This window comes from Gottfriedia acidiceleris, assembly GCF_004138285.1.
Taxonomy (GTDB): domain Bacteria; phylum Bacillota; class Bacilli; order Bacillales; family Bacillaceae_G; genus Gottfriedia; species Gottfriedia acidiceleris_A.
The window spans coordinates 57,672-115,342 of record NZ_SCFN01000007.1; the positions used below are offsets into that span (position 1 = coordinate 57,672).

The window sequence follows — 57,671 nt, forward strand, 5'->3', positions numbered from 1 at the left end:
CTCTAAATAGTGATTTAGTAAATAAAGTCTTTGTTTAGGATCTTCCGTATTTTTTAGTAAATAATCATTTAAAATTGCTTCATTACAAGTAGAAGCAACTTCAGCTACGAAGATTGAGTAATCACCGTATACATAAGGTTGATTTTTACGAGTATGGTAACTATGCACTGAATGACCAAATTCATGTGCTAATGTAAATAAATTATTTACATTGTCCTGCCAGTTCATTAGGATATATGGGTTAGTACCATACGCACCAGAAGAGTATGCCCCGCTACGCTTTCCTTTGTTTTCTACAACATCTACCCAACGGCTTTCATATGCCTCTTCTAGAATTTCAACATATTCATCACCTAATGGTTTTAAAGCTTTTAATAAAATTTCTTTTGCTTCTTCATACTTAACTTCCATTTTTACTTCTTCTACTAATGGAGTAAATAAGTCATACATATGAATTTCATCAAGTTTTAACGCTTTTTTACGAATAGCAATATAACGATGTAATAAATTTAAATTATCATTTACAGTAGAAACTAATTGATCATAAACAATTTCAGGAATTTCGTTATTACTTAATGCTGCATGACGAGCATTATCATATTTTCTAACTTTTGCTTTGAAATTATCTTTCTTTACAGCACCACTTAAAGTACTTGCAAAAGTGTTTTTATACGCATCATACGTATTATAAACCGCTTCAAAAGCTTCTTTGCGAACGCGACGATCTGCACTTTCTAAATAGTGAATATAACGGCCATGTGTGATTTCTACTTCTTCACCATTCTCGTCTTCAATCGTCGGAAATTTTAAATCTGCATTATTTAACATTCCAAACGTATTACTAGAAGAAGATAACACTTCAGAAGCTTGTGCCATAATTTCCTCTTCAGCTGCTGAAAGAACATGTGGTTTTTGCTTTAAAATCTCTTCTAAAGAGTGCTCGAACAATTTCAGTTCATCATTTTCTTCCATAAATTTTTTCAATGTATCTTCTGAAATTGTTAATAATTCAGGCACGAAGTATGACATTGCACTTCCGGCCTTAGTGTATAGATTTTTCGCACGATCATCTAAAGCTTGATATGTAGAATTTGTTGTATCTTGATCGTAACGCATATGAGAATATGTATACAATTTACCTAATAAAAACGAAATTTCATCCTGTTTTTTTAATGCATTTAAAAGTGTTTGAGATGACTCACCTAATTTACCTTTAAACTCTGAAAACGATGGGATTAATTCAAGTACTTTTTTATACTCTGCTTCCCATTTTGCATCTGTTACATAAATATCTTCCAACTTCCAAGTTAATTCTTCTTGGACTTCACTTCTAGTTGGTAATTTTTTAACAGCTTTTTGTTCTAGCATGTCTGATCCCCCTAAAATTATTATTAGTATTAATAACATTCCAGTGCCTGATATTAATAATCATTTGAATCAGTTCTTGCATTAAACAACAAATCAAATGCTGTATTAGCGCTCAGACAGTCTTCATCCAATGCTTGTTGGAATGATGATGGAATAATAGCTTTAGCTATCTTCATTATTTTACCATTTTTAATACGTTTTACGATTCTAATTTTTACTAAAAAGTCAATATACTTTTCTACACATTTCTCCAAATTATCTATTCCATTATCTTGAAATTGATTAACTCTCCACTTACCATTCTGTACTTCCATTTTTACAGACTGATTTATTTTATCTATAAAGATAAGTTGTCCAATTTCTGCTTCATGAAAAAATTTAAAATATATTTGCCCCTGCCAAAAGATACAATGTTCCTTAATTATGCAGTTACTTTCTAAAGGAACTCCAATTAATGCCGGAAAATAATTAATATTTGCATTGTATAAATACTGTTTAAAAACTTTTAAATTACCTTTAGTATGCAAATGTTGATATAGTCTAAAATCCTTTTTTAAACGGTTCCATTTTAATACAAATACCTTTTTATCAATTTTATTTGGAGATAAAAATTCCTTAAAACTGAAATTATTTATTGGAAATACGTTCTTTTGACCAATATATTGGACAGGAGAAAATGCTATTAATGAGGAAAGTACTGTAAATGATTGTAATGTAGGATTATAGAAGAGAAGTGAAAAAACGTTAATTCTAACAAGTGAATAAATAGAAAGTGAATTAATGTTGAAGGATGACCATCTTTTTTGATTTAATAGTTTGTCATTTAGGATCCACAATACTTTCATACCACTATGTTTAAAAGAGTTAGTCCTCTTTATCATTATTTCTAAAGGAATAACCGAACATTGATATTCAACACACATTTGAAATTTATTTAATCTAATAAATAAATCAGGTCTTTGATTTAATTCAGGTATATATTTTTCAACTTCAACATTTATATTAAACTTTTTAAAAAACTGATACAAAGCAAACTTCCCTTTATAATGGTCAATACTCTCTTTTTTCTCAATTTCACATTCAGTCAAATCTATATGCGCAAAATGAGTTACCCTCTTTACTCCAATTTTGAGCCTCACTTGCTTTTTACAAATCGGGCAAAAGTATGGTCCGTTTTGCTTTAATCTTAATAATTCCTCTGTTGTTTTAACTTCAAATAAATTAATAGTATGCCTTTTTGTATTTAATGCGACGATCATCTTCACACTACCTCCTTTCCAAATTACTTCACTATCCATTTCGTATTTTCCTTCCAAAAAATTAAAAACGATTTTTCAAACAAAAAACCTACCAAATTAAATTTTCGATTTGGTAGGTGACTATATGAAATATTATAAAATTTTCTATCAAAAAGGTAATTCATTACAAAAGTGGTGCCATTAATCTTGATAATGATTCAAATATCCTTTTGTATATAGGTCTCTTTTTAAAATCATTAAAAATAATTGCTTCAGAATCACGGATATCATTATTAAAATCATTAACTAAGTGATTAATACTTTCTTCTAAATATAAAAATGCAGTGACTTCGAAGTTTAAACGGAAACTTCTCATATCCATATTCGCCGTTCCAACAGATGCAATTTCATCATCTACAATCAATATTTTACTGTGTAAGAATCCTTGTCTATATTCATAGATTTCGACTCCAGCTTCTAATAACTCTGGAAAATATGAACGTGAGGCATAAAATACAATTTTCTTATCGGGCCGATCGGGCATTAGAATTTTTACTTTTACCCCACCATTTGCTGCAACTTTAAGGGCAGTTAAAATATCTTCATCAGGAACAAAATATGGTGAAGCAATGTATATACTTTTCCTTGCACTTGTAATCATCGCAAAAAATAACTCTTTTATCACTTCATGCTTTCGGTCTGGTCCACCAGAAACAAGTTGAATTGCTCCTTTGGAAGAGTAATTACTAGCATTAATGTCAAAGTACTCTTTTTCATCAATTAACTCATTCGTCATATAATACCAGTCTTGCAAGAATATGAATTGTAGTGTTCGTACACCTTCTCCATTAAGGTATAGATGAGTATCTCGCCACTTTCCAAAATAATGGTCTTTACCAAGATACTCGTCTCCAATATTTAATCCGCCAACGAATCCTACATTCGAATCTATGACGATAATTTTCCGATGGTTTCGGTAATTTATCGTATCGTTTAAAACTGGAATTTTAACAGGAGAAAATGGTAGTATTTCTACACCAGCTTTTCGTAAGTCTTTTACAAAATTTCTTGATAATTTCCAACTACCTACAGCGTCATAGAGAAATCGAACCTTTACACCATTCTGTGCTTTTTCAATTAGAATATCTTTTAGTTGATTACCAATCTCGTCATTTCTTACTATATAGAATTCGATATGAATATGGTGCTTTGCTTTTTTTAGTTCCTCAATTATTTTTGGAAAGGTTTCACTTCCATTTGTAAGAACTTTTGTAAAAGTATTCATCGTGACTGGTGTATTACTCTGTTTAGCTGCAATATTTATTAGATACTCTAATCTTTGATTTTGTGCTATAAATTCTTTCACTTCTACATCTTCTGATCCACTAATTAAACCATTTGCATTTTGATCATTAATTGCCTTTTTTCGATAGACCATTTTCTTTTTGTAATTTTGTCCAAAAATTAAATAAAAAACAAAACCAAATAACGGGAAAATAGCTAATAGAATGATCCATGTTAAAGTTCTAGCAGGATTTCTATTTTCAAGGAAAATAATAATCGATACACCTATAGCTGTTATCGAGAACATTATACTTATTAATCTAAAAATAGTAGATTTCTCAAAAAATGCAAAATTCATTAACCAAATGAATTTAATAGTTGGAGAAGCAAAATATAAAATGCATACTACAATTGATAAAAATATTAAAATCTTTAATCGAAATTGCATCAATATTCTCCTTTATAAAGAAAAGAAACCGATCCCTAAGGCATCGGCTATTACAATAATGGAAAAATTGATTTAAAATGAGGTAAAGCTGTTTTTTCATAAATCAATTTTCCATATTCTTCTAAAACATGTATAGTTACTTTTGAACGATGACCATATTCAAGTAACATTGATGATAAGTAATCGACTTGAACTTCATCAAGCAACTCTTCTTCAAATTTAACATAAAGATAGTAATAATCTTGGAAGGAATAAAGTGTACTTTCAAATGATTCTTGATTAACAGAATGCGATAAAGAAATAATGTCTTCAAGATTTTTAAAGGAAAGAATAAGTTCAGTTTCCTCTTCATCCATCGATTCAAAAATATCGTCATCATCATCTTCTTCTGAATCTTCGTCATCATCTACAGAGATAAATGGAATTTCTAAATTCTTTTCTCCTTCACCTAAGTTCACTTCTACTTTTTTGCCGTCTTTAGAAATCACAGCTTTTGTTACAACAACTTCTAAACCCTTGTCTAGTGCCTGTACCTGAATCCATAGGGGGCCACCAGCAATGAATTCCTCAGTCAAATGCGCTTCATCAATTAATTCCCAGAAAAGCTCTTCACTTCTTTCTCGATCTAACCATACTTCATCTTTAGAGAAACCTCTCTCCTCGATGTCTAAGTAGGATATGGAGAACTTAAACGTATTTTCATTAATTCTTTCTATTTCCATTTGTTTTCCCCCTCCTTTAATGAACAACAAGTAATTGCGTTAGACGAAATAGAATAAATAAAGTAAAAGAAATTTATGTTAAATATAAAATTCTGAAATAGTAAATTAGAAAAATACTCTTAAAAATTTAGCTTTAATAAGTAAATTTTTATCTATCTTACCATGAAAATTTATTAAATGCGAATAGTAACTACAATTATATTTTATGATACAATTTAAAATTTTGGAAATAAAATTCACCTATTTTTTAAAAATCATCATATACCTATTAATATTAGGACAATCATTTAAAGCTTTTAATAAGAGAGGTGAATTCATGATAGATCTTCATTATATATGGTCCTTTTTAATGATTGTTATTATAGACATTGTTTTAGGTGGAGATAATGCTATTGTCATTGCATTAGCATGTAGAAAATTACCATATAAGCAACGTAACATAGCGATAATTTTCGGTAGTATTACCGCAATTGTTTTACGAATTATCCTAACAATATGTGCAATTTTCGTCCTTAAAGTCCCATTTCTACATTTAATTGGCGGAATATTACTTTTGTACATAGCTTGCAAATTAATTATTCAAGAGGATGACAACCCCTCTATAAAGGAGAACTACACAGTTTTCCATGCAATTCGTACAATTGTGTTTGCTGATTTAGTTATGGGAATTGATAACGTATTAGCAATAGCTGGGGCATCGAACGGAAAGCCATCCTTAGTCATTTTAGGTCTTTCCATCTCAATTCCAATTATTATTTGGGGAAGTAAAATCGTTTTATGGTTTTTAGAAAGATATCCAATATTGAGTTTTGTAGGGGCTTCTGTTCTTTCAATAACAGCTAGCAAAATGTTAATAGACGAGCCATTTATCAGTCAATATATAAACGGGCGGAACGATATGGAATTAATTGTCGGTTCATCTTGTATAATCTTCACCATTGTTATAGGTTATTATTTTAATAATATTCGGTACCGTAAGCGAACATCCTAATTGTTAAAAAAAAGCTGTAAAAAGTATGCATTTAACTTTTTACAGCTTTTTATATAATATGAATAAGTATTTGTTCAATATGATTGAGAATCTTAATCAAGAATTGTAATTTTTTTCACAATTCAAAACGTAGATTTACTCATTAACTAAACGTTGCGCTTCACGTAATTGATATGTGCGAACTGAACGCGGTAAAAATCTTCTAATTTCATCTTCGTTATAACCAACTTGTAAACGTTTTTCATCAATAATAATCGGTCTTCTTAGTAAACCAGGATATTTCTGAATGATTTCATATAAGTCTTGTAAAGGAAGACTTTCTAAGTCTACATTTAATTCTTGGAAAATTTTTGATCTTGTTGATATAATTTCATCAGTACCACTTTCAGTCATACGTAAAATTTGTTTAATCTCATTAATTGATAATGGTTCTGAAAAAATATTTCTTTCTTTATAAGGAATATTATTATCTTCTAGCCACATTTTTGCTTTTCGACAAGACGTACAACTTGGTGAATTATACAAAATTACCATTTTGCTCTCCCCCTAACTACTCTTTTTAAAAAAAAGTAATATAGTTATGTGTATTAATTTATAAGAATTGGTTAATTATAATTAGTTTAATCTACCACTATATGTTCACATTATACAGTATTGTGGAAAATAAATATATACAAATTTGTAAAAAAATTTAAAAAAACCTATACAAAAGGTGTACAATTTTCAGTAAATTTAAAAGTAAAATATAGACTAGTTTCTTTGATCTATTTTACTTAAAGAAAGCTGATTTTCACACCACAAACCTCACTATCCGTTTAGTGAAACATGCTTGCTTGTGTCATCCACTCTTGTATGATCTAACCTTCCCACGGTATCCCCCAAAGTAGTCAAGTACCCCATTTTTTTACACAACTTAGTCCTTCAAGTTACAATACTAAAAGACAGATTGATTTATAAAAAGTTCAAAAATAATTTTTAGGAAAAAGCTTAATTATTCTTTCTATTTCACCAAATTTTTAATACAATAATAGTAACGCTTACATTCCTAGGAGGCTAATCTTATGGCAGCTTACATAACTGATCTATTGATTGTTGCAGTGTTAGTAATTGGAATTACTGCACTTAATGGTGTGTTTACAAACGCGATCGGCGAAAAAATATTTGGAAGAAGTAAAAAAAGTCAATTTGTTGATATGTCTGACAGAATGTCTGCAAACTTCAAACAAGTTGGTGGCCAAGGCAAGTTCCGTAAAAAAACTTATTAAGAACAGTATTATAAGAAATTTACAATTAAAAAAAGGGCAAAGGCCCTTTCTTTTTTTTGCCTTGATAAGGTTTAGTGTATAACCAATGTAGAATTGATTAAGGTCACTAGTTCGTCCTTTGGTACAGTACTTTGAAATATTAGAATCAGGGGCTTTGAATTAAAAATTCGGTTATCATTGTACGCTCTGGATTAATTTTCTTCTAAAGCTTATCCTACATTATTATACCTAGCCTTATCTACACTTATAATTATAAAACCTCCACCTTAATTTTCCCTTAACTTGTATGAATCCTTAATGGGTAAGACAATTTCGGATTCTTGTTTTTTTATTTACCGTGAAACCTATATGAGTAACCTTTTTTCTTTTTCTTACGTTTTTAATTACTCAAGAGTAACCTAATTCCATCTTTTTGCTTTTCTAGTTACACATTACCCCCTCACGAGTAACCTTTTTTCTTCTTTTTGCTCTTCTACATACTCATGAATCCCTTATGTTTAGCCTAATTTAATCTTCTTACATTTTTCCTTACCCTTGAGACCTTTATGTGTTTATAAATACGTTCATGACCTATCAACTCTTAATACCTTCCACCTATTCTCCCCTTCCACTCCTCAATCCAATAAAAAAATCCTAGTGATAAACTCACTAGGATTGATTTATTATTTATACATTTGTTGATAATTTTTAAATTCTGCTTCAGAGCAAAGTACGAAATGTCCAGGACGAACTTCACGTAATTGTGGTTGTTCATTTGAATAATCGTGTTGTTTTGGATCATAAACAATACGTTTACGATTGCGCTCATAATCAGGATCTGGAAGCGGAATTGCTGATAATAAAGATTTTGTGTAAGGATGCATTGGGTATTCATATAATTCATTACTATCTGCAAGCTCAACAATTTTACCGTGGTACATTACACCGATACGGTCACTAATGTATTTAACCATTGATAAATCATGGGCGATAAAAAGATATGTTAAACCTTTTTCCTTTTGAAGCTTCCTCATTAAGTTTACAACCTGAGCTTGAATTGACACGTCAAGAGCTGAGATTGGCTCATCGGCGATAATAAAGTCTGGTTGTACAGCAAGTGCTCTTGCAATACCAATACGTTGACGTTGTCCACCTGAGAATTCATGTGGGAAACGGTTAGCGTGCTCTTTATTTAAACCTACTGTTTCAAGTAAGTCATAAACCATTTTCATGCGCTCTTCTCTGTTACGAGCTAAACCATGAATATCAATACCTTCTGCAATGATATCTGCAACTTTCATACGCGGGTTTAATGAAGCGTATGGATCTTGGAAAATCATTTGCATACGACGGTTAAACTTCTTTAACTCTTTACGATTTTTCTTACCATGTACATCTTCACCATCGAAAATTACTTGTCCATCAGTCGCTTCATATAAACGAATGATTGCACGTCCAGTTGTAGATTTACCAGAACCTGATTCACCTACTAAACCGAAAGTTTCTCCACGGAAAATGTCAAATGTAACATCATCGATTGCTTTAACAGTTGTTTTACCTGTATTAAAGTATTGTTTTAAATTTTTAACTTCAACTAATTTTTCTGCTTTATTTGACATTTACTTCACCTTCCTTCATTCGTTGAATACGCTTCTTAACGGCTTCAGGTGGTTCAACTTTTGGAGCTTCCTCATGTAATAGCCATGTTGCAGCGTAGTGTGTTTCAGACACTTTAAACATAGGAGGTTCCATTTCATAGTCAATTTTTAAAGCATTTGGATTACGTGGTGCAAACGCATCACCTTTTGGAGGATTTAATAGATCTGGTGGTGTACCAGGAATTGCTACTAATTCTGCTCCTTGTTCATTATCTAAATCTGGCATTGAAGCTAAAAGTCCCCAAGTGTAAGGATGTTTTGGATTGTAGAAAATATCGTCTACAGTTCCCATTTCAACTACTCTACCTGCATACATTACTGCAACTTTATCTGCAACATTCGCAACTACACCTAAATCATGTGTAATAAAGATAATTGCTGAATCTGTTTTTCTTTGAATTTCTTTCATTAACTCAAGGATTTGAGCTTGAATTGTAACGTCAAGAGCTGTTGTTGGCTCATCGGCGATTAATAATTTAGGATTACATGCTAACGCCATTGCAATAACAACACGTTGTCTCATACCGCCAGAGAATTGGTGTGGATATTGTTTAAAACGATCTTCAGCATTTGGAATACCTACAAGATTGATTAATTCTAAAGCAATTTTCTTTGCCTCAGTTTTACTCATTTTTTGGTGCTTTATTAGACCTTCTGTTATTTGATATCCAATCGTTAATACTGGATTTAAAGAAGTCATAGGATCTTGGAAAATCATTGAGATTTCTTTTCCACGAATATTTTGCATTTCTTTATCGCTTAATTTTGCTAAATCTTTACCATCAAATAAGATTTCGCCACTCTTAATTTTACCTGGAGGGTTTGGAATTAGCCCCATTAATGCTTTAGATGTAACTGATTTACCTGAACCAGATTCACCTACAATTGCTAATGTCTCACCTTTTTTAAGATCAAATGAAACTCCGCGTACCGCTTGAACTTCACCAGCATGAGTATAAAAGGAGACACACAGATCTTTTACTTCTAATAATTTACTCATAGTTCATTCTCCCTTCAAAATTACTTACTCATTTTTGGATCTAAAGCGTCGCGTAATCCGTCAGCAATTAAGTTGAAACTTAAAATTAATAAGCTGATTACAACCGCTGGAATAATCATCATATGAGGGAAAGTTTGTAATGACTTGAAGCCATCACTTACTAAAGAACCTAATGATGCTTTTGGTGGTGCAATACCTAAACCGATGAAGCTTAAGAATGCTTCAGAGAAGATTGCACTTGGAATCGTGAACATCATCATTACGATGATTGGACCCATAATATTTGGAATTAAGTGTTTTGCAATTAATTGAGTATTTGTTGCACCTAAAGTTCTTGATGCTAATACGAATTCTTGATTTTTTAGTTTTAGCATTTGACCACGTACGATACGTGACATACTTACCCAACCTGTAATTACCATCGCTAATGCGATTGAAAGGATACCTGGGTTCTTAAAGATTAGAATAAACAGAATTACTACGATTAGATATGGAATACCCATTAATACTTCGGCAATACGCTGCATGATTGTATCTGTTCGTCCACCAAAGAATCCTGAAATACCTCCAAAAGCAACACCAATTACCATATCAATTACAGCTGCTAATAAACCGATTAAGATTGATACTCGAGCACCAGACCAAGTTCTTGTAAATATATCACGGCCTAAGTCATCTGTACCAAACCAGTAGTTTTCTTTAATTCCTTTATTTTTATAAACGTCATTTCCATATTGATCATATCCATCAAATGGTAAGAATTTTACATTTTCTAATACACCAATTTTTGGTGGTAATTTTGATCTTTTTAAATCTTGGTCTTTGTAAGAGTGTCCACTCATCATTGGACCAAATAATGTGAAGAGTAATAAGATGCCTAGGATAATAAATCCTAACATTGCACCTTTATTTTTCCTAAAACGTCGTCTTGCATCTTTCCAGAAAGAATCTGAAGGTCTAGATATTTTATCTGCATTATTCAAATCTACGTTTGCAGGTTGGAATAAATCAGATGAAATTTTTTGAGCCGTGTTGTTGTTCATTATTTATTACCTCCTGCTAAACGGATACGTGGATCAACTACACCGTATAAAATATCTACTACGAAAATTACGATTAATAATAATGCACTATAGAAAATTGTTGTACCCATAATTAATGAATAGTCATTTGTTTGGATTGAGTTAACGAATTGAGAACCTAGTCCAGGTACAGCAAACATATTTTCAATAACTAATGTTCCAGTCATTAAGTTTACAGCCATTGGGCCTAAAATTGTAATTACTGGGATTAATGCGTTTCGCAGGGCATGTTTTAGAATTACGCCTACTTGAGAAATACCTTTTGCTTTTGCTGTTACGATATATTCTGAGTTCATTACTTCAATTAATTCTGTTCTTGAGAATCGAGCTACAGTTGCTGTAACGAATACTGACAATGCAATTGTCGGGAGAATCGTGTATTTAAAGCTTTCCCAATATGCTACCGGGAACCAATGTAATTTTACTGCTAAATAATACTGTAAGATTGCCCCGAATACGAATGACGGAATCGAGATACCTAAAACTGCTAGAACAGTAGAACCGTAGTCATATATAGTATTATTTTTTAATGCTGCAACGATACCGAAGATTAATCCGATAAATGTTCCTAGTAATAGTGCTTGTGCACCTAATTGAGCTGATGGACCTATACGAGTTTTAATCATACTAGTTACTGTACGATTATCGTATTTATATGAATCTCCTAAATCACCTTTAGCAAGGTTCTTCATGTAATTTGCATATTGTACAGGAACTGGCTTATCTAACCCATATTTAACAAAAATAATTTGTTTTTGTTCAGGTGTTAATTTCTCTGGGTTTTTTAATGGCGAACCTGGTAACAACTTCATTAAGAAAAATGTAACAGTACAAATCAAAAATAGTGTGACAAACATGTAAATAAATCTCTGTAGCACGTAACGTCCCACAACAGCACCCCCTTATTAATTTAAAAAATATTTTATTTTTTTTTATTTTTTGATAATTCTTTCTAAAAATGAGAGCATTTGGATTTTTCCCCATACTCTTTCGTACCAATTATACTTCTGTATTCTTCGATTGATTTAACTTCTTGTCCATATTATTCTCAAACATGGGATTATTCATTTAATCCTTTTTTTTCATTAGATGTAAAATGGTGTAAATTTTTGCTTAAGCTTTTTTACCCAACAATGTAAGCGTATTCGTAATGACGCTTTTGGTCAATATTTTTTTACTGGAAAATTCTAAATTATTATTCTAAACTGATTATTTCTAACAATTTCTCCCTTTAAAGTTGAGCTGGGATCCTTATAAAAAAATAGCTTATTTAGATATTTATTCATTAATTTGGTAAAAAAATGAGTACTTATTTAAAATCAAATTGCAATTTTAGTATAACAAATTTATTTATCGTAACATATCTCACAATCCATGATGTATACCCCCTAAGATGCTAATGCAATGTAGGCTAAAATACAGAAAGTTAATATACAATTCTGAATTTTTATTGTAGAATTTTCGATAAGTATCGATTTTTTTCTACAAATTTTATTATACATTTTTATAAGAGTTTTACAACAATTTTGACAAATAAAATTAAATAATTTGTTAAAATAAAGAGAATTGTCTTAAAAATGCTAACAATTTAAAAATATTTTGTAACGATTAGTTGAAACTGTTTACATTGTTATTATAGTATAGCATTATTAAGTCTACAATATATAATTCTTTCCAATAGGAGGATCACAAATTAAATGTCGAAACACTATATTATTGTCGTATTATCAGCGATAGTACTCGGAGCAATCTTTTCTATCATCCAAGGAACAGTAAACTTTTTTCTTCATTTCACAAACGCAACATTCTATATTGGACTAACATTATTTGTTATTGGTGGTTTTTTATTAATCGTACAAAGTGGATTTTTTAATATCACTCGCTTTGGAATGCGTAAAGTATTAGGTACGAAAGATCAACAGATGGCAGAAATGACTGGTGATGAATCACTAACTGTTAAAAAGGATGTAATCTATAGAAGATATAATTTTTCAGTGACAAAACCGTTACTTATGGCTTCAATCACATTAGTTATCTTATCTTTTTTATTCAGTTTTATCATTATTTACTAAATGATGTATCAACATCTTGAAAGTTGAATATAATTAAGATATTATCTATAGAAAGTATATATAAGCTATGATGAAGAGTAGTACACAGATTTGGCATGTAAAGAGAGCTTGTGGATGGTGAAAACAAGTCATGCTCCCTGTCGAATGGACTTCTGAGCTTCGAACCGAACATCCAGTATTAGTAGGCTTCGACGTAACTCAAACGATAGATGAGAGCATGATTTCATGCATGAGTGATTCCTTATTTGGAATAACTAGAGTGGTACCGCGGTTTAATCGTCTCTATGTAATAGAGAGATTATGCCGCTTTTTTTATTTTATTTAGCTTTATTTAGGAGGATTTTAAGATGCAAACTATTTTTAGTGGAATTCAACCAACATCATCTGGAGGCATTACTTTAGGTAACTATTTAGGTGCCGTAAAACAATTCATTGAATTACAAAATGATTATAACTGTTATTTCTGTATTGTTGATCAACATGCAATAACAGTACCGCAAGATAGACTCGCTTTACGTAAAAACATTCAAAGTCTATCTGCAATCTATGTTGCTGCTGGATTAGACCCAGAAAAATCAACTATTTTTATCCAATCTGAAGTACCTGCACATGCACAAGCAGGATGGATGATGCAATGTATATCTTATATCGGTGAATTAGAGCGTATGACACAGTTTAAAGATAAATCTTCTGGTAAAGATGGTGTATCTGCTGCTTTATTAACTTATCCACCTTTAATGGCCGCGGATATACTTTTATACGGTACTCACTTAGTTCCAGTTGGAGATGACCAAAAGCAACATTTAGAGCTTACTCGTGACTTAGCAGAGCGTTTTAATAAGAAGTATAATGATATCTTTACGATCCCTGAAGTCAGAATTAGTAAAGACGCAGCTAGAATAATGAGTTTAGCTGATCCAACTAAAAAAATGAGCAAATCCGATGAAAATCAAAAAGCTACAATTTTTGTTTTAGATGATCCTAAAGTAATTGAAAAGAAAATTAAAAGTGCTGTAACTGACTCTGAAGGCATTGTAAAGTATGATAAAGAAAATAAGCCTGGTATTTCAAATTTATTAAGCATTTACTCAGCATTTACTGGTGAAACAATTCAAGAATTGGAAAATAAATACGCTGGTAAAAATTATGGAGAATTCAAACAAGATGTTGCAGATGTAGTAGTAAACGGCTTACGTCCATTACAAGAACGCTATAAAGAAATTATTACATCGACTGAATTAGATGATATTTTAGATGCTGGAGCTGCAAAAGCAAATGCCGTTGCAAATAAAATGATTAAAAAAATGGAAAATGCTATGGGATTAGGTCGCAAGAGAAAAAAATAATCCCTGTTATAGGTAAAAATAAAAAATAGTAATGGGTGTCTTAAAAAGTCAAAGAACTTTAGAGACACCTTTTTCTTTACTCCGAGGAAAAGGAGGAAATATGAATACTTATGTACTGATTCTATGTGTTTATTAAGTCAGAAATCATTAAAAAACCCACAAGGAACTTGATCACCTTGTGGGTCTTTTTCGTTTTGAGGCCATTTAAAATAACCTCTTTTAGTTTACTTTTTGTTCGTGTTCCATTTCCCATAGTTTTTCAAAGAAAGGTTGACCTTTAACGATTCTTCCACATAATTGCTCATGTCGCTCTGACCAACCACTCTTTATTTCATCATATAATTGAGACCAAATATCCTCAAATGACAAATCCTGAATTTGTTGATACGATCTTGGATTCCACTCAGTGTACCAATATCGAATCTCTGAAGGATTTTTTGATGAATGGAGTTGATCTAACGCCATAAATAATAACTGCTTTAGTTGTCTTTCTTTTCTTGTTAGTCCGCTCATAATAATCGGCGACGGTGACAGTATATGATGTTCTTTTGTTTCATCATTTACTGAATTTTGAAGATTATAGTGACTTTCTTCAATCTCAGCTGTCATATCATACACCATTTGTTCTTGCCTTGGTATTAAACGACTTTTTCGAATTGGAATATTATATCCAATTGTGTCAACCGCAATAATACCATTCCCGTCAGTTACTACAAAGCAATAATCTAGCTGAATACGTTCATGATTCTTTCTTACATAAGACTTTTGAAACACTTCAGTTAATAGACCGGAAGGAAGCTCTAATAGTTCATTTTCAATGTACTGATATAACTCTGGAGTAACTTTAATGACTGGAACTTGGTCTAATAATTCAACACTATCATCTTTTCTCCATTCAAAAAAATGACAGACATTGTAACCATTTTCTTCACCTTCAAACCAATTGACCCATACATCATGTAAATACAACATTTACTACCCCTCACTTCACAACTGTATGTAACTTTCAGTATGGTCAGTGATTCACTAATTTATTCCATTTTCCACTGAATTACAAAAAGTGTTTAACAAACTGTATGAAAAATCGTCAATAAATCACTAAAATATCACAGATTAAAGCTTCTTTGATACATTAATACTAAGCAATACATTATATACGATCTGATGTGCTCTGGAATCGTTTGCTTTCAAATTGAAATATAATGTATTGCATTTTCCTTAATCTTTTTACTTGGCGTTCGTAAAAGGATATCAGTTGACCATTCTGTCTGCTCTATACAACTTTTAACAATGTCATACCCAACACTGTAACCCAATAATTTTGGAATTCCGTTCCCACCATACAAGTATTTTGAAAAATTATTATCATTACTTGTTATTTCAAGTTTATCAATTAAATATTTTTTATAAAATAATTCACATTGCCTTGAAGAATACTGATTTGTCCATGATGCCTGAACTGCTTCTCCGTACTTATCTAAAACTGCAGTTTCGGCTAAACCTTCTAAAATCATTGCATCTAGTAATGTGACTTTTTTGTTTTTATATAACTTTGTCAATCTTACAATATGATGATACTCATGTAATAATACTGCTTTATGTTGTAAAATTCCTTCTAAAGGGGACAAAAATAAACAAATACAATTTTTATGTGCGATTCCACCCCTTTGATAAGTCGTGTTTTTAAACATACTTCCCGTTCTATGACAAGGTAAAATAAATATAGGTAGGTCAGGTCCATTAAATTCTCTTTTTAACTTCTCAAACTCTTCAGAAAGGCTTTTCCATATACTTTTATCATCTAGTTGTTTCAGATCATCTTTACTCAAAGTTGACAGCCTCGATAAACCATGGGAAAGAAGATATTTATATAAACTCTCCTCATTATATTTTGGAAAGTATGGTAAAAGTTTTTTCATTACCACACGTTTATCTTCAATAAAATCAACCCATTTATAAGTTGCTATTATCCCAAGTTAATCACCTCAATTTACTATAAAGTATGATAATTAACTAGTGAAAGTTACTTTTTTTTAAATTGTGATTTCTAATAAAAAAAGCTTAGGTAAAGACCTAAGCTCCGTGTCCAATATAAATGAATTTTAAACTTATTTAGAGAATTCTTTAAATGCTAAAGTTACATTATGTCCACCAAATCCTAATGAATTAGAAATTGCTGCTTTTACATTAAATGGTCTAGCAACATTTGGTACATAATCTAAATCACATTCGCTATCAGTTTCTTGGTGATTAATCGTAGGAGCAATTACTTTATTATGGATTGTTAATGCTGTAATGATCGCTTCAATTCCACCTGCTGCTCCTAGCATATGACCAGTCATAGATTTTGTTGAACTTATTGGTACATTATATGCATGTTCACCAAATACTTCTTTAATTGCCATCGTTTCAAATTTATCGTTTAATTCAGTACTTGTTCCATGAGCATTAATGTAATGAATATCTTCAACTGATAAACCAGCATCATCAAGTGCCATTCTCATTGCACGTGCGCCACCTTCGCCTCCTGGAGCTGGTGCTGTAATATGGTGTGCATCACCAGTTGTTCCATACCCAACGATTTCAGCATAAATCTTCGCTCCACGAGCTAATGCGTGTTCTAATTCCTCAAGGAATACGATACCAGCACCTTCACCAATGATAAAGCCATCACGAGCATTGTCAAATGGACGACATGCTTTCTCTGGATCTGGATTTAATGATAAAGCTCTAGCAGCACAGAAACCAGCAAGACCCATATCAGTAATCGGTGCTTCTGCACCACCAGTGATCATTGCAACTGCATCGCCACGTTGAATAATTTTAAATGCATCACCAATCGAACTTGCACCAGAAGCACAAGCTGTAACTGTACAACCATTTGGACCTTTAGCACCTGTTAAAATAGATACTTGTCCAGATGCCATATCAGGGATTAGCATTGGTATAAAGAATGGGCTTACTCGACGTGCACCTTTTGTTTGGAAAGTATTAAACTGTTCTTCATATGTTTCCATACCACCGATACCAGAACCAATCCAAACACCAACTTTTGGAGCAATTTCTTCATCAATCGTAAAGTTTGCATCTTCTAAAGCCATTTTTGAAGCTGCAATTGCATAGTGAGTAAAACGGTCCATGCGTTTTACTTCTTTTTTATCAATATATTTTTCAGGATCAAAGTCTTTTACTTCACCCGCAACTTTAACAGGGAAATTATCAGGATTTTTTCGAGTCAGAACACCAATTCCACTCTTTCCATTCATTAAACTTTCCCATACTGTATTTATATCATTACCAATAGGTGATACTGCACCTAAACCTGTAATAACAACTCGTTTTTTCATATCAAAAAATCCTCCTTCAATTAGATTATCTTCCGAATCGAAGTGCAATTGCACCCCAAGTTAATCCGCCGCCAAATCCAACTAATACTAATACATCGTCTTCTTTAACATTTCCTTTTTTATATTCTTCAACTAATGCAATTGGAATTGAAGATGAAGATGTATTACCATGACGATCAATAATTACACTCATTTTTTCTTTAGGAAGCTGTAATCTTTCTCTTGCTGCGTCCATTATACGAGTATTCGCTTGGTGTGGAATTAAGAAATCCACTTCTTCTTTTGTTAATCCTGCTAATTTTAATACAGTTTCACATGAATCTCCCATTTGACGAACTGCAAATTTAAACACTTCTCGTCCATTCATTACTAAGTGATCTCCACCTTTATAAAGATGTTTACCACCTGTACCGTCCGCTCCTAATTCATAAGAAAGAATTCCTCTACCTTCACTTACTGGACCGATAACCGCAGCACCTGCACCGTCACCAAATAAAACCGCCGTATTTCGATCTTCCCAGTTAACAATTTTAGTTAACTTTTCAGCTCCGATTACTAGAATTCTACTGTATGTACCAGTATTTACAAACTGAGCTGCAGTAACAACTCCATAAATAAATCCAGCACAAGCAGCACTAATATCCATTGCAGCAGCATTTTTAGCTCCAAGTCTTTCTTGAATTACACATGCAACTGATGGAAACGACTTATCTGGAGTAACAGTTCCAACTAAAATTAAGTCAAGTTCTTCTGCTTTTACATCTGCATCTTTTAATGCTTCTACTGCAGCTTCGTATGCTAAATCAGATGTGTCTTGTTCGTCACTAGCAATTCTTCTTTCTTTAATTCCAGTACGACTAACAATCCACTCATCTGAAGTATCCATCATTTGTTCTAAATCATAATTAGTTAACTTTTTTTCGGGTACGTATGAGCCAATACCTAAAATTCCAGCATTCATTAATATCCCCGCCTTACTTTTTTATTTTTATGTCTTCTTATTATTACCTGGTACTAATTTTATGAAATAATATGTACTTTGTCTACATTTTTATCTTTTAAAATCTAGGCTATGTAAAAAAGATGAATCATTTCTTAAAAAAAGAATACCACTCAATCGGACGAATCTCAAAGCCAAAGCGAATTTTTAAACGAATAGTATTCTACTACAAAAAAGGAAATAGTTCAAAAACGAACTATTTCCTTCACGCTGTTGAAAAACAACCTTGTCAATTAATTACCAAATTTTCGTACAAGGAGTTTAGTGAGGTTGATTTCCACTACAGGATGCTCGCTTTCCATGGGGCGAGACCTGAGCCTCCTCGGCGCGCCTGCGGGGTCTCAGCCTTCCCGCATATCCCATAGGAGTCGAGCACCCCTCCGTTCCAACCAACTTATACATCAAAAAAATGGTTACACTAAAAACCTAATTAAAAATCCTTTACTTAGCATAAAAGCTTGTTAATCAGTTTGTAGATCAATTAAGATCGAACATAACTTATTATAATAATCATTTGAACTTGTTTTTCTAAAAATTAGCTCTTAAATATTTTTAACTTCAAGAATAAACAATTAATAGAGTTTGTTAATATTATAAAACTGCTCAAACATATTACAATAAGGTTGACTTAATATACGTTTGACCATTTTATATTTCCTTTTATCATTCTTGAAACATGGATGAGTAAAGTATTTTCTTCTTACTCTTGAACCTTTAGGGTTAAGTTTTTATCATTAGTATAGATGAAAATGCTGTTGAATTTGCTGTTTTTGCTTTTGTATACCGTCCTCAAGTGAAGTTGTATTAATAATAACAAAAGGAGTTGCATCTATATAGTTTCTCAGTTGTGCGAACTTTATTCCTTCGATCATATTTTGTAATCCGGTGAAATTCCCGTCTTCTGGTAAGTACATACATTGTTTAGCTGTAATGATATATTTATGTTCTTTTAATTCCTTCTCGGAAATAATCCGAATTGCTTTACCTACATCTTCTACAAATAGAATTTCATTAGAACCGTATACATTTTTTATGGAAACATTTCTCTTTCCTAGGTCTTGAACAATCAATTCGTGTACTAAGCCTGCGGATGGCTCCCAAGGTCCATATAAAGATGGAATTTCAATAAAAGTAATATTGCAATCTATATTTTTACTCAATTCATTAACCGTTCTTTCTAAATCTGCTAATTCTTTTTTTGTAGATAATAAAAAGATAATATCCTTACTTTTGCCAATAATCTTGTTAAATTGTTCTTCTGTAAACTCTATACTATTAATTGAACCTTTTAACTTTAGTTCGTCATAAAAATGACAAATAAAAATAGTATCATATTGTTCATTCTCTAATAAAAATTGCTCTTCATCCAAAAAGATGACCCTTGCATTTCTTCCAATTGAGAAGATTTTTTCTTCACTTATTAAATCACTTTCATTTCCTTTTTCCATCACAACGGCTGAAACATCATTATATTCCATAAGTTGGCAAACTAACTCATATCCTATAAATCCACTGGATCCAATAACAGCACACCTTTTCATTATTAACCTCCTTCTTTTAGGAAATTTATTCAAAAAAAATATAGAGACTATAAAACAGCCTGATATTTTTTTAAAAACCTTATTAAGTTTTTTCCACAATCAAATTTTTTCTCTTCTAATGAAATCAAAATCGAAATCGGTAAATTATTTTTATGTCGTTCTTCTTCTAAAAGTCTAATATCGCTTTTCCATTTATAATGATTTCTTGTTGTGGTGTAAATTTTAATTGGTGAGATTGTTTCATAAAAAAAAACATTCTCTATCTATAACCATATATATATCCGATGCTTTATATGCTTTCAAAATTTCATGAACTGTTCTTTTATAGAACAGTTTATTTTCTCTTTCTAAATCTAATTCATTTTTTAGATTTAAAGAAGGATTTAATAATGAAATACTTCTGACTTTTCCCTTTAAGAGGCCAAGTAATTTACAAACGACTAATGCTCCAGTACCTTCCCCAATTATATGAATTGATGGATTCAAAATTTCTTTTCTCATAACTGAATGATATAAGCTTTCTGCCAAATCGACAGCATCATCAGAACCCCAATTTTTTCCATATAAATTTGAAGTGAATACTGTGTACCCTTCATCTGTTAAAGTTGATAATAGCTTTCTTTTATCAAAATGCTGCAATAAGCAACTATGTGCATTATCTACATAATGCGTATTCCCACCGACATAGAGTACTCCGAAACCATTCGGTCTAATAGGTAGATGAATAACTGCATATTGATCCTCTTGTTTAAAAAATCTCTCAGTTACAGGCATTCTTATCACCTTATTATTAATGTAGTATTTTTAGGGAATTATAAAATAGGTATAAAAAAATTCTTAAGTTACTTTTTTTAATTAAAACTTTTTAATTATAACTTCAATTATCAAATTTCTAGGTATATAATATGATAAGAACTAACTAGATAGGAGTGATTAGAGTGCGTTTTATTATGACATTGTTCTGGAGCTTTGTTTTATGCCAAATGGGAGCTTACGTTTTAAGTTCAATGACTGGCGGAGAATATAATTTCACAAGTGCTTCAGTTATGGCTGTAGTATTATCTTTAGCTATTTCAGTTCTTAGCGAAGCAATAATACCTAATGAACCTGTTGCAAAACACCACTAAAATCTATATATAACATATGTTGTAGCACCCAAAAACGTTCAACTTCGTATATACATATGTCATCAATTATGGATTTTGATAATTTATAAAATACTAAAATTTTGATAAATACATTCAATATTTTGTATATTGTAAACGCATAAAAGAGCGCCCTCGATCAACTAATCGAAAGCGCTTTTTTTAATTCTCTTTTAAGTTTTTATTGTTGGTTCTATTAGCCCATTATACTTCTTAAGTTTACAATCAATTATTTAAATTTAGATTTATATGTCCATTTTCTGTTATGGTTTTGTGTATCCGGAAAAACTTCTCCAGCCTGAAGTTTAATTTGTTTTGGGCGAGTTACGTTGCTTCCTGTTTCACCGATTTCTACGTATACCCCATTATTTGGTGCTTTGTCGCCTGGTCGAAATTGATGTGCTTGACCCATAATCCATTCCTCCTTCTTTTTAGGTTCTTATTGTTCCTCTAAAAATAAAGTTTTTTCTTTTAAAAAGATGGTATTATTAGTAATTATTGGCTTTTTATCCAATAATATTTTTTCTTAAAAAGATTAACATTAAAAAATAAAAGGTGATGAATATGAAAACAAAACACTTAATTGCACTAGATTTAGACGGCACCTTATTAACGGATGAAAAAATAATATCCGAACGTACTTTAAAAGTGATTCAACAGTTAAAGAATCAGGGTCACGAAGTATGCATTTCAACCGGTAGACCTTTTAGAGCTAGTAAAATGTATTATGATCAATTAAAACTTACAACTCCAATTGTAAACTTTAATGGTGCTTATGTTCATCACCCTCTAGATGATTCATGGGGTGTTTATCACGAATCACTACCTTTAGAAGTTGCAAAAGAGGTAATTAGTTCCTGTAGAGAGTATGAATTAAAAAATATGTATGCTGAAGTAATGGACGACGTTTACGCTGATAAACACGAAGAGGAGATAATCCCACTTTTCCACTACTTAAAAGAAGATATAATTCATGGAGATTTAGTTAAAAATCTTAGTCAAGCTCCAACTTGTCTTCTAATCGATAGTGAAGAGTCTCATGTTGCAAGTATTCGTGAGCACCTATCAAATGTCCACGCTGAAGTAATTGATCACCGTCGTTGGGCAGCACCACATCATATAATCGAAATTGTTAAAGCAGGTATGAATAAGGCAATAGGGCTACAAAAAGTAGCATCTTTCTATAATATTCCTCGAAAAAACATTATAGCTTTTGGGGATGAGGACAATGATTTGGAAATGATTGAATATGCTGGTCATGGTGTTGCAATGGATAATGCAATTCATCAATTAAAGAATATTGCAAACCACACAACGTTGTCTAATCAAGATGAAGGAATCGCGATTTTCTTGGAAGATTTCTTTAACTTAAAATTATAATTAATGGTACAATTCTTTGTCATTAATTTCAAAGAAAACTAATAATAACCACTTATAACAATTTGCTAATGGTGCATTCTATTAAGGACTTCACCGAAGGGATTATCCAATTTTTGATATTGATCAATTACTATTGGAAATTCTTGAGAAGTCAAAAACAAAAAGCTTTCCTATTTAGGAGGGAATCATAATGGGCAAAGGTAATAAGTCTAAGCGCTTTATTCAACAAAGTTCTGATTCTGTTACAAAGTACTCTGAAAAATTCCCTTATCACTTTACATTAGCTGAAGCAGAAGAGCGAAAAGCTAATAATAGACAAAGCTTTAATGCTTAATTTAAAGCATTAAAAACAAAAAACAACCATTGGAATAAACCTTTGGTTGTTTTTTATTTATGAGTACTCAGTTTATACGTTAGTTCACTGAAGAAAGTTACTGGTAAGAAACTGTTTGTGTAACTGGTTTAATTTCTCCATTAAGATCCTTCTCATTAACCTTTGATGCAACGATATTTGCAGTTATTTCATAATTTCCATATGGAAGGTTTTTATCTACAAAATTAACTTGCTCTTCCCAAACTTGTGATTTTCCATCAGGAATCGCAACATTTGTAATGACTTGTGCATATGCCATTTCTCGAGATGATTGATAAACTACTTGTCCACTCTCATCTTTAATTGTAAAATCAATTGTTTGTGATGAAGGGAATGTAAAATTTGCAGGGATTTTATTATCATTACGAATTGAATATTTCATCTTTACTAACCCGTTAGTTTCTGTAACTTCAAGTGTTGGTGAAAGCTTTTCAATGTCAATCTCATTAATTTGACCTACAGTTTGTTTTATACTTGGTGTTGGTTTTATTTCCTTGTCACTCTTTGCACCACAACCAGAAAGAAGTAGTGAACAAGCTAATAAGAGAATCGACTCCTTTTTCAAAATAATCTCCACCTTTTTTGTATCCTTATCCTAGATTATACCAAAAAGCTGAGAAATTACTTTAACAAAATATAGTGATTAAACCACTTTCTCACACAAAAATAAAAGCTCCTACTATTGCCACCTAATACATTTCCAATGATATTCCATATTCTACTACGTTGTACTCTATAAAAAATACTCTGACTAGATTAATGTAGATTAGGGAGTAATGAAGTTAAGATGATCATTTAAGGAGGAACACAGTATGAATAAAGAAGTTATTCCAGTTAATGAAATCACAAATTTCAAATCACGTTCAGACGAATTTTTTCCAATTAATTGGTATAAAGATATGTTACTACATCAACCCATTTATTATCATAAAAAACGAATACTTGGAATTTATTTAAATATGAGCATGTTAAACAGGTGTTAAGCAACTATGAATTTTTCTCAAGTGAAGGATCTAGAACGACTATTTTTGTCGGAGCTAAAAACAAGCAAGAAAATTCATCGTCTATAACAAACATTACTAATGTGGATCCTCCTCAACATAGAAAGAGTCGCTCTTTATTAGCCGCAGCTTTCACTCCTCGCAGTTTAAAAAACTGGGAACCGTGAATTCAACAGATTGCAACCGAGCTTGTAAATGACATTCATGAAAACTCTACTGTAAATATTGTTGAAGCCTTATCATCCCCTTTACCAAGTCTAGTTATTGCAGATTTATTTGGGGTGCCAATTGAAGATCGCAATCAGTTTAAAAAATGGGTAGATGTCCTTTTCCAACCTTATGACAAAGAAAGACTGGAAGATATTGAGCTACAAAAACAACAGGCTGCAAAAGAATATTTCCAATTTCTATATCCTATTGTGGTTCAAAAACGTTCGAATCTTTCCGATGATATTATATCTGACTTACTTCAAGCAGAGGTAGATGGTGAAAAATTTACAGATGAAGAAATTGTCCAGGTTACAATGTTGCTTTTAGGAGCAGGTGTTGAAACAACAAGCCATGCGATAGCGAACACTTTTTATTCATTGCTTTACGATGACGAGTTATTATATGGAGAACTAAGAAATAATATAGAATTAGTGCCAAACGCAGTCGAAGAAATGTTACGATATCGTTTTCATATGTCAAGAAGGGATCGGACTGTTAAACAAGACAATAATTTACTAGGCATTGAGTTAAAAAAAGGAGATGTTGTCATTGCATGGATGAGTGCATGCAATATGGACGAAAGTATGTTCAAAGACCCATTTTCTTTAGACATTCATCGTTCAAACAATAAAAAGCATTTAACATTCGGAAATGGTCCACACTTCTGTTTAGGTGCACCTCTTGCGCGTTTAGAAATGAAAATTGCATTAGAAGCCTTCTTAAAAAAGTTTTCTAGTATCGAACCAGTTAAAGAGTTTGAACTAGAAAACCATTTAACTGCTTCTGCAACTGGGCAGTCATTAACTTATCTACCAATGAAGGTTTATAAATAAGGATTAAAAAGCTAATTTAACATTGAATTTGAGAACAACAGATTGCTTCTGTTTTCTCTTTTAGATAACGCTAATTGTATTAGAATATTTGCAGATGATATTTAATACTCTTGAAAAATTTTTTACAGGAAAATCAAAAATTGTATAATCATTTAAGCGAGAATACTCAAAGTTCTGCTTCAATTTTTAATGAATTAAAAGGAAAACAAAAACTCGAAAATCCTGAATTGAAATAATTCTATTCATAAAAAAGACTAGCAAATTTCAACTTTTTGCTAGTCTTTATCTATTTAAATCTTTCTAAATTCCCCTAAAACATCAACGGTTTGTACCACATTAGTAAAAGCTTTTGGATCTACCTTTTTTATAATTCTTTCCAAATCATATAATTCATAACGAGATAATACAATCATTAAGATATCTTTATCTTGTTTAGTAAATGCTCCAGTAGCATTCATTTGCGTAATCCCTCGCACAAGTTTCGCATGAATTTCTTTCCTAAGCTCTTCACCTTTTGTCGTAACAATCATTGCCGTTAGCTTAACATGACTTGTATGAACACTATCAATCACACGAGTAGTAACATATAAATTGATTAAAGTATAAAGAGCTTTTTCCATTCCATATAGCTGGCCAGCTGTAACGATAATAATTGCATTAAACAAAAAGAAATAGGTTCCAACCGGTTTCCCTTTTGATTTTGAAAGAACTAAGGCGATGATATCTAACCCACCTGTAGATCCACCAAATTTTAATGTCATTCCAATTCCGATCGCAGCAATTAAACCACCAAAAACTGCATTAAGTAGAATATCATCAGAAAAAATTGGTTTAACAGGTAAGATTTCCAAAAATAATGTCATGATCCCTACACTAAAGAAACTAAAATACGTAAAGGAACGTCCAACTTTTTTCCATGCTAAGACGATAACAGGAATATTTAATAACGCTAAAAGAATCCCCGTCGTTGCTGTAAACGGAGTGTAGTCAGTAATAATATTTGAAAGTAACTGGGCTAGACCTGCAAAACCACTTGAATAAACATTAGCAGGGATTAAAAAACAATTCATTGCAAACGCATTTAAAAATCCACCAATCATTACTACAACCAGCTTAAATAACAGCTCTTTATTTCTTTCCACCAACTCTGCTTCCTCCTCAAAAAAATAAAACTTCTCTCTATATTAAAAAATTGCCTCTGTAAAAACATCATACTTGTTTAACAAAAGCCAAATGTAAAAACGAACACTCATACATAATTAAGGTGATAAAGGCAAACCTAACATTATCATTTCTTATAAAGGAGCTTAAATATGCCTACTAGTGATAATGACAAAAAAGCAAAAGATAATAACGCTATAAGAGAAAAGAAAAATGCACAAGAAAGTAAAAATGCACAAGCTGGTAAGAAATCTTTTTCTAAAAGTGTCGATCATCTTTAATATTTTAAAAACGTTTTAATCGATTCAAAAACATGTAGAATTTCATCCAATAGTTTAAGTATATTTAAATCTTTCTGAAAGACAATAAGAACTTTCTAAACTTGAAAAAGCCTTATTATTAATAAGATTCAAAAAATAAAACTGTTCAACTTTTCCATTAATTTTGGTAAAGGTTGAACAGTTTTTTATGAATTTTTTAATAAATAGATTGAGCTTAAATTCATTTTCCCTTTATTATTTCCACTCTTAAAACTTCCTAAATTCTCCAAATACATCAATTGTTTGAACGATATTTGTAAACGCCTTTTCATCAACTGATTTAATGACTTTCGATAGATGATATAGCTCATACCGTGATAGTACCATCATTAAAATTTGTTTATCTTGATTCGTAAAGGCACCTTTTGCATTGATTGCAGTAATTCCTCGCACTAACTGCGAATGGATTTCTTTACGCAACTCATCACCTTTTGTCGTTACAATAAAGGCAGTTACTTTAATATGACTAGTATGAATTGCATCAATGAATCTAGAAGTAACATATAGGTTAATTAATGTATAAAGTGCTTTCTCCATTCCATATATATAGCCAGCCGTTAATATAATTAACGCATTAAATAGGAAAAAGTATGTACCAACTGGTTTTCCTTTCGAACGTGATAATACTAGAGCAACTATATCTAACCCACCTGTTGAAGCACCAAACTTTAATGTATATCCAATCCCAACTGCTACAATTAATCCACCAAATACTGCGTTTAGTAAAATATCTTTTGAGAATAGAGGCGTTACCGGGATTACTTCTAAAAATAACGTCGTGATTCCAACGCTTAAAATCGTAAAATACGTAAAGGATGGACCTATTTTTTTCCATGCTAAAATAATTACAGGGATATTTAATATTGCAAGTAAAATACCAGTAGAAGCCGAAAAAGGTGTAAAATCATTTAATAAATTAGTAAGTAACTGAGCTAAACCAGAAAAACCACTTGAATAAACACTGACAGGAATTAAAAAACAATTCATCGCAAATGCATTCATAAATGCACCAAATATAACTACAAGAATTTTTATTAACAATTCTTTTTTGTCATTCACCTACAAGCCTCCTAAACATTCATATGTCTAGTATGCCTGTATATTGTAAAAAAATAGCAAAAAAACCACTTCACCTAGTGAAATGGTTTCAAAACCTAATTATTGCTCTTTCTTCTCAAACAGTTCTTTTGCGTATGTCCATCCGTCTTCTTGATAGATTTTATTTTCCTTTAATAATCTACCCATCGCTCGCTTAAACGAAGCCTTACTAATATTAAATCTTACTTTAATATCCTCTGCGTCGCTCTTATCCCAGTAAGGCATTGCCCCACCACGACTCATCATATATTCATAAATTTCATTTGCTTCTTGATCTAATCCTTCATGCACTCTTGGTAAAAGTGATACGTTAATACTTCCATCATCTTTCACATCAATAATGCGTCCACTTACCCTTTCACCAATGCGAGGTTCAGTTTTCCTCTGTGATTCATGGATAAAACCTATAAATCGTTCATCAGTTAAAATATAAGACCCTACTCTTAAAGTACGATAAATGATCCCTGTAACATTTTTATTAAGCATATTAGGTTCAGCTGGTACAGAAAACTCTTTCATAACTGGTTCAGTAGCAATTTTAATTAACAGTCTACCTTTGTTTGTTTGCTTTAACGTACAAAAAATTTCATCGCCTTCTTCAGGCCAAACTTCTTGAAGAGGTGGAAGGTCACCTTTTTCTAAAAGAATATCTTTTGAAATGCCGATGTTTACAAAAACACCCACTCCATCAAGTTTATCTACTACTTTTGCAAATCCATAACCTTCTGTTGTAATGAATGGCATTTCCATCGTTGCAGAAAGTCTACCTTTAGAATCATGATATAAAAATACAGTTACTTCTTGATCTATTTCAACTTCACCAGATGCCTCATTTTTATGTAAAAAAACTTCTTCTTGATCTTGGACAAGCATATACCCAATATCCGTTTCTCGACTGCAAACTAAAGTTACAATCTCTCCTGCTTGTAAACTCATTTTTTGTTACATCCTCTCTTAACTTTTAAACTAAAAATTATTATATCATGCTAACCTGAAAGTTTGTTACTTCGTCTATCATACACTATAATACAAGTATTAACGAATTGGAGGGATTCTATCTATGTCAAAAGAAAGTTCATTTGATATTGTTTCAAAAGTAGACTTACCAGAAGTCTCGAATGCGATTCAACTTGCTACAAAAGAAATCGCAACTCGCTATGACTTTAAAGGAAGCAAAAGCTCAATTACTTTAGAAAAAGAAGAACTTGTTTTAGTTTCTGATGACGATTTTAAGTTAGAGCAATTAAAAGACGTATTAATTAGTAAATTAATTAAACGCAATGTTCCTATTAAAAACCTAGACTACAGTAAAGTTGAAGGTGCTTCAGGTGGTACAGTAAGACAAAGAGCTAAATTAGTTCAAGGTATTGATAAAGATAATGCAAAAAAAATCAATACAATCATTAAAAATAGTGGATTAAAAGTAAAATCACAAATTCAAGATGATCAAATCCGTGTAACTGCAAAAAGTAGAGATGATTTACAATCTATTATCGCTGCTGTAAAAGGTGCAGATTTATCTATTGATGTTCAATTTTTGAATTACCGATAATATATACATAATTAAAAGAGGATGAAACTAGTCATCCTCTTTTTTAACATTTAATTAACTACTAACTAGCGTTAATCTCTCATTCTTTACACATGTACCACGGACTACTATTTTATATGGAACGATAATACTTTTTTCAGTACCATCTGGTTCTTCAATTTTTGAAATAATATTTTTCGCTGCTTCATTGCCTAATTGATAAATATTAATATCTACAGATGTTAATGGTGGGTTTGCTAATTCTGCAAAAATTGCATTATTAAAGCTAATAATTGAAATATTATTCGGGACTGAAATATTATGTTCACTTAATACACTTATAATTCCTAATGCTAATACATCATCAGTTACAACAATCGCAGTCGGAAGCTCCTTTAGTTCAAGCAATTGATTTACTGCTTTCCTTCCACCGTCTCTCGTAAATGATGTGAATATAATTTCTTCTTCATTTACTGAAAGTCCGTTTAATTGCATTGAATCTTGGAAGCCTCGTAAACGGTTTTGAGTTACAAGAAGATTACTTTCTCCTCCAACAAACGCAATTTGTCGATGTCCATGATCAATTAAATAATTGGTTACATCTCTAGCAGCTGCATAATTATCGTTATCAATATATGTTATATCATCAATTGAATGATAAGGCTTCCCTACTAATACAAAAGGAAAATTATTCTCGTTCAAATAATCAATAATCTTATCATTTTCCTTAGAGTAAAGCAGAATAATTCCATCGACTCTTCTACCTCTAATTGTTTTAATCACAGTTTGCTCAACTTCATCTTCATTGTTTCCTGTAATAAAATAAAGAGAGTAATCCTTTTGATTTGAATACGCTGTCACACCTCGAATTACTTCTGCAAAAAAAGGATTATGAAATGATGTATCTAATGCTGGTGGCAAAACTAATCCAATTGATTTCGTAGATCGATTAGCCAATGACCTTGCATTTAAATTTGGATGATAATTTAGTTCATCCATTACTTTTCTAACTTTTCTTTTTGTTTTTTCACTAATTCTTGGGTTGTTTGAGATAACTCGAGACACCGTTGAAGGCGCTACATTCGCTTTCTTCGCAACATCCTTAATTGTAATAGTCATTTTTATTCCCCTTATTTACGAATGAATGTAAACGTTATCATTTCTTCTTTAGATGTAGACTCTATTTAAAAGATTATTGATTCTTGATAAAATCCACATCTTCCTTCACAAGTCGATGTCCCGTTTATAATACTGGAATCTAGTGGATTTAATCTTTTACTAATTTGCTTAGAATACTAAAAAAGACAGCAATCATTTCAAGTATTCTAAGCTCAACTAACTAGTATTTATTTCTGCTCATTATTACGTCTTCTTGCAAACCATAAAAAGATGATAAAAGCAACAAAAATAGATGGTATTGCAATAATCACTCCAATGTTTAAGCTAGTTTTAGGTGCAACTGCATAAACATTTGAAGATTCTCTTTTAAGGACTATATCAAATCCTTTTTTATTTGGACGGACCAAATCATCATTTAACATCCCTCTTAATTCATTAGATTTTTTAACGACATCAAAATCTAAATGAACCTTTTGATCAAGAGAAGTATTATTTATTGCAACGATAGTAGTTTCATCATTATAATGTCTCTGAATTAATGTCATACCTTTTGAATCATCATAAAGTACTTTAAAATCCCCATCAGAAAGAGACGGTAAAGTTCTTCTTAATTCAGTCAGTTTTTTAATATATTTTGAAAAATCTTCATCAGTACGGAAATCCATTCCTTTTCGATTATCAGGGATGTTTCCACCATTTAGTGCAATTTCTGTCCCATAATACGTCAATGGAATCCCTGGTGTTGTAAATAAATATGCAAGTGCCAACTTTAATCTTGAAGGTGGATACTCACCTTTTGATACAGCTAATGAAACAAAGCGCTTAGTCATTTCATCATCTAAATAGTTAATCATTAATGTCGAGCCTAACTGCTTACTTAAATCAGTTTGCAGCTTCATTATGTCAGTTAAAGATTGATTTTGTGAAGAAAATGTATTTGCCAAATCAGCTACAGAATCTACATTATAAATTCCATTAAAACCTAAATTTTTATATTTATTTAGATCTATTTCACTTGAAGCATTTAAATCAGCAAATAAAATGAAATTTGGATTTTTCTTTTTTATTTCTTTGTTAAATGATTCCCAAAAAGAAACAGGTACATTATTTACTTCTTGTAAATTATATCCGTCAAAATTAGCTTGATCCATCCAATACTTAGCTGTTTCGATTAAGTAATTTGCTACCTCATTGTTTTCTTGGTTAAAATCAGGTAACCCATTTATCCATTTCTTCTCTGAACTAGTACTATTTTCGGGATTAAACCAATCCGTTTTCTTAGCAAGTTCACTATTTGGCGAAGCATTATTTGTAACAAAATCAATATAAACTTTTATATTACGTTTATGCGCTTCTTTTACTAACTTCTTAAGTTCTTTATTTGTTCCGAACCTAGGATCAATTTTTCTAAAATTAACGACTGAGAATCCATCATATGAATTTACGTCATTCTCAAAAATAGGTGAAATCGAAATAGCATTATATCCAAAATCCTTAAGATAATCTAATTTTTGGGTAATACCATCTAAATCCCCACCCTGAGATTTATTTAAATCTTTCGGATCTGTATTTTTATCATTCCTAGGATTACCATCAAAAAAACGATCGACTAAAATTCGATAAATCATTTCTTTACTTAGATCTGTTGTATTTTTTTCTGCAAAACTAATACTTGGTAACGTACTAAAAAACAGTACAGACACTAGTATTAAAAAACCAAATCGCCTCATTTTTTCTCCCCCTGCAAGACACTCGCATGTACATAAATTTCACTCTCTACATTATTTTGCAAAATATTACAATGAAATTCAAATGTTAAATTAAATTTCATAAAGATGGAAGCGATTGCACACACTATTTAATTATACTGTTACTAAATTAGATAGCAAGTTAATTCCTTATAGACATTCATAAAAAATTATACTAAAAATAAAGGGTGGTATCATGCAAATTGAATCAATATATCATCAACCATATGATCAATATGCTTTTTCAATAGATGATAAAACCTATCGTTTAAGAATTCGAACAAAAAAAGCTGATTGCACAGAAATTATTTTTTATTTCGGAGATCCATTCAAATTTAATGATTCAGGTTGGCAAATCGAATCAACACTCTCCATGTATCTTGCATTTTCCACGGAACTATTTGACTACTGGGAAGTAAATGTTATCCCTCCAAATAAACGAATGAAATATCAGTTTCTTTTAAAAAATGAGCAGGATTCTCTATTTTATGGCGAGGGCGGATTTTCAAATAATTTTAACCCTAATGATCAGTCGAACTGTTTTACATTGCCATTTCTTCATAAAAATAATTTAATATCACCTCCGAGTTGGATTAATGATACAATTTGGTATCAAATTTTCCCCGATCGATTTGCTAGTGGAAATAGCAAGAATAATCCTATCAATTCGACTCCGTGGGGCTCTACCCTACCAACAAGTTTAAGCTATTTTGGTGGTGATTTAGAAGGTGTTATTCAAAAAATAGATTATCTTAAAAATTTAGGAATATCCGGAATTTATTTAACTCCTATTTTTGAAGCAAATTCAAATCATAAATATAATACAATCAATTATTTTAGAATAGATCCTACTTTTGGAAATGAAAAAGTCTTAAAAACATTAATCGAAAAATGTCATGAAAATAATATTCGAGTAATGCTTGATGCAGTATTTAACCATACAAGTGCATCCTTTCCCCCATTTCAGGATGCCTTGCAAAACGGAAAGGAATCCGCCTTTTTTGAGTGGTTTCACTTTTTTAAAGATGAACAAAACAATGCTGCATATGAAACTTTTTCTTTTGTAAAGGAAATGCCAAAACTAAATACAGAAAATAAAGAAGTACAGAATTTTTTATTAGAAATAGGTTCTTATTGGATAAAAGAATTTAATATAGATGGTTGGCGTTTAGATGTAGCAAACGAAATCGATCATTATTTTTGGAAACTATTTAATAAAAAAATGAAGGAACTAAAAAATGATTTGTTTATTGTAGGTGAGATTTGGCACCATGCAATGCCATGGCTAAGGGGCGACGAATTCGATTCTGTTATGAATTATCCTCTAATGAAATCACTTTTTGCTTATTTCGGTTATCAATCGATTTCAAAGATACAATTTCAATATTCGATTAACGATTTAATAGCTCAATATCCATTATCTGTGATCAAAGCACTCTTCAATGTATTAGGTTCACATGATACACCAAGAATACTGACACAATGTAATCAAAATGAAAAAAGAGTGATACTATTATACGTCTTTTTATTTACTTTCTTTGGAACCCCATGTATCTATTACGGAGATGAAATTGGTCTAAAAGGTGGAAATGACCCTGAATGCCGAAGCTGTATGCTTTGGGACAAATCTCAATATAATTTAAGTATCTTTGATTCAATAAAAAAACTGATTTCGATAAGAAAAAAATACCCAGTTTTAGAAAATGACGGTGAGTTTAATTGGGTACAAACTGACCAACCTGACATTGTTATGTATGAAAGGAAGAATAATCAATTTCATTTTTTTATCATAATTAATAACTCCAGCGAAAAACAATCAGTTAAAGTACCAATAAATTTAGGTAAGAAAAGAATTACAAATGTATGGAATGGCGAACAGTTTGCAACTGAATCTGATTCAATTGGTGTTGATCTACCAGAGACCGACTTTTTAATCTTACAATTAGAAGATACAGACTCATTTAGTTGAGTCTGTATTTTTATTCACTATTTTACGATATGTTAGATTTTCTAACAAATTAGATAAATGTTAGCGTTTTCATTATTTTTTTATATATTTTTTTGGCATTTTCATGAAATTATTATTGAATTTTGCATATATTCTGAATATGATAACTTATATAACATTTAATGTTATAAAAACTAACATTAAAGAAATGGGGAATTAAGATGAACGGTATTCAAGCTGCGGATAGTGTATTTCTTTTTATTTCAACTGTTTTAGTCATGATTATGACACCTGGTTTAGCACTTTTTTACGGCGGTATGGTTAAAAGTAAAAACGTATTAAGTACTACAATGCATAGCTATGCTGCCATGGCAATTGTATCAATCCAGTGGGTGTTAATTGGCTACTCTTTAGCATTCGGTCCAGATTTTAATCATTTGATTGGTAATTTTTCATGGGCAGCATTAAAGGATGTTGGTTTTACTCCAAATGATAACTACAGCGCAACAGTCCCTCATAATCTTTTCATGATGTTCCAGCTAATGTTTGCAATTTTAACTCCTGCTCTTATATCAGGTGCCTTCGCTGAGCGCATGAAATTTTCAGCATTTCTATTATTTACTCTTTTATGGACAACATTTGTTTATGATCCATTAGCTCACTGGGTTTGGGGCGTGGATGGGTGGCTTCGTAATCTAGGTGCTTTAGACTTCGCTGGCGGAACAGTTGTCCATATTTCCTCTGGTGTTTCAGGTTTAGTTCTGGCTCTTCTTCTTGGTAAAAGACGTGATTTCGGCTCTACATCACCTCATCATTTACCACTAACTGTATTAGGCGCTGGTCTATTATGGTTTGGGTGGTTCGGATTTAATGTTGGTAGTGCTTTAACATTAAATGATGTGGCATTAACTGCATTCATTAATACAAATACTGCAGCTGCTGCAGCTTCAGTTGCTTGGGTGCTGGTGGAATGGTACGTAAATAAAAAGCCTACTATTTTAGGTGGCGTTAGTGGTGCCGTAGCTGGTTTAGTTGCAATTACACCTGCTTGCGGTTTCGTCACTCCTCTCTCATCAATCGTGATTGGATTTTTAGGTGGCGTCATATGCTTTTTAGCAGTAACTTACTTAAAATATAAATTCGGATATGACGATGCTTTAGACGCATTCGGTTGTCACGGAATCGGAGGGACATGGGGAGCTATTGCAACAGGATTATTCGCCACAAAATCAGTAAATAGTGCTGGTGCAAACGGACTTTTTTACGGTGACATAACACTTCTTTGGAAACAACTACTCGCAATCGGAGCAACCTATCTTTTTGCAGGAGTTATTACCTTTTTAATTGTGAAAGTTATAGGCCTTTTCATCAGCATTCGTGTCGATCAAGAGGAAGAAAACCTCGGCCTTGACTTAAGCATTCATGGAGAAAAAGCATACCACGACGCAAGTATTTAAGGAGGGATAAAAATGTCTGCAAAATTAACGAAAATTGAAATCATTACTCGGCCAGATAAATTTGATGTTTTAAAAGATGCCCTTTCAAAAGTAGGGATCACAGGAATGACCGTAACGAACGTTTTAGGATGCGGAATGCAATCAGGCTATACGGAAGTGTATCGAGGAAAAAAACGAACGATCAATTTACATGAAAAAATTAAGGTTGAAATAGTCGTATGTGACGTACCAGTTCAAGCTGTTATTGATGAAGCAAAAAGAGTTTTAAAAACAGGAAAACCTGGGGATGGTAAAATATTTGTATATCCTATTGAAAACGCGATTAAAATCCGCACTGGGGAGGAAGGAAGAGACGCATTACAAAACGATTATTAGATTTTTAAAACCTAGTCGTTATATATGACTAGGTTTTCAGAGTGTTGAAATATATTGTAGTCAATATTGAAAATACCAACCTTAAATGAATTTCTATGAAAAAAATGTATATTTAATATTGTTTAATCTGTCATCTCATTGATAAATAAGTGATTTTGGTTGATATATAAATGTTTTAACTAACTCGTGAAAATTAAAATATCTTCTTTTTTGACGATCAATATTAAGATGTGTAAGTCGTTATCATAAGTTACAATTTGATTAATAAAGGGTAATTCATTCGTTCAATTAACTATTCAATTGTTTTTAAGATTATTATTTTTTTATAAAGAACTTGATTGGAACGAAAGGGCGCTCGACTCCTATGGGAGAAGCGGGAAGACTGAGACCCCACAGGCGACGCCGAGGAGGCTCAAGAATCTCGCCCCATGGAAAGCGAGCACCCTGTAGTGGAAATCATATGACACAACTTACTTATCAATGATCAATCCAACAATTTAATTGACAAATTCTTTTTTCAACAGCATGAAAACCTAGTCGTTATATATGACTAGGTTTTTTATTGATTAATAATATAGTACATTTACACAGATGAAATTTAAGGCTAATGCACTTATGAAACTTATCAATTTACGCTTAGTGCAACTGTCCCTCAGCGTTTAGAATTTTACACACAGATTCCTTCTTATCGTTTTTAATTGCGATTCTCATTTTTAATTTGCAGTTCCGCACCCTACTCTAGCTTCTTTATTTAAACATACAAAAAAGAGGTGAAAAAGATCACCCCTATACTTTAAGCTTTCACATTAATATTGAATTTTTTAAACCAAACATGAATTTGATATAAATGAGCTAGTAATTGAGGTCCAGACATTAATTGTCCGTACCATGGAACTTGAAATGCTTTTCCTTCACTTTCAACTAAACTATTTAATTGCTCTTTATCAAGAAACTCGTAAAGAGCTGAGCTTTTATCTTTTAATGCTTCTTTTAATTTTTGAACAACTAATTTTGTATATACCGGGTTATGCGTCTTTGGATACGGGCTTTTTTTGCGGTATAAGATATCATCTGGCAACAGACCTTCAAGTGATTTTCTTAAGATACCTTTTTCGCGATCTCCATACATTTTAAGCTCCCAAGGGATATTCCATACATATTCGACAAGTCGGTGATCTGCAAAAGGAACACGCACTTCAAGGCTCGCTCCCATACTCATCCGATCTTTTCGATCTAATAATTGCGCCATAAACCATTGACGATTTAAATAAAACAGTTGTCTTCTTTTAGCTTCTAATGGACTTTCTCCTTCAAGGATTGGCGTTTCTTTTACAGTCTCATTGTATCGATCTTGAACGTACTGTGCTAAATTTAGTTTCTTACTCCATTCGTCTTTTAAAAGCTTTTGACGAAGTTCTGTTGATCTCATCCAAGGAAACGCTGGTCTATTCAAATCATCTTCTCGGTGAAACCATGGATACCCACCAAAAATTTCATCAGCACATTCTCCTGATAAACCTACTACAAAGTTCTGTTTAATTTTTTGACAAAACCATAATAATGAAGAATCGACATCCGCCATTCCTGGAAGATCACGACACTCTGTAGCTTCATCTAAATATTGAACCAGTTCTTCATTTGTAATGACACATCTTTGATGATTTGTATTAAAGGTTGAAGACATTAGCTCAATCCAAGGTGCATCTGAATTTGGTTGGAATACACTTGATGTAAAGTATTTATCATTTTCTTCATAATCGATTGAATATGTGGTTAATTGTCCTTTTCCTTCTTTAGCGTAATGATTTGCAGCGATTGCTGTAATCGTACTAGAATCCACTCCACCTGATAAAAATGTACATAATGGCACATCGGAAACCAATTGTCTTACGATTGCATCTTCAACATAAAAACGTACCTTTTCAATCGTTTCATCAACTGAATCCGTGTGTATATCGCTTTTAACATCCCAATATTTCCATATTTTAAGTCCATTTCTTGAGAAAGTCATAGCATGACCACCACGGAGTTCTTTAATTCCATCAAAAACACCATTACCAGGCGTACGAGATGGACCAAGTCCAAATACTTCTGAGAGCCCTTCTTCAGTTAATTCAGCCTTTACTCCAGGGTTTGCTAAAATTGCCTTTACTTCTGAAGCAAATAATAATCTTTTATAGTCTTCTTTATAAAATAGAGGTTTAACACCTAAACGATCTCTTGCAATGAATACACTTTCCTTTTCTTCATCCCAGATTGCAAAAGCAAATATTCCATTAAATTTGTCTACACAAGCTTCCTTCCACTCAATATAACTTGTAAGTAGAACCTCAGTATCTGAATGCCCTTGAAATGTGTAGCCTCTTTTTAAAAGTTCTTTTCTAATATCCTCTGTATTATACAACTCACCATTGTAGCAAAGCGTATACGTGAAGTTACCTTTCGTCTTACGCATCGGTTGTTTTCCACCTACCGGATCAACTACAACTAATCTTTTGTGGCCAAAACTACAATGATTCGACGTCCAAATATTCGTATCATCTGGACCTCGTTTAGACAATGTTTCAGCCATTTTTTTTGTCACTGAATTTACATTAGATAAATCCTTTTGAAAATCTGCCCACCCAGTTATACCGCACATGTTTTTTTCTCCTTTCTGGGCTATTTCCCTATAAAACTAAAGTTAATTCTATATCGTATTATTGTTTTTAAAAATAGGTGCGTTAATCCTCAAAAAAAGTTGGTAACTTATCATTATTTGTCCATACGTTTTTTTAATTTTTGCATAGTTATAAAATAGTTAAGTTATGTCAATAAATGAAAAAAGTAGCAGCTTTATTAAATAAACGCAGCTATTATGATTTATAAATCCTAATACCGGTCGGAAAATAGAGTAAAATTTTTAATCCATTTAAAACAATATTCGAGATTCAAAAAAAGGTTCGAACGAAAAAAGATTCTATTAGATACTTAATTTTATGATTCAATAAAATGTCCGAATCACTACTTTTCATCTGAACCTATGTAAATAAACAATGAACAGCAGAACGCTTGTAACTGGAGGTTACTTAATGCAATTTAAGCACCGATCACAATTATTTCAAAAGCAACCTCGCGCTTTTACTATTGGAGCAATTGAAGAAATAAATGATGAATGGGTCTTTTTCGATGATGAAACTGATGAGGCATTTTTACTTGAGGATCTTATCGATGAAGATTTTGAAGTTTCTATAAATGAAGAGTGGGTTCCTGCTTCATTAAAAAATGGTAATTTTCTTATTCAGTATTCCAAAAAGAAAAAATTACAAAACGGCGATATCCTTCGTATTCAAAGAAAGCTTTTATATAGCTTCGATTCACTCTTGAAAAATTTGAGCGATGAATCATTTTATACTTTAGCATACCTACTAAATACACATAGTTTTTCCCTATACGATTGCTTGTACTGTCATAACTTCCTTTCATTTCAACCTGAAGGTTCACCTTCAGAAGGAGTAAATTTCATCGTATTTGATAATGGAGAACTTGTTTGTTCAGTATATCACCAATTTAGAATTTCATCTGAAGAACAAAACCATCGATTTGAACTTACGAAAGCAACAGGTAATCGCTACCTATTAACACAACTTTCATAAATACAAAAAACTGCCACAAGAAAATTGTGACAGTTTTTTTATTAAGCAAAGAAGTGAAAACCTTGTGGTAATCTAAATCCTAAATATAATAAAGCTAAAATAAATACTGTAAAAATAGTTGCAGGAACAACCATTTTACGGTGTTTCTTAGAAGACACTGTGAAATATTCAAACACACCTAACATAAGAATACCAAGTGTCATTTTTACGTTATAAAGCATCATCATATTAGACGGCATATTTTCTTTATTAGAAATATGTATAAATAAATACAGCCCAGTTCCTAAAATAACGAAGTATAAAAGTCGTAAAATCATATGGGCAACTTTCACATTCCAACCATTTTTGTATCCATGCCCAACAATTAAAGCTAAAATAATAGCGATTACCCACGATGTAATATGTAAGTGAATCATTTCATTTCCTCCCAAATATATATTCTAAATAATCATAACATAAGTACTTGAATAAGGAAAAATGTAGATGAAATGGAAATAGAAAAGATTTTAAAAAATTCACAAATTGTTCAAAATATAAACTATGATTTTATACCTATTAACCGTTATAAAAAACATGACATAATATTCATTTTTAAAAAACGAAAATTATATTAATCTAGGATTGTAATCTACTGTCGAAAATAAATTCAATATCATCTATAGCTCCTTACAATTCGACACTCCGTATAGTTTATCCTACAAAAACCTTTCAATTTCCACTATCCCAAGATGGAATGCAGATGAATATTGTAGTATTTTGTAAATTTTACACTTCTTTTAGCGAATGTCTTCTCATATGAAAATGATTTTGTATAATAGCATTACATACATCGTGAGACCTAGACATAATTCCCTATTCTTGAACAAAGTTGGTGACTAAATTGCTGCTTCATGTTATAGAGAAAAAACGGGCCCGAATGGTATATTATGCGGGACGATATGGTTTTACAAACAAGAAAACAGTTTTATGTAGCCAGGAATTGGACAGGCTCATGAATATGATCTCGACCTTCACCTCTTCTAAAAGGAGAGCCTAATAGCTAGCTTGCGATTAGTTTATTCTAATTGCAGCTAGTATTTTTTTTTTGGTTATAGAATAAGATATCTCATCTCTTTTTATTTCCCCTTCCCCCTTTTCTTCCTATTATAAAAATTAATACTTCTTAACAATACATAGTCTACAATCACGTTTTAGGTTAAATGGCCATATAATACATAATCATAAAAAACAAAGGGTGTACAGTCATGCCTGCTTATGTTGGAGTAATTAATATTGTCAGTATCGGTAGTAGTGGTGTAGTTAACGTGGGTGACGCATATAATATCATACCTAAAAGTAATGCTCAAACGTACGCCGGTGCTGGTTCGTTTAATACAGGTGATAATGTAACTGTTTATAACAACAAAAGTATTTCGAACGTATATGATCAAGATCAAGTTGATCAACCAATGATTGGCAACATGTAAAGGAGGGTGTCGTTTGAATATATATATACATCAAACAATTATTATTAATCAACTAAAAACTGGTGGGATAGTAAACTCATCTGTTTTTCAAATTGGTACAACAGGAAATATAAATGCAAAAACGATAACGAATAATACTGGAGATTATTTAGAACCAGCACCACCACTTACTGAACCAGGTCAAATCGTTCAAACTTCGCAAGAGACATAAATTTATTCCTGTAGCAAATTGAAAGCGAGGGAATTCTATGAATCAACTAGAGTTAAGACAGACTCAAATTGAGCAATTACTATATGAACAGTCCCAAATAATTGAACAATTAAAAGCTAAAATTGCTCAGCTTGAGGTTACTGTTATTGAACTTTCTCAAAGACCTGAGACAAAAATTGATAAAATTGAATACAAATTTGACCAATTAAAAGTAGAAAATTTAAATGGTACGTTAACAATCGGGCTAAATCCACTTCAAGCCCCAACATTCGATGATTTAACAGTGGAAAACCAACAAATTGATATTAAACCTGACAATAATATGAAAGCTTTGAAATCATATATAGAAGAAAGAATTCATTTCCATTTAAAGGAAGAAGCACTAGAAACCATTCTCCAATTAGAAACAGAGCTTAGAGTTGCAGTTGATGATTATTACCGTCAAATGATGATCGATGATATTCGAAATCAAATGGATATTAGAATTCCTTACTATATTGATTTATATAAAAATAAACCAAACTTCGCTGATAATCCGCTCCAATATTCAGAAGAAGTCGTTTTACACATGTTAAGAGATATTCGAACTGCCTATAGTGCCTTTTTACAAAACTTACCGCATAATATCGGAAAGGAGAATAAAGGATGAATTTAAATGTAACAAATTGCAATTTACAAGTAGAGGAAATAAAATTTACAGCGATTTCATCATCTTCATTATTTTTGATTGGAGATGCTCATAATATTTCACTATCCTCTATATTTGACACACCACCTGAATCGTTAATAGTTGGACCATTTGTACCTTTATCTGTAAGTTAATGTTTAAAATTGATCCAAGATTTCGTTTAGCCGCTGTAGAAAGATATGATGTAAATACAGTACTATTTTCAAGCATTTTACAGTTTGGGGATGCATTTTCAATAAATGCAGAGTCAAATGCTCTCGCGCTTCAAGAAGAAGGAAATATACTTGCTGTTCCAAGCAGAGATGTTTTTGAAATTTATCCACTTTATAAAGTAATTCCAAAACATCTTCCATATGTACCAAATGTAAAATTAAATCGTGTAAATCTTAACCCGACAATCCAAGTTGGTTCTATTAATTATAATGGTATAAGTTCAGCGAGTGCTTCTGTTATAGGGTCAGTTCATAGTGCCACAATGTTAGCACGAGTCCATCAAATACGACATTTTCTCTCACCACCTACAATACACTACCAAACTCCTGGCATTAGTCATGCTCAACCTACATTTTCTCAACTAATGCAGCCACTCGTGACAGGATCGATGCAACCAACTCAATCAGATGTACTTGTTCAACCAACAGTACCAGTTTCGCCAGTAGTAACAGCACACACTGTAGTACCAGTAGCACCTGTAGTTCCGGTGCATACAGTAGTACCAACCGTGCCTTCAGTACCTGTAGTACCAGCACGGAAAAAAGAACCAAAATTAACAGATTAAGAAAGGAGAATACTTCATGCCAACATTTCTAGGTGCAATCGTTATCACAAGCAATGAAGGAAATATAAATACTGGAGATCTTAATAATATCTCACCAAAAACGCAAACAAAATCATATTTTGGCTCAGGTTCAGGAAATACTGGGTTTATCCCAGCAACTATAAGCGGTGCAAGTGCAACTAATACTTTAGATGCTGATTTAGTAGATCAAAATGAAGTCGCAACTCTATAATTCCCAAAAAAGAAAAGCGATGCAAAATGCATCGCTTTTTTCTATAACTCTACAATATGACTACCATCAAAAAAGTATAGATATTTAGCTTTAACCTTTTTATCCATACCCGCTTCAATTGCCTTTGAATAAAGATCGAGTTGAACACCGTATCTTCTAATTGCTTCTTGCTTCAAGGCATCGCTTGTTGCAAACGCTCCAGTTCGATCGGTTTTATAATCAATTAATATAACCTCGTCCCCATCAATTAAAAGTAAGTCAATGATCCCTTGGATTAATACAACTTCCTCTTCTTCCTTCCAATCTTTATAAATTTCATTTGTTGAAACACCATAACTAAATGGTACTTCACGCATATTTTGATTTGAGTTTGTCACTAATTGACCAAGCTCTGACTGACAGAATTCAAAAATCTCCAGGCTATTTACAGCTTCCCCTTGCTCTTGTGTAATTAATTCTTTTAAAACCATACTATTTATCTGATCTTTGATTTCTTCATGAGATGAAACAAATTGATAATCTAAATTTTGCATAACAGCATGGGTAGCAGTTCCTTTTTCAGCTGAGTTCATTTTTTGTTCTGTCATAAATTTCGGTCTTTCAAGTGGAAAATCTTTTGATTTAGTCGCTGTAAAACTTTGACTATATGGATCCTCCTCTTGCATTTTTCTTTTTAATTCTGTAACAGATTGTTTTGGTCGATAAAGAGTTGATTGCCTATGATTATATTGCCAGTTTAATTGATTCTCTAGTTTTTCATGAAGCTCATCATTATTAATTTGAATCGGTTCCTTTAACTGAAATGCTTGAAATACTTCGACTTTATTATTTTCTACTTCCTCAGCTTCTAATGATTGAATTGTAGAAGCATCTACAATTGAATAATTCCAGCGACATGGGTAAAACTGAATTTCATTTTTTGTATGCCACAAATCATCTTCGAGTCTAATTGCATTACTAGAATCGTGACGAATGATAGAAGGACCAATCCAATCTAGATAACTTTTAGCACCACTAATAACGTTTAATGGTAGAAGCCACTCTTTATGGTTTTCAACTTCCTTCCATCTTTCAATCATTTTTTGTGCATCATTTACTTTACCTACTAAAATAAGCTTTTCTCTTGCACGAGTTAATGCAACATAAAGAATTCGTAACTCCTCCGAAATTAACTCTTCTTGTTCCTTGCGCTTGATTGTTTCCTTCAAAAGAGTTGAATTAGTCGTACGATACGCAGGATGTACAAAATTCATACCTAGACCTAATTCCTTTTGTAAAATGAATTTTGCCCTTAAATCCTGCATATTAAATTGCTTAGATGTATTCACGACAAACACGACAGGAAACTCTAATCCCTTACTTTTATGGATTGTCATCATTTGAACGACATTTTCTTGATCACTTAAAATACGAACCTCATCTAGCTTTTCATCTCTTTCTTGCATACGATCTAAAAATCTTAAAAACTGAAATAGACTTCTATAATTTGATTCTTCTAATGCTTTAGCTCGATCAAATATTGTAATTAAATTTGCTTGCCTTTGTTTACCTCCTGGTAAGCCTCCGACAAAGTCATAGTATGTAGATTCCTTTAATACCTTCCAAATAAAGATTGAAAGTGTCTCCCTTTTAACGAGTCGTTTCCATTCCTTTATTTGTGTAAAGAAATTTACTAATTTAATTGAAAGTTGTTTATGACGGTTTTCATAATTATTTAGATAATCTTGACATGCATCGTAAAAGGATCCATTTTTATGATTAAGTCTAATCATCGTTAATTCCGGTTCCGAAAGACCAACAATTGGAGAACGTAGGACAGATGCGAGCGGAATATCTTGTATCGTATTATCAATTAGCTTTAATAAATTTAAAAAGACGGCCACTTCAATTGTTTGAAATAAGTCCTTTGATTTCTCAGCATATAGCGGTATACCTAGCGCTTTGCATTCTTCTATATACAAATCAGCATTCGATAATGACCGGCCTAAAATAGCAATATCATTATATTTTACTGGTCTCATTTCTCCAGTCTTTTCCGTTACTAAATATTCACTTTCAACTAAATCCTTTATTCTTCTCGCTACGTACCTTGCCTCTATTTGTTCAAGCTTTTCCTCAACAAGATCATCACCTTCTTGTTCACTGTACTCAGGCTCATTTTCTTCTTCATCCGAATTCGTTAATAAGATTAATTCAGAAGCGCAATCCGAGTATTCAGGATAGCTCGCACCAAGCTTTAACATCGCATCTTCATCATACTCAATTCCACCAATTTCTCTTCCCATGATTTGTTGAAAAATAAAATTGGTTGCATCTAATACTTCCGCTCTACTTCTAAAGTTTTTAGATAAATCGATTCTCAAGCCAGTTCTGTCATTTTTCTCTTTTTCATATAAATTGTATTTATTTATAAATAGCTGTGGTTCTGCTAATCGGAAGCGATAGATTGATTGCTTAACATCTCCAACCATAAAAAGATTACCAGAAGCTCCCGTGCCTTTTGTGATTAATCTTAAAATCGATTCTTGTACATAGTTCGTATCTTGATATTCATCAACTAACACTTCATTAAACTTTTCTTGGTAAACTCTTGCAACCGATGAAGGTACTAATAAATCTTTTTCGTCTTTTTCCTTTAAAATTTCAAGTGCATAGTGTTCTAAATCATTGAAATCTAAAATTCCATTTTCCAATTTTGCTTGTTTAAATAACACGATAAAACGATTAACAAGTTCAATTAACTTTTCAACTAAAGGCTTTAATTCACTTATTTGTTTTAATTGAATATCAATACTTCGACTAAAATACTTATCTCTTATATCATCAATCTTCTTTTTAACATCTTTTCGGAAATTCGCTACTAATTCCTTTTTCTGTTGATCTCCTTCTGTCTTTTTAATAGTTGGCAATCGATTAAATACTATTTTTTGTATACCAACATTAATTTCTTCCCATGATTTATCTGAAGCATGAAATAAACATTCTAAATTACCATACTCCTCTTTAAACACTTCAGCATACTTAATTGGGCCATCAGGACTTTCAATGATATCTAATGCTTGTTTATAAGTGTTTATACAAGCAATCATATCTTCTTGAATAAATTTCTTAAGCTCTTTAATAAAAGGGATCTCATCAACTGGTTTGCTCACTATATTATATTGATTAATAAAAGCATTTAAAAACTCACTCGGGTTTGGGTTAGAAATTGCATGACGATATAGCTTTAATATTAACTTTGGTAAATCATTATCATCTCGATCACTAGTATATCGATCAACTAAATCAAAGAAGACTAAATTAGATTCGTCACTGTATTCTGACTCCATCAACTCTTCTAACACTTCATCCATCAGTAATTGAATCTCAATTTCTTCTGCAGTACGGAAGTTTGGATCCAATTCTACCATATAATAATTTGATCGAATGACTTCAGTACAAAAAGAGTGAATAGTTGAGATTGAAGCTTTATTTAACAAAGAAGCTTGTTTCCTTAAATGATCAGATTCAGGATTATTTACAAGTTGTTTCTCTAATGCAATCCCGATCCTTTCTTTCATTTCCTGGGCACTTGCTTTTGTAAAAGTAACAACAAGTAATTCATCAACATTTATTGGATTTTCATCGCGAATGATTTTTTGAATAATTCGTTCAACAAGAACAGCCGTCTTTCCAGAACCAGCGGCAGCGGCTACAAGAATATCTGACCCTTCGAAATCGATTGCTTTTTGCTGGTCGACTGTCCATGTTGTTTTACTTGCGTTATTTTCTTCTTTACTCATCTTTATTCACCACCTCGATCATTTTTTGTAATGCTTCGCTATCTTCTAAAGGAGGTAGAACACGATATTCATTTCCTTTTACATTCGCATCAAATTGACATACCGATTGGTACGAGCAATATGTACATGGTATTTTATCTTTTTGCTGATATGGATTTGCTTCTACAAAACCGTTGTAAATTTGCTGACCAGCTTCAGTAAATTTTTGCTTTATATAATTCGTCATCATTGGATATTGTTCAGGCTTTACCGTTTTTGAATATTTAGCCATATACTCTCCGGTTTTTTTAAGCCTAATCGGCACAATTTTTGAAGAGCTTCCGTCTTGAATTAATGCTTCATCCATTAACGTATTACTTTCACGATCTTCTAATAGTAATCCATTCATTTTAAACTTTTTAAAGATCTCATCCTGAATTTCATCGAGTTCGATATTATTTTTAACTTTAACTATCGGATTTTGAACATGGAAATAAAGAATACCAGCAGGGTCCGCGTGTTTTCCAAGTAAAGTTGTTGAATTTGCTACAGCTATATCTAAATAAGTTAGTAACTGTAAAGCAAGTCCGTAGTAAACATCTGATAATTTTAATTCCTTTTTCGTTGATTTATAATCCAAAATTCGTAAGTAATCGCCTTTTTCACTTGTTGCTTTATCAATTCGGTCAATTCGGCCATTTAATACCATTCTTCTCTTCCCATCAATCGGAAGTTCATAAGAATTTAACTGTTTACCCATACCGAATGGAACTTCTAAAGCAACAGGAACGAATTTACCTGCATGCTCTTGTTGACTTAAAATTGAGGATACTTTAGCAATAACATCCTTCATTTTTTTCTTTAAAAACATATATCGATTCGTACTTAGCAAAATCTCACGTTGAAACTTTGGAGAAATTTCATCTACTACTTTTGCTGCTAATTCATCACATTCTGAATTCGTTAAACTACTCCAACTTTTCCCAGCCTGTAAAAGATTCTCTCCAATAATTGTTAAAGCACTGTGGAATAATTGACCCATATCAAATGATTCAAACTTATAAATCTCACGTTCTTGAAGCTTTAGACCATATCGTGCAAAATGGGCATATGCACATTGATGGAAAAGCTCAATTCGTGATACCGATCCACTCAATTCTTCGCCATATAATTCTGTACTTAAATCTTCTCCAAGATCCTTTGCAACATTGTTATACATAACACTACTTATCACTTTATACAGTTTATCTTTTGAATCAGAATTTTCTCGTAAGACATTATAAAGCGTCCACCATAAATCCATATTCGTTTCAGTTTCCTTAGTCGACCAAACTTGAAGCTGAGATACTAAATTCGTTAACGCTGTACCATAATTGGCTATAGATCTTAGCTGTTCTTCTACGGAACTAAATGTTAAGTCTCCACTTTCAAATCGTTGTTGTATATTTGGAAAAATCGATTTTATTCTTTGGATGAGATTTGATGGGGCAAGACTTTTCCCATCATCACTTGCTAACGGATAACTAATTATTAACTCATGACTTGCTCGATTAATTCCAGTATAGATATTAAAATTTTCTACAAATAATTGGTGCTTACTTGTTGGTGCTACTTCCACACCAAATGATTGTAAAAACTCTCGGGCAGTATCGCCTAATAATCCGTCTTCATTAGCCTTCCTTGGAATAACACCTTCATTTACACCAATGATATAAGCACACTTTACATTTTGTAATCTTGAATGATCAAAAGCAGCTATGTTTACTTGATCTAATGATGCAGGAACATTCGCAAATTGAAGTGATTGAAAACCAGTTTGAAGAATTTCAAAAAATGTTTTACGAGACAGCTTTTCTTCTCCAATTAATTCAACGCATTCATCTAAAAGTTGAATAAACCCTTTCCAAACTTGCTCGTGATCTTTGCTTTCAATTAAATTGGATCGATTTTCAGCATCATCCTTTAAATGTTGAAGCTTCCTTGAAATATCTAGTGATTCAACAAACTCATACAAAGCTACACACATTTCTCTCGCATTTTTTGCTTGCTTTAGATTGCTTTGAAATGTAAGAATTGGCTTTACTAATAAATCTCTTACTGAATTAATTAATGCCTCGAATTCTAGCTCTTCATTTGTTATCCCTTTATCAATTCCTTCAGTTGAGCGATACTTTCGATACTTCCACGGCTCTTCAATCGTCCACTTTTTCCCTTGCTTTCCATACGCCATGCAATAATTCTCAAATAACTCGAGCTGTTCACGATTCTTATCACGATTACTTTCAAATGGATATACTAATTCCGTTTTATATGCATTGAAGATTGATTCATATCTCCAATTTTTTTGAATGATATCGAAAGTAGCTTGTAAAAACGTAAATAATGGATGCCTTAGCATTGAACGCTTTTCTTCTATGAAAATGGGTATTTGGTACGCATGAAAAATAGTTGAAATCAAATGTGAATACGAATCTCCATTTCTTAAGAAAATTGCTATATCACGATATCGGTATCCTTGATCACGTACCTTATTAATAATATCTTTCGCAATCCCATTTACTTCAGCTCGACGATTAGATGCCGACATAATCTTAATTCCATCTGATTCAAACGAAGGTTTAACTGGTCTGTTATCAAAATTCGTTTCGAAATACTTCAAATCATTCGATTGATTTCTAAAGTTATGATGACAAATAACAGGTTGCTCTATTGTTTGCTTTGTCTTTAAAGCAATCTCTTTAATTTGTTGATATAGAAGCGCTGGTTTATAAAATAAATTTAATTCATGTGGTAAAAAATCATCATATTGCCGGTCGATTGTTAGAGAGAACTTTACCTCACTACAATATCTCATTAACTCCTCAACTACATTTCTCTCTTGGGGTGCCAAGTCATAATATCCATCAATATAAATAATACTGTCTTTTATATACTCACTTTTAGGTAATTCTTGAATCAATAAATTTAAATAGTCTTCTGAATCAAGATACTTATCTTTCATATATGTATTAAAAGCATCAAACACTATTTGAATATCATTTATCTTTTGTTGGATAAAGATATGATCCTTTGATGAATTTTGCTCCATTTGTAAAATAACGGAGGATAATTCATCTGAAGAAACTTGAAAACCTTTAAACTCAGCAATAAGACCTGTTAGTTCCTTATAAAAACCTTGTCGATCAGCAACGTGTTGAAATATTTTCAATTCTTCTTTCTTTTCTTCAATAATCTTTCGAAGAATCATAGAAATTCCAATTTCACCAATATGAATCCGACTGATTCCACCTGTTTCTTGTAAAACCTTCCAAGCTAATCGAGTAAAACTAAAAACTTGAGAATTAATAATTGCTTTTTTTTCCTGCCTTTTAACTAATTCATATTCCATCTGAAATGTCATTTGATCAGGTACAATAAAGATGATATTTTTTGTTTCATTCTTTAATCTATTTGTAATTTCATTTAAAATATGATGCGTTTTTCCACTACCTGCACGTCCTAATATAAATTGAAACGACATAAAATCCCCTCCTTAATGTATTAGAATAATGGTCGTTTTTTTCGTAAAAAGTGTTTTGTTGATTTTCACTCCACGGGCTCGTTTTATAACACAATCTAATTGTGTAATTAATAAGAAAAGCCCCCATAAGGAGCTTATTTGTTAAAATTCGTATTCAAACTTGAAAGTGGCCAATAAAGTAGGTCAACCTTCCCTACAATTTTATCAATTTTTACAAATCCAAACAAACGACTGTCATAACTTTTTGGTCGATTGTCCCCTTCAACAAAAACATAGCCTGGTGGAACTTTCGTTTTACCTGTAACTTCGTTTAAATTAAAATCAGCTGTAAAAGGTGTTCCTTTTAAAGAACTCTTGTAATCATTTAAATATGGTTCATTCCATTTTTTATTATTAACATAAAGCTGATCATCTTTATATTCTATTGAATCTCCAGGTAAACCAATGACACGTTTAACATAATCTTCTTGCTTATTTGCATGAAATACAATTACGTCAAATCTGTTAATATCACCAATTTCATATCCAAATTTATTTATAACTAGTAGGTTTCCATCCTTTAAAGTTGGCATCATAGATTCTCCATCAACTACATATGTAGAAAATAAGAACGTTCTTATAATAAAAGCAATTGCGATCCCAATAATGATCGCTTTTCCCCAGTCAAATACTTCTTTTCTTAGCATAAAGTTGCTCTCTCCCTTTTGAGTAATAATGCTTTATTGCTCATCAGATGATTGAGACGCACTCTTTTTCTCTGTTGTTTTTTCTTTGATGTCCATACGTTTCTCAATCACTTTTCCAACAATCCATAATACGAATATAAAAATTCCTATGTACAATGCTTTAATCGGGTTTTGAAACACTGAAGTTAAATCTTTCCCTAAATAACTAATCATCGCAATCATAGTAAACTTCCCAAGTACTAATGCGATTAGAAATTGTGATATTTTAATACGTGATAAACCAGCTACAATATTTATTAAAAAAGATGGTGAAAACGGAAATGCAAACATAATAAAAATTGGACCAAATCCCCTTTTTTCAATCCACCCTATTGATGATTCTACTTTCTTATGCTTACTTACAAATGAAAAAAATCGTTTCTGACCAAATTTTCTAACAACATAAAATAGTAAAATGGAACCTAAGCAAGAACCAATCCATGAATATAAAAAACCTAATAAAGGACCAAATGCTGCTGCATTAGCAAATACAAAAATGACCAAAGGTAAAACTGGACAAATTGCTTCAATAAAAGGGATTGATATTCCAACTAATGGACCATAATCTTTGTACTGTTGAATGAGATGTAAAAAATGTTCTTCTGTAAAAAAAGCCTTTAAGTCAAAAACGTTCATTTAAATATGAATCTCTCCTTAAGCCGTATTTCTAAATAGATATCCTTACTGTTAACATTATCACATATAACTATTTATTCAATAATAATAAATGATTCTAACTAGTATTTTTTGTAATAATTTGACTGATTATCTTATAAATTTTTTTTTACTAATTTGTTCCTAATGATGCTTAATGTAATTCTAATAAACTATCTAATAAAGAAAAAAACTACTTTACTCAATGTTAAGTAGTCAAAAGTTTAATCTTTCAATTTTATTTTTCGTGTACTGATATTCCTTTTATATATGAAGTAATTTCGTTATCAGGGATTAATTTATAAGATTTCTGTTGGATATTTTCAGGATTGAGCCGATCTTCATAAATTGCCCTTAAATGTGCAGTTCGATATAATTGGTTTTCAAATGAACCACGAGATATTTCTAATGGAAGTTCAACACCATTAAAAAATTCAACAACTGATCGATTATATTTACCGCCTCTGAAATTAGCAACATGATTGTAGGAGATCCAAGAACATTCTACTTTTAAAGAAGATGAAGTGGGGAAAAAGAAAATTTGATTCATTGAGCTGATCGCTATTGGTGGTTTGTGAGTGATGGAAATCATTTGTTTAGTTCCTTCACGCCTACCCCGGTAACTACTCCCGAAATAAGCACAGCTTCTTTCAATAATTTCAATTGGTTTCATTAAAACATAAAAATTATCATCTGTTTCATATACCTTTGAAATCACAACTAAATCGACTGTAAATTCTGGAATGATTGCCATTGTTGACTTATTAATCTCGTACTCATTTAATACTTTAACTTGTCCTTTCACATGATTCATCCTTACAACTCCTTCTGTTATTAGTATTGAAATGTTAAATTTTGTTGGCTTCAATACGGTCTCTTAAATAATTAAAATTAAAGGCCAACAAATAAGTTAACAAGATCAGATAAAAAAATTTTTAACATGAAGTATAGTAGCAACATTGATGTTAGAGAAATAATATCACAAATCTTTATTTGTAAAATCATTTTTTAAATACTTTAACAAAAGTGTCATTGTTTACTAAATTTTAGGATAAAAGCCAATAGAAAAACCACCTTTCTCACAATTGAAAAAAGTGGTTTTTTACTAATTAATTAGATGAAAATTGTTGTTCTTCAGTAGAACCTTTAAGAGCTGTTGTTGATGAAGTTCCTCCAGTAATAACTTGAGCTACTTGGTCGAAATATCCTGTTCCAACTTCACGTTGGTGTCTTGTTGCAGTATAGCCATATTGTTCACTTGCAAATTCAGCTTGTTGAAGTTCTGAATATGCTCCCATTCCACGATCTTTGTAGTTTCTAGCTAATTCAAACATGCCAAAGTTTAATGCATGGAAACCAGCAAGGGTAACGAATTGGAATTTATAACCCATTGCTGCAATTTGTTGTTGGAATGTCTCGATTGTTTCGTCATCTAGTTTCTTCTTCCAGTTAAATGAAGGTGAGCAGTTATAAGCTAGTAATTTACCTGGGAATTTTGCATGAATAGCATCTGCAAAACGTTTTGCATCTTCTAAGTTTGGCTCTGACGTCTCACACCAAACTAAGTCTGCATACGGTGCATAAGCAAGACCACGAGCAATTGCTTGATCTAACCCCGCTTTTGTACGATAAAAACCTTCAGGTGTTCTTTCACCTGTAATAAATTGTTGGTCGACTGGATCAATATCACTTGTAATTAAATCTGCTGCATCAGCATCAGTTCGTGCAACAATAAGGGTAGGAACTCCCATTACATCCGCTGCTAAACGAGCAGAGATTAAGTTGCGAACCGCTGTTTGTGTTGGTAATAATACTTTCCCACCTAAATGGCCACATTTTTTCTCCGAAGACAATTGATCTTCAAAATGTACACCTGCCGCTCCTGCTTCGATCATACTTTTCATTAGTTCAAATACATTTAATTGTCCACCGAAGCCAGCCTCTGCATCTGCCATAATCGGTGCGAAGTAGTCGATTTCTTCTCCACCTTCAACAAATTGAATTTGATCTGCACGTTGGAAGGCCTGATTAATTCGTTTTACAACTGCTGGTACAGAATTTGCCGGATATAAGCTTTGATCTGGATACATTTGACCTGAAAGATTCGCATCAGCAGCTACTTGCCAACCACTTAAATAAATAGCCTTCAAACCAGCTTTTACTTGTTGAATTGCCTGATTTCCAGTTAATGCTCCTAGCGCATTAACATAGCTTTCTTCATTTAAAAGCTTCCATAATTTTTCCGCGCCTTTTTTTGCCAATGTTTGTTCAATATCGATTGATCCTCTTAATTTTATGACATCTTCAGCAGTGTATGTTCTTGTAATACCATTCCATCTAGAATCAAGTTCCCAGCTTTCTTGTAATTCAGCAATACGCATTTCACGATTTTTCTTCATATTCATTTCCTCCTAATTTTATAAAAAGTTATATCCTTTTAAAGTCAGAAAGTCAGCAAATTCATCATTGCTAATTAACTCATCAAATAATTCAATTGCTTCACTAAATCGTTTTGATTCAAATTGTTCTTTTCCTATTTCTAGTTGAAGCTTCATCATTTCTTCATTTTTTAATGAATCCACTAATTGTAAAGTAATGTTTGTACCATCCTCTAAAACACCTTTTTCATGACGCACCCATTGCCAAATTTGCGCACGCGATATTTCAGCAGTCGCAGCATCCTCCATTAAGTTGTATAGCGGCACCGCGCCACGACCACTTATCCATGCTTCAATATATTGAATCGCAACTGTTATATTTGTTCTGAGACCTTGTTCAGTAATAACACCACTAGGAATCTCTAAAAGATCCGCTTCAGTTACATTAACATCCTCACGTTTTCTATGAATCTGGTTTGGTTTAGGCATATATCGATTAAACTGTTCAAGTGCTACAGTTACTAAACCAGGATGAGCTACCCAAGTACCATCGTGTCCATCCTTTGCTTCACGCTCTTTATCTTTTCTTACCTTTTCAAACGCAACTTCATTTCGCTCTTTGTCATCTTTAATTGGAATTTGAGCTGCCATTCCTCCAATTGCCGGAGCATTTCTACGATGACAAGTTTGGATAACTTTTTGAGAATATGAACGCATAAAAGGTACTTCCATCGTCACAACAGATCGATCAGGTAAAATAATTGATTTGTCGTATCGCATCATTTTTATAAAACTAAAAATATAATCCCATCTGCCGCAATTAAATCCTGCTGAATGGTCCTTTAATTCATAAAGTATTTCATCCATTTCAAATGAAGCAGCAATAGTTTCGATTAATACAGTTGCTTTAATAGTTCCAACAGGTATATTCAATTCATTTTGAGCAAATAAAAAAACATCATTCCATAATCTTGCTTCCAAATAACTTTCCATTTTTGGTAAATAAAAATAAGGTCCTGAGCCGTTTTTTATTGCTTGTTTCGCATTATGAAAGAAATAAAGTCCAAAATCTACTAAGCTACCAGACATATTTTCACCATTTACAGTGATATGTTTTTCTTCTAAATGCCAGCCTCTTGGTCGAACTAATAGTACAGCTGGCTTCTCTTTTAACTTATATGTTTTTCCATTTGAATGAAGTGAAATTGTTCGATTCACAGCATCTCTTAAATTAACCTGACCCGAAATTATATTTTCCCAAGTTGGAGAAGTAGCATCTTCAAAATCAGCCATGAAAACAAACGCATTAGAATTCAATGCATTGATAATCATTTTTCGATCAACTGGTCCTGTTATCTCTACTCTTCGATCTTGTAAATCCTCTGGAATAGGTGCAATTGTCCATTCACTTTCACGAATGTGTTTTGTTTCCTCTAAAAATTGGAGCTTACCCCCATTTTGTAAAAAACACATTCTTTCTTTTCTGTTTAATAACAGCTGTTGTCTACGTTGATCAAATTTCAGATGTAATTGCTCTAAAAAACTTAATGCTTCGGTCGTAAGAATGTCAGTTGAACCCTCTACATGATTACCTAGAACTTTGATTTTTGAAAGATCAGTTGTCATATGATTCCTCCATTCAGTTATATAACAGATATTGATTACTTATGTTATTATATAACAGAGTATTCAAAATGGATATTAAATTCTGAAAATATTTCCAAAAGAAATTTCGACAGCTTAACTTTTTAAAGAATTTTTGTTACTTATAACATCATTGGAATAACAAGTTAAACTTTACTATATTTTACTAAAATCAACTATTGTACAATTAAGACATTTGAAGGGCTTTTAAATTTTTCTCAAATAAAATTTTCCATAATACAGAAAAAGCTTGTAGATATTGGTACAAAACCAATCAATCTACAAGCTAAACAATCAACAAGAATTTAATCTATTTATTGTTGTTTCTTTTTTCAGCTGCCTCTAAATACTTCATTCTTTCCAACATAGTCGGATGATCATATCTAAACAATTTCACTAAAAATGGTGGATTTACTTGAGACAAACTGTTTTTAGATAACTTTTGAAACGCTATAATCCCTGCCTCCGGATCATGTGTTAGCTTAACTGCATATAGATCTGCTCTTTTCTCGGCACTTCTTGAAAATGCATTTGATATCGGATCAGAAATAAAGCCTACAATTCCACTAATGATCAAAAATAAGGTTAGGATGACGGCCATTTTTTCGGTTGAATGACTGCTCCTACTCTTTGTTAGTGCATACTTCATTAATAAATGAATGATATACAGACCGACTAAACTACCTGCTAGCATACCAAACATTGATTTATAGATGTCTTTGTGGACGTAATGTGACATTTCATGAGCCATGATGAACATAATTTCATCTTCAGTTAAACCTTTAAGAGTTGTATCCCATAATACAATCCTAGCGTTTTTACCTATACCAGTAACATATGCATTATAAGTAGTTGTCTTCGTTGACATATTTACTTCATATACTCGATGTGCAGGAATATTTGCTTCTTTAGCAAGGGTAATAATTTTCTTTTCTAAATTTTTATCTTTTAATGGGTAAAAATCATTATATAAGGGATCAATTACTACAGGCTGAATAAATGTTAAGAAAATCGTAAAGGGAATACTTAATAACCATGCAGTTAGCCACCATTTCTTCGGTTGTTTTTTGATTAACAAATATACTACATACATTACAAAAAACATCATTCCAAAATTTATCCAAAAACTAATCATTTCATCCTTCATCCACGCATTAAATGATTGAACAGACAATCCGTATTTCGTCGATAATTTAAATCGATAGAAATCAATTGGAAATGTAACGATATATGTAGCGACCGAGACAAAGAAGAAATATAAAAAAACTTGTATAAACTTAAATCTAGTCAACTTAGATAATGAGTCACCTAATCTTTCAATTGAGCCACTTAATAATAAAAGTGATAATACAATCCAATCAATCGGTAAGGTAATAAAGTAAAGAACATTTTTTAAAGTGCTATAACTAGAGCTTAAATTAGCTTCCTTATGATTCATGAATGTATGTGGATCAACAAATGTTCCTTTATATTTTGAAGGTAGGTCAGAAGTCGTAAAAACATAAAAATATAACAGGACTAAAATGATATAAATGAGATAGCCTAGACAGATGAATTTGGTTAATTTAGATTTAGTTGCTTTTTTCATAAAATCTCCCCCCATTCTATATTATCAACTTTGTCCAATTTTTTAGAACTTCAACCTATTATATTTTTTAAATACCTTTTTCTATTTTGAAGCGATTTTTTGGAAAATAAAGATGCAACCTTTATCAAACGTAAAAAGTTCCATCCAACACTAAGTAGAATAAATTGGGCAGACCATAAACAGTTTTTATAAATAACTAGGAGTTAGTAATCTATTTTAATGGAGTGAGATATAAGATGTGAGGTAGGTATATCGGAAGTACTTTTCATTTCTAGTATAGGTTTAACTTTAATTTATAAATAATTAGCAGACTTGAATCAATTTTTTATTTAAATTTGAAAGAATTAAAAC

General features: G+C 31.9%; 52 protein-coding genes, 1 pseudogene and 1 other annotated feature (1 of these 54 only partly in view). Of the genes and pseudogenes, 21 read left to right on the forward strand and 32 right to left on the reverse strand.

Annotation, left to right across the window (positions count from 1 at the left end):
* The 4 genes from pepF to mecA all read right to left on the reverse strand — a co-directional run.
* Positions 1–1,368, reverse strand: partial view of an oligoendopeptidase F gene (gene pepF / locus EP747_RS12235; protein ID WP_129690326.1) — the 5' portion only. Its footprint begins 453 nt before the window's first position; only the first 1,368 of its 1,821 coding nucleotides appear in the window; the start codon lies at positions 1,366–1,368; its stop codon lies beyond the left edge, outside the window.
* A 53-nt stretch (positions 1,369–1,421) separates the two neighbouring features.
* Positions 1,422–2,627 carry a competence protein CoiA gene (locus tag EP747_RS12240; RefSeq protein WP_235832878.1) on the reverse strand — a complete coding sequence of 402 codons (1,206 nt, stop codon included), beginning with the start codon at positions 2,625–2,627 and terminating at the stop codon, positions 1,422–1,424.
* A gap of 163 nt (positions 2,628–2,790) precedes the next feature.
* A complete protein-coding gene (gene cls / locus EP747_RS12245) occupies positions 2,791–4,338 on the reverse strand; it encodes a cardiolipin synthase (protein WP_129690330.1) in 1,548 nt (515 codons plus the stop codon).
* A gap of 50 nt (positions 4,339–4,388) precedes the next feature.
* Entirely contained in the window at positions 4,389–5,060 is a 672-nt protein-coding gene (gene mecA / locus EP747_RS12250) for an adaptor protein MecA (RefSeq protein ID WP_129690332.1), read from the reverse strand.
* A 319-nt stretch (positions 5,061–5,379) separates the two neighbouring features.
* Here mecA and EP747_RS12255 point away from each other — a divergent pair, with 319 nt between their 5' ends.
* Complete coding sequence (locus tag EP747_RS12255) at positions 5,380–6,051, forward strand: TerC family protein (RefSeq protein WP_056474234.1); 672 nt, start codon at positions 5,380–5,382, stop codon at positions 6,049–6,051.
* Between the two features lie 135 nt (positions 6,052–6,186).
* Here EP747_RS12255 and spxA read toward each other — a convergent pair whose 3' ends face one another.
* Positions 6,187–6,585, reverse strand: a complete 399-nt coding sequence (gene spxA, locus EP747_RS12260) for a transcriptional regulator SpxA (RefSeq protein ID WP_056473638.1) — start codon at positions 6,583–6,585, stop codon at positions 6,187–6,189.
* Between the two features lie 527 nt (positions 6,586–7,112).
* Between spxA and EP747_RS12265 the strand changes: the two genes are divergently transcribed.
* Entirely contained in the window at positions 7,113–7,316 is a 204-nt protein-coding gene (locus EP747_RS12265; protein ID WP_069032985.1) for a hypothetical protein, read from the forward strand.
* A gap of 662 nt (positions 7,317–7,978) precedes the next feature.
* On the opposite strand, the gene EP747_RS12270 is transcribed toward EP747_RS12265, so the two are convergent.
* From EP747_RS12270 to opp3b, 4 genes are read right to left on the reverse strand one after another with little or no spacing between them, the layout of a single operon-like run.
* On the reverse strand, positions 7,979–8,914 hold the full coding sequence (locus tag EP747_RS12270; RefSeq protein WP_129690334.1) for an ABC transporter ATP-binding protein: 936 nt from the start codon (positions 8,912–8,914) through the stop codon (positions 7,979–7,981).
* On the reverse strand, positions 8,904–9,953 hold the full coding sequence (locus EP747_RS12275) for an ABC transporter ATP-binding protein (RefSeq protein WP_129690336.1): 1,050 nt from the start codon (positions 9,951–9,953) through the stop codon (positions 8,904–8,906). Before EP747_RS12275 ends, EP747_RS12270 begins: the two co-directional genes overlap by 11 nt.
* A gap of 20 nt (positions 9,954–9,973) precedes the next feature.
* On the reverse strand, positions 9,974–10,996 hold the full coding sequence (opp3C, locus tag EP747_RS12280) for an oligopeptide ABC transporter permease (protein ID WP_129690338.1): 1,023 nt from the start codon (positions 10,994–10,996) through the stop codon (positions 9,974–9,976).
* Positions 10,996–11,925: an oligopeptide ABC transporter permease gene (gene opp3b / locus EP747_RS12285; RefSeq protein WP_129690340.1), complete on the reverse strand. Its 930-nt coding sequence runs from the start codon at positions 11,923–11,925 to the stop codon at positions 10,996–10,998. Before opp3b ends, opp3C begins: the two co-directional genes overlap by 1 nt.
* A gap of 807 nt (positions 11,926–12,732) precedes the next feature.
* Here opp3b and EP747_RS12290 point away from each other — a divergent pair.
* Both EP747_RS12290 and trpS read left to right on the forward strand, forming a co-directional pair.
* Entirely contained in the window at positions 12,733–13,107 is a 375-nt protein-coding gene (locus EP747_RS12290) for a DUF3899 domain-containing protein (RefSeq protein WP_129690342.1), read from the forward strand.
* Between the two features lie 58 nt (positions 13,108–13,165).
* Positions 13,166–13,394: a binding site (T-box leader), on the forward strand.
* Between the two features lie 60 nt (positions 13,395–13,454).
* Positions 13,455–14,453 (forward strand): tryptophan--tRNA ligase, encoded by a 999-nt coding sequence (gene trpS / locus EP747_RS12295; protein WP_129690344.1) that lies wholly within the window; start codon positions 13,455–13,457, stop codon positions 14,451–14,453.
* A gap of 219 nt (positions 14,454–14,672) precedes the next feature.
* Here trpS and EP747_RS12300 read toward each other — a convergent pair whose 3' ends face one another.
* From EP747_RS12300 to EP747_RS12325, 6 genes are all read right to left on the reverse strand, one after another.
* Entirely contained in the window at positions 14,673–15,425 is a 753-nt protein-coding gene (locus tag EP747_RS12300; protein WP_129690346.1) for a YjbA family protein, read from the reverse strand.
* Positions 15,426–15,640: 215 nt separating this feature from the next.
* Positions 15,641–16,282 (reverse strand): DUF2268 domain-containing protein, encoded by a 642-nt coding sequence (locus EP747_RS12305; protein ID WP_165347021.1) that lies wholly within the window; start codon positions 16,280–16,282, stop codon positions 15,641–15,643.
* Between the two features lie 279 nt (positions 16,283–16,561).
* Complete coding sequence (gene fabF / locus EP747_RS12310; protein WP_129690350.1) at positions 16,562–17,800, reverse strand: beta-ketoacyl-ACP synthase II; 1,239 nt, start codon at positions 17,798–17,800, stop codon at positions 16,562–16,564.
* Between the two features lie 25 nt (positions 17,801–17,825).
* Positions 17,826–18,761, reverse strand: a complete 936-nt coding sequence (locus EP747_RS12315) for a beta-ketoacyl-ACP synthase III (RefSeq protein WP_129690352.1) — start codon at positions 18,759–18,761, stop codon at positions 17,826–17,828.
* 773 nt (positions 18,762–19,534) lie between these two features.
* A complete protein-coding gene (locus EP747_RS12320) occupies positions 19,535–20,341 on the reverse strand; it encodes a hypothetical protein (protein ID WP_129690354.1) in 807 nt (268 codons plus the stop codon).
* 240 nt (positions 20,342–20,581) lie between these two features.
* Positions 20,582–21,115, reverse strand: a complete 534-nt coding sequence (locus EP747_RS12325) for an alpha/beta hydrolase (protein WP_129690356.1) — start codon at positions 21,113–21,115, stop codon at positions 20,582–20,584.
* 164 nt (positions 21,116–21,279) lie between these two features.
* Here EP747_RS12325 and EP747_RS12330 point away from each other — a divergent pair, with 164 nt between their 5' ends.
* Positions 21,280–21,468, forward strand: a complete 189-nt coding sequence (locus tag EP747_RS12330) for a YjzD family protein (RefSeq protein WP_129690358.1) — start codon at positions 21,280–21,282, stop codon at positions 21,466–21,468.
* Between the two features lie 247 nt (positions 21,469–21,715).
* Here EP747_RS12330 and EP747_RS12335 read toward each other — a convergent pair whose 3' ends face one another.
* A complete protein-coding gene (locus EP747_RS12335) occupies positions 21,716–21,898 on the reverse strand; it encodes a YjzC family protein (protein ID WP_056473610.1) in 183 nt (60 codons plus the stop codon).
* A gap of 152 nt (positions 21,899–22,050) precedes the next feature.
* Here EP747_RS12335 and EP747_RS12340 point away from each other — a divergent pair, with 152 nt between their 5' ends.
* Both EP747_RS12340 and EP747_RS24235 read left to right on the forward strand, forming a co-directional pair.
* The gene (locus EP747_RS12340) at positions 22,051–22,866 is read left to right on the forward strand and encodes a Cof-type HAD-IIB family hydrolase (protein WP_129690360.1); all 816 of its coding nucleotides are present in this window, start codon (positions 22,051–22,053) and stop codon (positions 22,864–22,866) included.
* A gap of 190 nt (positions 22,867–23,056) precedes the next feature.
* Positions 23,057–23,200 carry a hypothetical protein gene (locus tag EP747_RS24235; RefSeq protein WP_165347023.1) on the forward strand — a complete coding sequence of 48 codons (144 nt, stop codon included), beginning with the start codon at positions 23,057–23,059 and terminating at the stop codon, positions 23,198–23,200.
* 97 nt (positions 23,201–23,297) lie between these two features.
* On the opposite strand, the gene EP747_RS12345 is transcribed toward EP747_RS24235, so the two are convergent.
* A complete protein-coding gene (locus EP747_RS12345) occupies positions 23,298–23,804 on the reverse strand; it encodes a BsuPI-related putative proteinase inhibitor (RefSeq protein ID WP_129690362.1) in 507 nt (168 codons plus the stop codon).
* 247 nt (positions 23,805–24,051) lie between these two features.
* On the opposite strand from EP747_RS12345, the pseudogene EP747_RS12350 reads away from it, so the two are divergent.
* A pseudogene (locus tag EP747_RS12350) lies at positions 24,052–25,283 on the forward strand (cytochrome P450).
* Positions 25,284–25,573: 290 nt separating this feature from the next.
* On the opposite strand, the gene EP747_RS12355 reads toward EP747_RS12350, so the two are convergent.
* A complete protein-coding gene (locus tag EP747_RS12355) occupies positions 25,574–26,383 on the reverse strand; it encodes a YitT family protein (RefSeq protein ID WP_129690675.1) in 810 nt (269 codons plus the stop codon).
* A 213-nt stretch (positions 26,384–26,596) separates the two neighbouring features.
* On the opposite strand from EP747_RS12355, the gene EP747_RS12360 reads away from it, so the two are divergent.
* A complete protein-coding gene (locus EP747_RS12360) occupies positions 26,597–26,725 on the forward strand; it encodes a DUF3941 domain-containing protein (protein WP_097973689.1) in 129 nt (42 codons plus the stop codon).
* A gap of 246 nt (positions 26,726–26,971) precedes the next feature.
* On the opposite strand, the gene EP747_RS12365 is transcribed toward EP747_RS12360, so the two are convergent.
* Together EP747_RS12365 and EP747_RS12370 are read right to left on the reverse strand one after the other, a co-directional pair.
* The gene (locus EP747_RS12365) at positions 26,972–27,823 is read right to left on the reverse strand and encodes a YitT family protein (RefSeq protein WP_268895632.1); all 852 of its coding nucleotides are present in this window, start codon (positions 27,821–27,823) and stop codon (positions 26,972–26,974) included.
* Positions 27,824–27,922: 99 nt separating this feature from the next.
* The gene (locus EP747_RS12370; RefSeq protein ID WP_129690364.1) at positions 27,923–28,798 is read right to left on the reverse strand and encodes a S1 RNA-binding domain-containing protein; all 876 of its coding nucleotides are present in this window, start codon (positions 28,796–28,798) and stop codon (positions 27,923–27,925) included.
* A gap of 124 nt (positions 28,799–28,922) precedes the next feature.
* Between EP747_RS12370 and EP747_RS12375 the strand changes: the two genes are divergently transcribed.
* On the forward strand, positions 28,923–29,414 hold the full coding sequence (locus EP747_RS12375) for a YajQ family cyclic di-GMP-binding protein (protein ID WP_129690366.1): 492 nt from the start codon (positions 28,923–28,925) through the stop codon (positions 29,412–29,414).
* A 54-nt stretch (positions 29,415–29,468) separates the two neighbouring features.
* Here EP747_RS12375 and EP747_RS12380 read toward each other — a convergent pair whose 3' ends face one another.
* Complete coding sequence (locus EP747_RS12380; protein ID WP_129690368.1) at positions 29,469–30,512, reverse strand: LacI family DNA-binding transcriptional regulator; 1,044 nt, start codon at positions 30,510–30,512, stop codon at positions 29,469–29,471.
* Positions 30,513–30,739: 227 nt separating this feature from the next.
* Entirely contained in the window at positions 30,740–32,242 is a 1,503-nt protein-coding gene (locus EP747_RS12385; protein ID WP_129690370.1) for an alpha-amylase family glycosyl hydrolase, read from the reverse strand.
* A 214-nt stretch (positions 32,243–32,456) separates the two neighbouring features.
* Between EP747_RS12385 and EP747_RS12390 the strand changes: the two genes are divergently transcribed.
* From EP747_RS12390 to EP747_RS12400, 3 genes are all read left to right on the forward strand, one after another.
* Complete coding sequence (locus EP747_RS12390) at positions 32,457–34,229, forward strand: glycoside hydrolase family 13 protein (protein WP_129690372.1); 1,773 nt, start codon at positions 32,457–32,459, stop codon at positions 34,227–34,229.
* A gap of 209 nt (positions 34,230–34,438) precedes the next feature.
* A complete protein-coding gene (locus EP747_RS12395) occupies positions 34,439–35,665 on the forward strand; it encodes an ammonium transporter (RefSeq protein ID WP_129690677.1) in 1,227 nt (408 codons plus the stop codon).
* Between the two features lie 12 nt (positions 35,666–35,677).
* The gene (locus tag EP747_RS12400) at positions 35,678–36,040 is read left to right on the forward strand and encodes a P-II family nitrogen regulator (protein WP_129690374.1); all 363 of its coding nucleotides are present in this window, start codon (positions 35,678–35,680) and stop codon (positions 36,038–36,040) included.
* Between the two features lie 793 nt (positions 36,041–36,833).
* On the opposite strand, the gene asnB is transcribed toward EP747_RS12400, so the two are convergent.
* Positions 36,834–38,681 carry an asparagine synthase (glutamine-hydrolyzing) gene (asnB, locus tag EP747_RS12405; protein WP_129690376.1) on the reverse strand — a complete coding sequence of 616 codons (1,848 nt, stop codon included), beginning with the start codon at positions 38,679–38,681 and terminating at the stop codon, positions 36,834–36,836.
* Positions 38,682–39,111: 430 nt separating this feature from the next.
* On the opposite strand from asnB, the gene EP747_RS12410 reads away from it, so the two are divergent.
* A complete protein-coding gene (locus EP747_RS12410) occupies positions 39,112–39,675 on the forward strand; it encodes a DUF2777 family protein (RefSeq protein WP_165347025.1) in 564 nt (187 codons plus the stop codon).
* Between the two features lie 41 nt (positions 39,676–39,716).
* Here the strand turns inward: EP747_RS12410 and EP747_RS12415 are convergent, their stop codons facing one another.
* The gene (locus EP747_RS12415) at positions 39,717–40,091 is read right to left on the reverse strand and encodes a DUF1516 family protein (RefSeq protein WP_098427745.1); all 375 of its coding nucleotides are present in this window, start codon (positions 40,089–40,091) and stop codon (positions 39,717–39,719) included.
* A gap of 464 nt (positions 40,092–40,555) precedes the next feature.
* Between EP747_RS12415 and EP747_RS12420 the strand changes: the two genes are divergently transcribed.
* The 7 genes from EP747_RS12420 (at position 40,556) to EP747_RS12450 (ending at position 43,050) form a co-directional block, all read left to right on the forward strand.
* The gene (locus EP747_RS12420; protein ID WP_088012099.1) at positions 40,556–40,711 is read left to right on the forward strand and encodes an aspartyl-phosphate phosphatase Spo0E family protein; all 156 of its coding nucleotides are present in this window, start codon (positions 40,556–40,558) and stop codon (positions 40,709–40,711) included.
* A gap of 208 nt (positions 40,712–40,919) precedes the next feature.
* Entirely contained in the window at positions 40,920–41,141 is a 222-nt protein-coding gene (locus EP747_RS12425; protein WP_129690380.1) for a spore germination protein, read from the forward strand.
* A 13-nt stretch (positions 41,142–41,154) separates the two neighbouring features.
* Positions 41,155–41,352: a spore germination protein GerPB gene (locus EP747_RS12430; RefSeq protein WP_129690382.1), complete on the forward strand. Its 198-nt coding sequence runs from the start codon at positions 41,155–41,157 to the stop codon at positions 41,350–41,352.
* 37 nt (positions 41,353–41,389) lie between these two features.
* Positions 41,390–42,001, forward strand: a complete 612-nt coding sequence (gene gerPC, locus EP747_RS12435) for a spore germination protein GerPC (RefSeq protein WP_129690384.1) — start codon at positions 41,390–41,392, stop codon at positions 41,999–42,001.
* A complete protein-coding gene (locus EP747_RS12440) occupies positions 41,998–42,174 on the forward strand; it encodes a spore gernimation protein GerPD (RefSeq protein ID WP_114344772.1) in 177 nt (58 codons plus the stop codon). The genes gerPC and EP747_RS12440 overlap by 4 nt, the downstream gene beginning before the upstream one ends.
* The gene (locus tag EP747_RS12445; protein ID WP_129690386.1) at positions 42,174–42,818 is read left to right on the forward strand and encodes a spore germination protein GerPE; all 645 of its coding nucleotides are present in this window, start codon (positions 42,174–42,176) and stop codon (positions 42,816–42,818) included. The genes EP747_RS12440 and EP747_RS12445 overlap by 1 nt, the downstream gene beginning before the upstream one ends.
* A 16-nt stretch (positions 42,819–42,834) precedes the next feature.
* The gene (locus EP747_RS12450) at positions 42,835–43,050 is read left to right on the forward strand and encodes a spore germination protein (RefSeq protein WP_129690388.1); all 216 of its coding nucleotides are present in this window, start codon (positions 42,835–42,837) and stop codon (positions 43,048–43,050) included.
* Positions 43,051–43,091: 41 nt separating this feature from the next.
* Here EP747_RS12450 and addA read toward each other — a convergent pair whose 3' ends face one another.
* From addA to EP747_RS12490, 8 genes are all read right to left on the reverse strand, one after another.
* Positions 43,092–46,832, reverse strand: coding sequence for a helicase-exonuclease AddAB subunit AddA (gene addA / locus EP747_RS12455; RefSeq protein WP_129690390.1), 3,741 nt, complete (start codon positions 46,830–46,832; stop codon positions 43,092–43,094).
* Positions 46,825–50,331 (reverse strand): helicase-exonuclease AddAB subunit AddB, encoded by a 3,507-nt coding sequence (gene addB / locus EP747_RS12460; RefSeq protein ID WP_129690392.1) that lies wholly within the window; start codon positions 50,329–50,331, stop codon positions 46,825–46,827. The genes addA and addB overlap by 8 nt, the downstream gene beginning before the upstream one ends.
* 134 nt (positions 50,332–50,465) lie before the next feature.
* Positions 50,466–51,017, reverse strand: a complete 552-nt coding sequence (gene lepB / locus EP747_RS12465; protein WP_129690394.1) for a signal peptidase I — start codon at positions 51,015–51,017, stop codon at positions 50,466–50,468.
* A 33-nt stretch (positions 51,018–51,050) separates the two neighbouring features.
* Positions 51,051–51,692: a TVP38/TMEM64 family protein gene (locus EP747_RS12470; RefSeq protein WP_129690396.1), complete on the reverse strand. Its 642-nt coding sequence runs from the start codon at positions 51,690–51,692 to the stop codon at positions 51,051–51,053.
* Between the two features lie 256 nt (positions 51,693–51,948).
* Positions 51,949–52,524, reverse strand: a complete 576-nt coding sequence (locus EP747_RS12475; protein WP_129690398.1) for a competence protein ComK — start codon at positions 52,522–52,524, stop codon at positions 51,949–51,951.
* A gap of 295 nt (positions 52,525–52,819) precedes the next feature.
* Positions 52,820–54,109: an isocitrate lyase gene (gene aceA, locus EP747_RS12480; protein WP_129690400.1), complete on the reverse strand. Its 1,290-nt coding sequence runs from the start codon at positions 54,107–54,109 to the stop codon at positions 52,820–52,822.
* 18 nt (positions 54,110–54,127) lie between these two features.
* The gene (aceB, locus tag EP747_RS12485) at positions 54,128–55,714 is read right to left on the reverse strand and encodes a malate synthase A (protein WP_129690402.1); all 1,587 of its coding nucleotides are present in this window, start codon (positions 55,712–55,714) and stop codon (positions 54,128–54,130) included.
* 328 nt (positions 55,715–56,042) lie between these two features.
* Positions 56,043–57,320 carry a M48 family metallopeptidase gene (locus EP747_RS12490; RefSeq protein ID WP_129690404.1) on the reverse strand — a complete coding sequence of 426 codons (1,278 nt, stop codon included), beginning with the start codon at positions 57,318–57,320 and terminating at the stop codon, positions 56,043–56,045.
* Positions 57,321–57,671 lie beyond the last annotated feature (351 nt).

Coding starts and splice junctions, on each gene's coding strand:
- EP747_RS12240 (WP_235832878.1), bottom strand. CDS start 2,627: ATGATCGTCGCATTAAATACAAAAAGGCATACTATTAATTTATTTGAA.
- cls (WP_129690330.1), bottom strand. CDS start 4,338: ATGCAATTTCGATTAAAGATTTTAATATTTTTATCAATTGTAGTATGC.
- mecA (WP_129690332.1), bottom strand. CDS start 5,060: ATGGAAATAGAAAGAATTAATGAAAATACGTTTAAGTTCTCCATATCC.
- spxA (WP_056473638.1), bottom strand. CDS start 6,585: ATGGTAATTTTGTATAATTCACCAAGTTGTACGTCTTGTCGAAAAGCA.
- EP747_RS12265 (WP_069032985.1), top strand. CDS start 7,113: ATGGCAGCTTACATAACTGATCTATTGATTGTTGCAGTGTTAGTAATT.
- EP747_RS12270 (WP_129690334.1), bottom strand. CDS start 8,914: ATGTCAAATAAAGCAGAAAAATTAGTTGAAGTTAAAAATTTAAAACAA.
- EP747_RS12275 (WP_129690336.1), bottom strand. CDS start 9,953: ATGAGTAAATTATTAGAAGTAAAAGATCTGTGTGTCTCCTTTTATACT.
- opp3C (WP_129690338.1), bottom strand. CDS start 10,996: ATGAACAACAACACGGCTCAAAAAATTTCATCTGATTTATTCCAACCT.
- EP747_RS12290 (WP_129690342.1), top strand. CDS start 12,733: ATGTCGAAACACTATATTATTGTCGTATTATCAGCGATAGTACTCGGA.
- trpS (WP_129690344.1), top strand. CDS start 13,455: ATGCAAACTATTTTTAGTGGAATTCAACCAACATCATCTGGAGGCATT.
- EP747_RS12300 (WP_129690346.1), bottom strand. CDS start 15,425: ATGTTGTATTTACATGATGTATGGGTCAATTGGTTTGAAGGTGAAGAA.
- fabF (WP_129690350.1), bottom strand. CDS start 17,800: ATGAAAAAACGAGTTGTTATTACAGGTTTAGGTGCAGTATCACCTATT.
- EP747_RS12315 (WP_129690352.1), bottom strand. CDS start 18,761: ATGAATGCTGGAATTTTAGGTATTGGCTCATACGTACCCGAAAAAAAG.
- EP747_RS12320 (WP_129690354.1), bottom strand. CDS start 20,341: ATGAAAAGGTGTGCTGTTATTGGATCCAGTGGATTTATAGGATATGAG.
- EP747_RS12325 (WP_129690356.1), bottom strand. CDS start 21,115: ATGCCTGTAACTGAGAGATTTTTTAAACAAGAGGATCAATATGCAGTT.
- EP747_RS12335 (WP_056473610.1), bottom strand. CDS start 21,898: ATGGGTCAAGCACATCAATTTCGACCAGGCGACAAAGCACCAAATAAT.
- EP747_RS12340 (WP_129690360.1), top strand. CDS start 22,051: ATGAAAACAAAACACTTAATTGCACTAGATTTAGACGGCACCTTATTA.
- EP747_RS24235 (WP_165347023.1), top strand. CDS start 23,057: ATGGGCAAAGGTAATAAGTCTAAGCGCTTTATTCAACAAAGTTCTGAT.
- EP747_RS12355 (WP_129690675.1), bottom strand. CDS start 26,383: ATGATTGGTGGATTTTTAAATGCGTTTGCAATGAATTGTTTTTTAATC.
- EP747_RS12360 (WP_097973689.1), top strand. CDS start 26,597: ATGCCTACTAGTGATAATGACAAAAAAGCAAAAGATAATAACGCTATA.
- EP747_RS12370 (WP_129690364.1), bottom strand. CDS start 28,798: ATGAGTTTACAAGCAGGAGAGATTGTAACTTTAGTTTGCAGTCGAGAA.
- EP747_RS12375 (WP_129690366.1), top strand. CDS start 28,923: ATGTCAAAAGAAAGTTCATTTGATATTGTTTCAAAAGTAGACTTACCA.
- EP747_RS12380 (WP_129690368.1), bottom strand. CDS start 30,512: ATGACTATTACAATTAAGGATGTTGCGAAGAAAGCGAATGTAGCGCCT.
- EP747_RS12385 (WP_129690370.1), bottom strand. CDS start 32,242: ATGAGGCGATTTGGTTTTTTAATACTAGTGTCTGTACTGTTTTTTAGT.
- EP747_RS12390 (WP_129690372.1), top strand. CDS start 32,457: ATGCAAATTGAATCAATATATCATCAACCATATGATCAATATGCTTTT.
- EP747_RS12400 (WP_129690374.1), top strand. CDS start 35,678: ATGTCTGCAAAATTAACGAAAATTGAAATCATTACTCGGCCAGATAAA.
- asnB (WP_129690376.1), bottom strand. CDS start 38,681: ATGTGCGGTATAACTGGGTGGGCAGATTTTCAAAAGGATTTATCTAAT.
- EP747_RS12410 (WP_165347025.1), top strand. CDS start 39,112: ATGCAATTTAAGCACCGATCACAATTATTTCAAAAGCAACCTCGCGCT.
- EP747_RS12415 (WP_098427745.1), bottom strand. CDS start 40,091: ATGATTCACTTACATATTACATCGTGGGTAATCGCTATTATTTTAGCT.
- EP747_RS12425 (WP_129690380.1), top strand. CDS start 40,920: ATGCCTGCTTATGTTGGAGTAATTAATATTGTCAGTATCGGTAGTAGT.
- gerPC (WP_129690384.1), top strand. CDS start 41,390: ATGAATCAACTAGAGTTAAGACAGACTCAAATTGAGCAATTACTATAT.
- EP747_RS12440 (WP_114344772.1), top strand. CDS start 41,998: ATGAATTTAAATGTAACAAATTGCAATTTACAAGTAGAGGAAATAAAA.
- EP747_RS12445 (WP_129690386.1), top strand. CDS start 42,174: ATGTTTAAAATTGATCCAAGATTTCGTTTAGCCGCTGTAGAAAGATAT.
- EP747_RS12450 (WP_129690388.1), top strand. CDS start 42,835: ATGCCAACATTTCTAGGTGCAATCGTTATCACAAGCAATGAAGGAAAT.
- addA (WP_129690390.1), bottom strand. CDS start 46,832: ATGAGTAAAGAAGAAAATAACGCAAGTAAAACAACATGGACAGTCGAC.
- addB (WP_129690392.1), bottom strand. CDS start 50,331: ATGTCGTTTCAATTTATATTAGGACGTGCAGGTAGTGGAAAAACGCAT.
- lepB (WP_129690394.1), bottom strand. CDS start 51,017: ATGCTAAGAAAAGAAGTATTTGACTGGGGAAAAGCGATCATTATTGGG.
- EP747_RS12470 (WP_129690396.1), bottom strand. CDS start 51,692: ATGAACGTTTTTGACTTAAAGGCTTTTTTTACAGAAGAACATTTTTTA.
- EP747_RS12475 (WP_129690398.1), bottom strand. CDS start 52,524: ATGAATCATGTGAAAGGACAAGTTAAAGTATTAAATGAGTACGAGATT.
- aceA (WP_129690400.1), bottom strand. CDS start 54,109: ATGAAGAAAAATCGTGAAATGCGTATTGCTGAATTACAAGAAAGCTGG.
- aceB (WP_129690402.1), bottom strand. CDS start 55,714: ATGACAACTGATCTTTCAAAAATCAAAGTTCTAGGTAATCATGTAGAG.
- EP747_RS12490 (WP_129690404.1), bottom strand. CDS start 57,320: ATGAAAAAAGCAACTAAATCTAAATTAACCAAATTCATCTGTCTAGGC.